The sequence below is a fragment of the Petrotoga sp. SL27 genome (assembly GCF_002924605.1).
Taxonomy (GTDB): Bacteria; Thermotogota; Thermotogae; order Petrotogales; family Petrotogaceae; genus Petrotoga; species Petrotoga sibirica.
The window spans coordinates 57,672-115,342 of the sequence record NZ_JAIP01000004.1; the positions used below are offsets into that span (position 1 = coordinate 57,672).

Annotated in this window: 55 protein-coding genes, 3 tRNA genes and 2 pseudogenes (1 of these 60 only partly in view); 26 read left to right on the plus strand and 34 right to left on the minus strand. The window is 33.4% G+C overall.

Annotated features, from left to right (window positions below):
- The 4 genes in view from larA to AD60_RS01700 are tightly spaced (at most 45 nt apart) and all read left to right on the plus strand, a layout consistent with a single transcriptional unit that may run on beyond the window.
- Positions 1-697: the 3' portion of a nickel-dependent lactate racemase gene (larA, locus tag AD60_RS01685; protein ID WP_146048826.1), read on the plus strand. The gene continues 542 nt to the left of window position 1, outside the view; only the last 697 of its 1,239 coding nucleotides appear in the window; the start codon falls outside the window, past its left edge; it ends in the stop codon at positions 695-697.
- Positions 698-742: 45 nt separating this feature from the next.
- Positions 743-2,161 carry an aldehyde dehydrogenase family protein gene (locus tag AD60_RS01690; protein WP_103876187.1) on the plus strand — a complete coding sequence of 473 codons (1,419 nt, stop codon included), beginning with the start codon at positions 743-745 and terminating at the stop codon, positions 2,159-2,161.
- A gap of 5 nt (positions 2,162-2,166) precedes the next feature.
- Complete coding sequence (locus tag AD60_RS01695) at positions 2,167-3,507, plus strand: L-fucose/L-arabinose isomerase family protein (RefSeq protein WP_103876188.1); 1,341 nt, start codon at positions 2,167-2,169, stop codon at positions 3,505-3,507.
- Between the two features lie 22 nt (positions 3,508-3,529).
- Positions 3,530-5,485 carry an alpha-glucosidase gene (locus AD60_RS01700; RefSeq protein ID WP_103876189.1) on the plus strand — a complete coding sequence of 652 codons (1,956 nt, stop codon included), beginning with the start codon at positions 3,530-3,532 and terminating at the stop codon, positions 5,483-5,485.
- On the opposite strand, the gene AD60_RS01705 is transcribed toward AD60_RS01700, so the two are convergent.
- Entirely contained in the window at positions 5,482-8,940 is a 3,459-nt protein-coding gene (locus AD60_RS01705; RefSeq protein ID WP_103876190.1) for a DEAD/DEAH box helicase, read from the minus strand. The two genes, AD60_RS01700 and AD60_RS01705, sit on opposite strands and share 4 nt — an antisense overlap.
- An 80-nt stretch (positions 8,941-9,020) precedes the next feature.
- Positions 9,021-10,028, minus strand: a complete 1,008-nt coding sequence (locus AD60_RS01710) for an ABC transporter ATP-binding protein (RefSeq protein WP_103876191.1) — start codon at positions 10,026-10,028, stop codon at positions 9,021-9,023.
- Positions 10,029-10,306: 278 nt separating this feature from the next.
- Between AD60_RS01710 and era the strand changes: the two genes are divergently transcribed.
- A complete protein-coding gene (era, locus tag AD60_RS01715) occupies positions 10,307-11,227 on the plus strand; it encodes a GTPase Era (RefSeq protein ID WP_103876192.1) in 921 nt (306 codons plus the stop codon).
- 21 nt (positions 11,228-11,248) lie between these two features.
- Here era and AD60_RS01720 read toward each other — a convergent pair whose 3' ends face one another.
- The 3 genes and pseudogenes from AD60_RS01720 to AD60_RS01725 all read right to left on the minus strand — a co-directional run bounded on the left by AD60_RS01720 (position 11,249) and on the right by AD60_RS01725 (position 12,542).
- Positions 11,249-11,836, minus strand: a complete 588-nt coding sequence (locus tag AD60_RS01720) for an ANTAR domain-containing response regulator (RefSeq protein ID WP_103876193.1) — start codon at positions 11,834-11,836, stop codon at positions 11,249-11,251.
- Positions 11,837-11,855: 19 nt separating this feature from the next.
- Positions 11,856-12,005: pseudogene (locus AD60_RS10655) on the minus strand (hypothetical protein); the annotation flags it as partial.
- A 111-nt stretch (positions 12,006-12,116) separates the two neighbouring features.
- On the minus strand, positions 12,117-12,542 hold the full coding sequence (locus tag AD60_RS01725; RefSeq protein WP_233186785.1) for a transposase: 426 nt from the start codon (positions 12,540-12,542) through the stop codon (positions 12,117-12,119).
- A 133-nt stretch (positions 12,543-12,675) separates the two neighbouring features.
- Between AD60_RS01725 and AD60_RS01730 the strand changes: the two genes are divergently transcribed.
- Both AD60_RS01730 and AD60_RS01735 read left to right on the plus strand, forming a co-directional pair.
- Positions 12,676-13,101 carry a substrate-binding domain-containing protein gene (locus tag AD60_RS01730; RefSeq protein ID WP_255396812.1) on the plus strand — a complete coding sequence of 142 codons (426 nt, stop codon included), beginning with the start codon at positions 12,676-12,678 and terminating at the stop codon, positions 13,099-13,101.
- A gap of 9 nt (positions 13,102-13,110) precedes the next feature.
- On the plus strand, positions 13,111-14,280 hold the full coding sequence (locus AD60_RS01735) for a sn-glycerol-1-phosphate dehydrogenase (protein WP_103876195.1): 1,170 nt from the start codon (positions 13,111-13,113) through the stop codon (positions 14,278-14,280).
- Positions 14,281-14,390: 110 nt separating this feature from the next.
- Here the strand turns inward: AD60_RS01735 and AD60_RS01740 are convergent, their stop codons facing one another.
- Together AD60_RS01740 and AD60_RS10660 are read right to left on the minus strand one after the other, a co-directional pair.
- Positions 14,391-14,774 carry a RidA family protein gene (locus AD60_RS01740; RefSeq protein ID WP_103876196.1) on the minus strand — a complete coding sequence of 128 codons (384 nt, stop codon included), beginning with the start codon at positions 14,772-14,774 and terminating at the stop codon, positions 14,391-14,393.
- 62 nt (positions 14,775-14,836) lie between these two features.
- Positions 14,837-15,750, minus strand: a pseudogene (locus AD60_RS10660) (beta-eliminating lyase-related protein).
- Positions 15,751-16,024: 274 nt separating this feature from the next.
- Here AD60_RS10660 and AD60_RS01750 point away from each other — a divergent pair.
- From AD60_RS01750 to AD60_RS01760, 3 genes are read left to right on the plus strand one after another with little or no spacing between them, the layout of a single operon-like run.
- Positions 16,025-16,936 (plus strand): RluA family pseudouridine synthase, encoded by a 912-nt coding sequence (locus tag AD60_RS01750; RefSeq protein WP_103876197.1) that lies wholly within the window; start codon positions 16,025-16,027, stop codon positions 16,934-16,936.
- A gap of 11 nt (positions 16,937-16,947) precedes the next feature.
- Positions 16,948-18,342: a DUF5693 family protein gene (locus tag AD60_RS01755; RefSeq protein WP_134080045.1), complete on the plus strand. Its 1,395-nt coding sequence runs from the start codon at positions 16,948-16,950 to the stop codon at positions 18,340-18,342.
- On the plus strand, positions 18,339-18,776 hold the full coding sequence (locus AD60_RS01760; protein ID WP_103876199.1) for a hypothetical protein: 438 nt from the start codon (positions 18,339-18,341) through the stop codon (positions 18,774-18,776). The genes AD60_RS01755 and AD60_RS01760 overlap by 4 nt, the downstream gene beginning before the upstream one ends.
- Positions 18,777-18,814: 38 nt before the next feature.
- Here the strand turns inward: AD60_RS01760 and AD60_RS01765 are convergent, their stop codons facing one another.
- Complete coding sequence (locus AD60_RS01765) at positions 18,815-20,020, minus strand: pyridoxal phosphate-dependent aminotransferase (RefSeq protein ID WP_103876200.1); 1,206 nt, start codon at positions 20,018-20,020, stop codon at positions 18,815-18,817.
- Between the two features lie 384 nt (positions 20,021-20,404).
- Between AD60_RS01765 and AD60_RS01770 the strand changes: the two genes are divergently transcribed.
- A complete protein-coding gene (locus AD60_RS01770; protein WP_199177818.1) occupies positions 20,405-21,187 on the plus strand; it encodes an ECF transporter S component in 783 nt (260 codons plus the stop codon).
- Between the two features lie 55 nt (positions 21,188-21,242).
- On the opposite strand, the gene AD60_RS01775 is transcribed toward AD60_RS01770, so the two are convergent.
- Positions 21,243-21,857 (minus strand): superoxide dismutase, encoded by a 615-nt coding sequence (locus AD60_RS01775; RefSeq protein ID WP_103876201.1) that lies wholly within the window; start codon positions 21,855-21,857, stop codon positions 21,243-21,245.
- Positions 21,858-22,044: 187 nt separating this feature from the next.
- On the opposite strand from AD60_RS01775, the gene AD60_RS01780 reads away from it, so the two are divergent.
- The 3 genes from AD60_RS01780 to AD60_RS01790 all read left to right on the plus strand — a co-directional run bounded on the left by AD60_RS01780 (position 22,045) and on the right by AD60_RS01790 (position 27,151).
- Positions 22,045-23,214, plus strand: coding sequence for a metallophosphoesterase (locus AD60_RS01780; RefSeq protein ID WP_103876202.1), 1,170 nt, complete (start codon positions 22,045-22,047; stop codon positions 23,212-23,214).
- A gap of 143 nt (positions 23,215-23,357) precedes the next feature.
- Positions 23,358-26,018: a pyruvate, phosphate dikinase gene (gene ppdK / locus AD60_RS01785; protein ID WP_103927209.1), complete on the plus strand. Its 2,661-nt coding sequence runs from the start codon at positions 23,358-23,360 to the stop codon at positions 26,016-26,018.
- Positions 26,019-26,203: 185 nt separating this feature from the next.
- The gene (locus AD60_RS01790; RefSeq protein ID WP_103927210.1) at positions 26,204-27,151 is read left to right on the plus strand and encodes a methylenetetrahydrofolate reductase; all 948 of its coding nucleotides are present in this window, start codon (positions 26,204-26,206) and stop codon (positions 27,149-27,151) included.
- A 36-nt stretch (positions 27,152-27,187) separates the two neighbouring features.
- Here the strand turns inward: AD60_RS01790 and AD60_RS01795 are convergent.
- Positions 27,188-27,263: transfer RNA gene (locus AD60_RS01795), tRNA-Trp, on the minus strand.
- 281 nt (positions 27,264-27,544) lie between these two features.
- On the opposite strand from AD60_RS01795, the gene ffh reads away from it, so the two are divergent.
- From ffh to lepB, 8 genes are all read left to right on the plus strand, one after another.
- Positions 27,545-28,864 (plus strand): signal recognition particle protein, encoded by a 1,320-nt coding sequence (ffh, locus tag AD60_RS01800; RefSeq protein WP_103927211.1) that lies wholly within the window; start codon positions 27,545-27,547, stop codon positions 28,862-28,864.
- Positions 28,865-28,902: 38 nt separating this feature from the next.
- Positions 28,903-29,238, plus strand: coding sequence for a 30S ribosomal protein S16 (gene rpsP, locus AD60_RS01805; protein WP_103927212.1), 336 nt, complete (start codon positions 28,903-28,905; stop codon positions 29,236-29,238).
- The gene (locus AD60_RS01810; RefSeq protein WP_103927213.1) at positions 29,235-29,465 is read left to right on the plus strand and encodes a KH domain-containing protein; all 231 of its coding nucleotides are present in this window, start codon (positions 29,235-29,237) and stop codon (positions 29,463-29,465) included. The genes rpsP and AD60_RS01810 overlap by 4 nt, the downstream gene beginning before the upstream one ends.
- Positions 29,466-29,470: 5 nt before the next feature.
- On the plus strand, positions 29,471-30,028 hold the full coding sequence (gene rimM, locus AD60_RS01815; protein WP_158248351.1) for a ribosome maturation factor RimM: 558 nt from the start codon (positions 29,471-29,473) through the stop codon (positions 30,026-30,028).
- A complete protein-coding gene (trmD, locus tag AD60_RS01820) occupies positions 30,006-30,797 on the plus strand; it encodes a tRNA (guanosine(37)-N1)-methyltransferase TrmD (protein WP_103876207.1) in 792 nt (263 codons plus the stop codon). Before rimM ends, trmD begins: the two co-directional genes overlap by 23 nt.
- A complete protein-coding gene (locus AD60_RS01825; RefSeq protein ID WP_103876208.1) occupies positions 30,790-31,356 on the plus strand; it encodes an RNA methyltransferase in 567 nt (188 codons plus the stop codon). Before trmD ends, AD60_RS01825 begins: the two co-directional genes overlap by 8 nt.
- Before the next feature lie 102 nt (positions 31,357-31,458).
- Positions 31,459-31,818 carry a 50S ribosomal protein L19 gene (rplS, locus tag AD60_RS01830; RefSeq protein WP_103927215.1) on the plus strand — a complete coding sequence of 120 codons (360 nt, stop codon included), beginning with the start codon at positions 31,459-31,461 and terminating at the stop codon, positions 31,816-31,818.
- Positions 31,815-32,789, plus strand: a complete 975-nt coding sequence (gene lepB, locus AD60_RS01835; RefSeq protein WP_233186786.1) for a signal peptidase I — start codon at positions 31,815-31,817, stop codon at positions 32,787-32,789. Before rplS ends, lepB begins: the two co-directional genes overlap by 4 nt.
- A gap of 16 nt (positions 32,790-32,805) precedes the next feature.
- Here the strand turns inward: lepB and AD60_RS01840 are convergent.
- Positions 32,806-32,893: transfer RNA gene (locus AD60_RS01840), tRNA-Ser, on the minus strand.
- 59 nt (positions 32,894-32,952) lie between these two features.
- Between AD60_RS01840 and rsmG the strand changes: the two genes are divergently transcribed.
- Together rsmG and AD60_RS01850 are read left to right on the plus strand one after the other, a co-directional pair.
- Entirely contained in the window at positions 32,953-33,630 is a 678-nt protein-coding gene (gene rsmG, locus AD60_RS01845) for a 16S rRNA (guanine(527)-N(7))-methyltransferase RsmG (RefSeq protein WP_158248352.1), read from the plus strand.
- Positions 33,627-34,406, plus strand: coding sequence for a biotin/lipoate A/B protein ligase family protein (locus AD60_RS01850; protein ID WP_103927217.1), 780 nt, complete (start codon positions 33,627-33,629; stop codon positions 34,404-34,406). Before rsmG ends, AD60_RS01850 begins: the two co-directional genes overlap by 4 nt.
- Here AD60_RS01850 and AD60_RS01855 read toward each other — a convergent pair.
- The 11 genes from AD60_RS01855 to recJ form a co-directional block, all read right to left on the minus strand.
- Entirely contained in the window at positions 34,381-34,662 is a 282-nt protein-coding gene (locus AD60_RS01855; protein ID WP_103927218.1) for a hypothetical protein, read from the minus strand. The genes AD60_RS01850 and AD60_RS01855 overlap by 26 nt on opposite strands.
- Positions 34,663-35,649, minus strand: a complete 987-nt coding sequence (locus tag AD60_RS01860; RefSeq protein WP_103927219.1) for a flagellar basal body P-ring protein FlgI — start codon at positions 35,647-35,649, stop codon at positions 34,663-34,665. It lies immediately after the preceding gene.
- A gap of 12 nt (positions 35,650-35,661) precedes the next feature.
- Positions 35,662-36,297: a flagellar basal body L-ring protein FlgH gene (locus tag AD60_RS01865; RefSeq protein WP_103927220.1), complete on the minus strand. Its 636-nt coding sequence runs from the start codon at positions 36,295-36,297 to the stop codon at positions 35,662-35,664.
- Positions 36,298-36,299: 2 nt separating this feature from the next.
- Entirely contained in the window at positions 36,300-37,232 is a 933-nt protein-coding gene (gene flgA / locus AD60_RS01870; RefSeq protein WP_103927221.1) for a flagellar basal body P-ring formation chaperone FlgA, read from the minus strand.
- Positions 37,233-37,291: 59 nt separating this feature from the next.
- Complete coding sequence (flgG, locus tag AD60_RS01875; RefSeq protein ID WP_012208182.1) at positions 37,292-38,077, minus strand: flagellar basal-body rod protein FlgG; 786 nt, start codon at positions 38,075-38,077, stop codon at positions 37,292-37,294.
- 44 nt (positions 38,078-38,121) lie between these two features.
- Positions 38,122-38,844, minus strand: coding sequence for a flagellar hook-basal body protein (locus AD60_RS01880; RefSeq protein ID WP_103927222.1), 723 nt, complete (start codon positions 38,842-38,844; stop codon positions 38,122-38,124).
- Positions 38,845-38,870: 26 nt separating this feature from the next.
- Positions 38,871-39,875: a rod shape-determining protein gene (locus tag AD60_RS01885; protein ID WP_103927223.1), complete on the minus strand. Its 1,005-nt coding sequence runs from the start codon at positions 39,873-39,875 to the stop codon at positions 38,871-38,873.
- A gap of 97 nt (positions 39,876-39,972) precedes the next feature.
- Positions 39,973-40,044: transfer RNA gene (locus AD60_RS01890), tRNA-Arg, on the minus strand.
- On the minus strand, positions 40,035-40,727 hold the full coding sequence (locus tag AD60_RS01895; RefSeq protein ID WP_103927224.1) for a RuvX/YqgF family protein: 693 nt from the start codon (positions 40,725-40,727) through the stop codon (positions 40,035-40,037). Before AD60_RS01895 ends, AD60_RS01890 begins: the two co-directional genes overlap by 10 nt.
- Positions 40,706-40,987, minus strand: a complete 282-nt coding sequence (locus AD60_RS01900; protein ID WP_103927225.1) for a putative Se/S carrier-like protein — start codon at positions 40,985-40,987, stop codon at positions 40,706-40,708. Before AD60_RS01900 ends, AD60_RS01895 begins: the two co-directional genes overlap by 22 nt.
- Positions 40,980-44,087 (minus strand): single-stranded-DNA-specific exonuclease RecJ, encoded by a 3,108-nt coding sequence (gene recJ / locus AD60_RS01905; protein ID WP_158248353.1) that lies wholly within the window; start codon positions 44,085-44,087, stop codon positions 40,980-40,982. Before recJ ends, AD60_RS01900 begins: the two co-directional genes overlap by 8 nt.
- Positions 44,088-44,241: 154 nt before the next feature.
- Between recJ and AD60_RS01910 the strand changes: the two genes are divergently transcribed.
- Entirely contained in the window at positions 44,242-45,621 is a 1,380-nt protein-coding gene (locus AD60_RS01910) for a hypothetical protein (protein WP_146048827.1), read from the plus strand.
- A 1-nt stretch (position 45,622) separates the two neighbouring features.
- Positions 45,623-46,285: a tRNA (adenosine(37)-N6)-threonylcarbamoyltransferase complex dimerization subunit type 1 TsaB gene (gene tsaB / locus AD60_RS01915; RefSeq protein WP_158248354.1), complete on the plus strand. Its 663-nt coding sequence runs from the start codon at positions 45,623-45,625 to the stop codon at positions 46,283-46,285.
- 21 nt (positions 46,286-46,306) lie between these two features.
- Here the strand turns inward: tsaB and AD60_RS10665 are convergent, their stop codons facing one another.
- The 12 genes from AD60_RS10665 to trpS all read right to left on the minus strand — a co-directional run bounded on the left by AD60_RS10665 (position 46,307) and on the right by trpS (position 57,668).
- A complete protein-coding gene (locus AD60_RS10665; RefSeq protein ID WP_103927229.1) occupies positions 46,307-46,834 on the minus strand; it encodes a metal-dependent hydrolase in 528 nt (175 codons plus the stop codon).
- On the minus strand, positions 46,821-47,327 hold the full coding sequence (locus tag AD60_RS01925; protein ID WP_103927230.1) for a hypothetical protein: 507 nt from the start codon (positions 47,325-47,327) through the stop codon (positions 46,821-46,823). The genes AD60_RS10665 and AD60_RS01925 overlap by 14 nt, the downstream gene beginning before the upstream one ends.
- An 80-nt stretch (positions 47,328-47,407) precedes the next feature.
- Positions 47,408-48,043 carry a redox-sensing transcriptional repressor Rex gene (locus AD60_RS01930; RefSeq protein ID WP_103927231.1) on the minus strand — a complete coding sequence of 212 codons (636 nt, stop codon included), beginning with the start codon at positions 48,041-48,043 and terminating at the stop codon, positions 47,408-47,410.
- Between the two features lie 87 nt (positions 48,044-48,130).
- The gene (gene leuS / locus AD60_RS01935; RefSeq protein WP_103927232.1) at positions 48,131-50,653 is read right to left on the minus strand and encodes a leucine--tRNA ligase; all 2,523 of its coding nucleotides are present in this window, start codon (positions 50,651-50,653) and stop codon (positions 48,131-48,133) included.
- Between the two features lie 56 nt (positions 50,654-50,709).
- Positions 50,710-51,321: a hypothetical protein gene (locus AD60_RS01940; protein WP_103927233.1), complete on the minus strand. Its 612-nt coding sequence runs from the start codon at positions 51,319-51,321 to the stop codon at positions 50,710-50,712.
- Positions 51,311-51,919, minus strand: a complete 609-nt coding sequence (locus tag AD60_RS01945) for a sigma-70 family RNA polymerase sigma factor (protein WP_233186787.1) — start codon at positions 51,917-51,919, stop codon at positions 51,311-51,313. Before AD60_RS01945 ends, AD60_RS01940 begins: the two co-directional genes overlap by 11 nt.
- Positions 51,920-52,139: 220 nt before the next feature.
- Entirely contained in the window at positions 52,140-53,351 is a 1,212-nt protein-coding gene (locus AD60_RS01950) for a hypothetical protein (protein ID WP_103876212.1), read from the minus strand.
- 14 nt (positions 53,352-53,365) lie between these two features.
- Positions 53,366-54,460, minus strand: coding sequence for a hypothetical protein (locus AD60_RS01955; RefSeq protein WP_103876213.1), 1,095 nt, complete (start codon positions 54,458-54,460; stop codon positions 53,366-53,368).
- A gap of 304 nt (positions 54,461-54,764) precedes the next feature.
- Entirely contained in the window at positions 54,765-55,505 is a 741-nt protein-coding gene (locus tag AD60_RS01960) for a pseudouridine synthase (protein ID WP_233186788.1), read from the minus strand.
- Positions 55,465-56,001 carry an SMC-Scp complex subunit ScpB gene (locus tag AD60_RS01965; protein WP_103876214.1) on the minus strand — a complete coding sequence of 179 codons (537 nt, stop codon included), beginning with the start codon at positions 55,999-56,001 and terminating at the stop codon, positions 55,465-55,467. The genes AD60_RS01960 and AD60_RS01965 overlap by 41 nt, the downstream gene beginning before the upstream one ends.
- Complete coding sequence (locus AD60_RS01970) at positions 55,994-56,767, minus strand: ScpA family protein (RefSeq protein ID WP_134080041.1); 774 nt, start codon at positions 56,765-56,767, stop codon at positions 55,994-55,996. Before AD60_RS01970 ends, AD60_RS01965 begins: the two co-directional genes overlap by 8 nt.
- Positions 56,691-57,668 carry a tryptophan--tRNA ligase gene (trpS, locus tag AD60_RS01975; RefSeq protein WP_103876216.1) on the minus strand — a complete coding sequence of 326 codons (978 nt, stop codon included), beginning with the start codon at positions 57,666-57,668 and terminating at the stop codon, positions 56,691-56,693. The genes AD60_RS01970 and trpS overlap by 77 nt, the downstream gene beginning before the upstream one ends.
- Positions 57,669-57,671: the final 3 nt, after the last annotated feature.

Consider the following 57,671-nt stretch of genomic DNA (forward strand, 5'->3'; position numbering starts at 1 on the left):
TGTAATTGGTTTGGGAGGAGAAAAAACTATCTCAAAAAATCATTCATTGCTGATTGACCCAAATTCTAAAACGGGCTTATTAGAAGGGAACCCCATTAGAGAAGACATAGAAGAAGCAGGTAAAATGATAAAAATAGATTATTTAATAAACTTTGTTATGAATGCGAATAATGTACCTATGGAGATCTTCTGCGGGAAAAATCCTGAAAGCTATTTAAAAGCCGTAGAATATTTAAAAGATTTGGTAGGTTATAAAATTGATAAAACCTATGATATGGTTATCACCTCTCCAGGCGGATTCCCACGAGATATAGACCTTTATCAAGCTCAAAAGGCTTTAACCCCTGCAACTTCTTTCTGTAAAGACAATGGGATAATATTATTATTAGCCGAGTGCTCAAGAGGTGCAGGGGAGGAAAATTATATAGAATTAATAAAAAGATTTAAGACACCTGAAAAAGTCATTAAAAATTTTGATTTTGATCACTTCGCAGTGGGGCCACATAAGGCTTTAATATTTGCCAAAGCAGCTCTTAACAATAAATTGTTCTTATATTCCACAAACAAACAATTAACAAAAGAATTAAAAAGAACTTTCATAAACCCGATAGAAGATTTACAAGTATTTTTAAAAAAAGAAGGAGAAACCAAATCAATCGGCATTTTACCAAGAGCTTTACAGCTTTTACCACTATAGAATTTGTGCGTTTCACGGATGGTATAAAAAGGAGGCAAAATAAAAATGGAGATGATTGTTGGTGGCAAAAAGGTTAATAAACCAAAGACTTTAAAAGTTTACAATCCTTACAATGGTGCAATTGTTGATGAAGTACCCGAAGGCGATGCTATGGATGTAGAAAACGCAGTTAATTTAGCTGTCGAAGGAAAAAAGATTATGAAAGAACTCCCATTGCACAAAAGGGTGGAAATTCTATATAATACTGGAATTTTACTAGAAAAAAATGAAAAAAGGTTGTCCAAAATAATAAACGAAGAAGTAGGCAAGACTATAAAAGACGCTCAAGCGGAGGTTATAAGGACAGCCGAATTATTCAAATATGCCGCAGAAGAAGCAAAAAGAATCCATGGAGAAACGCTTCCTTTTACATCTTTAAAAGGTTCAGAAAACAAAAGAGGTTATTACATTTTAGAACCCGTAGGAATAGTTGGAGCAATAACTCCTTTTAATGTTCCTTTATCATTAGCGGCTCACAAAGTAGCTCCTGCCATAGCAGCAGGAAATGCAGTTATAATGAAACCAGCTACTCAAACACCTTTAAACACTATAATCTTAGGGGAACTATTGTTAGAAGCCGGAATGCCTGAAAAAGCGATTAGTGTTTTAACTGGTAGGGGAAGCGTAGTAGGGAATGCTTTAGTAAAAGATCCAAGAATAAGATTTGTTAGTTTTACAGGTAGCGTTGAAACTGGTGAAAATATTGCAAAAAATGCTGGAATGAAAAAACTAGGATTAGAATTAGGTTCTAACTCTGCACTTATCGTAATGGATTCTGCAAATATTGATAAGGCTGTAGCTGCTACTGTTGGAGGAGGTTTTTCTTTAGCAGGACAGGTATGTATATCCGTTCAACGAGTTTTTGTACATGAAAAAGTTTACGATGATTTTGTTGATAGGTTAGTTTCAAAAGTTCAAAGTATAAAATTTGGTGATCCATCGAAGGAAGAAACTGAAATGGGGCCTGTAATTGACGAAGAAAATGCCGTTAGAATTATTGATTGGATAGAGGAAGCAGTATCTGAAGGTGGAAAAATGTTAACCGGAGGAAAAAGGGATTACACATTGGTAGAACCAACTGTTTTGGTTGATACCCCTCTCGAAAGCAACATCATGAAAAAAGAACTTTTTGGCCCAGCGGTAGCTTTGAGAAAAGTAAAAGATTTAGATGAGGCAATTGAATTGACAAATGAAAGTGTTTACGGATTACAAGCAGGTATATTCACCCAAAACATTAAAGAAGCATTTTTTGCCGCTGAAAAAATAGAAGCCGGTGGAGTGATGATAAACGAAGGGCCACGTTATAGGGCTGATTTTATGCCCTATGGTGGATACAAAAAAAGCGGAATAGGGCGAGAAGGAATAAAATTCGCAATCGAAGAAATGTCTGAGTTAAAAGTAATCTGCTTTGATATTGGAGAGTGAAAAAAATGAGAGAAAAAATAAATTTGGGTTTGGTTGGTTTTGTTAGAAGTACCTACGATGCCGATAAAGGTAATGAAATTTACGAAACAGCTGTAAAAGAACTAGAGAAAAAAATTGAAAATATAAACTTATTTGGTTGGAAAGGTGTTATAGAATATCCAGAAGAACTTGACGAAGTCATAAATTTTTTTAACGCAAAAAATTTAGATGGTTTTATCCTAATGAGTGCCACTTTTCATTTGGGACAATTAGCTTTAAAAGTGGCAAAAAACATGAAGATTCCTTTGCTAATTTGGGCATTACCCGAGCCCCCATATAATGGAGGAAGAGTAAGGTTGAACTCTTTAGTTGGTGCTCATTTAGATTGTTCTAACCTTTACAAATCGGGGTTTAATAATTATGAATTCATTTATGGTGATCTAGAAGAAGAACCTTTCATAAATAAAATAAACGCTTGGATAGATTCCTTAAGAATAATAAAAAAATGGTCTAATACTAAAATAGGTTATATAGGAAGTCATGCACAAGGTTTTTATAATATAGATGTTTACGAACCAGATATCATAAAAGAAATAGGTGCTGAAATTGAATACATCCCATTGAATGATCTCTTTTTTAAAAAAGCAAAGGAACAAGAAATTTTAGAAGAAGCGAAAAACATTAATAATATTTACAACTATGGAGACAATATGACAGACGACAGATTGGAAAAGGTAGCAAATTTATCGTTGACTTTTAAAGATCTGGAAAAGTCAAAAAATTATGCTGGAATGGCCATCAGATGTTGGCCAGAGTTTGCTAACACTTATGGCATATCCCCTTGCGCAGCTATGTCGTACTTTATGCCCGAACATATCCCAGTAGCTTGTGAAGGTGATATTGAAGGTTCTTTAGGGATGATCGCTTATAAAGCTATAGGTTGTGATGAAATTTTTCTCGCCGATGTGAGTCAACTTTTTGAGAAAGAGGATTCCTTCTTACTTTGGCATTGTGGGGTTGCACCTTACAATACCTGGGATCAAAAGTCCGAAAAAACATTAGACACTTATTTTGCTGGTGGAAAAGGAGTAACGGTAGGTTTTGTATTAAAACCAGGACCTGTTACTATTTCCAGAATAGACTATTCAAGAGGAAAATTCCGTTTGTTAGTCTTTGAAGGCGAAGCTTTACCGATGGACAAAGAGCTCAAAGGAACGTTTGTAAAAGTTAGGGTTCCAAATGCTAAAAAAATTTTTGAAACAATGGTTTCTAAGGGTGTTGCGCACCATGTAGTGTTGGGATATGGTAATTACGCACAAACACTTAAAAATGTCGCCAAAATAAAAAATTGGGAAATAATCGAATAAAATACATAGTGTGGTGAATAGGATGGAAATAAAAGAACTTGATAACAATATAAAAGTCTTCGTTAACAATTTTGAGCTTATAAATACTCAAGAGATTAGTTATGGGAAAGGTTCACCGCATATCAAAGAACATCAAGGACATTTTAAAATAAAAGAAAACCCGAAAATATTGGGAAAAGGTGACTGTAAAATAGAAACAAATTTACTTTCTGAAAATATATTAGAAATGACCATCCAAGTCCCAGAGGAATATAACAGAATAAACATTAAACTTAACACTTCTAAAAGTGAAAAGATATTTGGAGGGGGTGAGCAGTATACCCACTTAAACCTAAAAGGGAAAAAATTTCCCATATGGGTACAAGAACAAGGGGTAGGAAGAGGATATGATTTAATATCCATAGTCACTAGATTTAAAGGTGTGAGTGGAAGTTGGTATACAACTTACTTTCCTTCCCCTATTTTTCTATCCACTTTGGGGTATGCGATAATATTTGAAACGTACTCTCCAATGGTAGTTGATTTAAAAGGTAAAAGCTCAAATTTTGAAGTTTGGGATAAAACAGTAAAATTGGTAATAATCGAAGGGGATAGTCTAAAGAAATTATCGAAAGAAGTGAGAAAATATTTTAATACCGATCACACCCTTCCAAATTGGATTCATGGTACATTGATTGCCTCACAAGGAGGCACAAAAGAAATAGACAAAAAAGTCGATCTGTTGATAAAAAATGAAGTCCCTCTTACCGCTGTGTGGAGTCAAGATTGGTCAGGTACCAATATTACATCCTTTGGAAGACAAGTTTATTGGAATTGGGAATACGATAAGAAATCATATCCTCAACTTCCAGAAAAAATAAAGGAACTAAATAAAAAAGGTATAAAATTCCTCTCTTACATTAATCCCTTTTTGATTGAAGGAAGCAGATTATACAATATTGCCAAAGAAAAAGATTATTTTGTCAAAAATTCTTCAGGAGAAATATATAAAATATATGTAACTACATTTCCTGCAGGACTTATAGATCTAACTAATAAAAGAGCCTACGAATGGTATAAAGAAGTTATAAAAAACAACATTATAAATATCGGAACATCTGGGTGGATGGCAGATTTTGGAGAATATCTTCCGGTAGACGCTGTTTTATTTTCTGGAGAAGATGCAATTAAATATCATAATAAATACCCTGTAGATTGGGCAAAATTAAACTATGAAGCAATAAAAGAATCAGAAAAAAAAGATTTAATCTTCTTTATGAGATCGGGTTTCTTAGATTCAGTATCTTACTGTCCTATTTATTGGGCAGGAGATCAAAACGTCAATTGGAGCAAAAGTGATGGAATCGCCTCGGTTATTCCTGCAGCGTTAAGCCTTGGCTTTAGTGGTGTGGAATTCACTCACTGGGATACAGGGGGTTATACTTCGTTATTGTGGATGAAGAGAACTCCAGAACTTTTTATGAGATGGGTTGAATTGAGTGCTTTTTCTTTAATCATGAGAACTCACGAAGGAAACAGACCTGACAACAACGTGCAGTTTGATACCAATAGGGGAATTTTAAAACATTTTATCTGGATGACTAATGTACATTATATGTTAAAAGATTATTTGAAAAACGAAATACTCAAAAGTAAATTGGAAAAATTACCTGTAATACGACACATTTGTCTAAATTATCCAAAAGATCCGCAGAGTTATTTACAACAATATGAGTATTTATTAGGAGAAGATTTGCTAATAGCTCCAATTTTACATAAAGGATCAACAGAAAGAGAATTATATTTACCTCGGGATAATTGGATTCACCTCTGGAGCCAAAAAAACTACGAGGGTGGAGAATATGTAAGAATAAAATCTAATTTAGGTTTTATACCTGTTTTTATCAGAAAAGAGTCTCCTTATCTGAACGAGATTCTTTCTAAAATTGATGAGGTAAAGAAAAAGTTCAAAATAGACGAAAAAAGTTTTAAACCTTAGTTATCCAATTTAAATAAGTTCTTTATCTCCTGGTTGGATAACTCAGTTATCCAACTTTCTCCCGTTTTTATGATATTTTCAGATAACTCTTTCTTTTTTTCGAGCATTTCATTTATTCTCTCTTCAAATGTTTCTAAGGTGATGAATCTGTGAACTATCACGTCTTTTGTTTGACCAATCCTGAAAGTTCTATCTGTTGCCTGACTCTCCACAGCAGGGTTCCACCAGAGATCGTAATGTATAACGTGATTCGCAGCAGTCAAATTTAATCCCGTACCCCCAGCTTTTAAAGACAGGATCATAATTGGATATCTATGCTTTGTTTGAAAGTCGTTTATCATTTCGTCTCTCTTTTTCCTGTTGAGCCCTCCATGAAAAAATAGAGGTTCTATCTTAATGTTGTCTGTTAGTATCTTTGTTAATATATCTCCCATCTCTTTGTATTGAGTGAAAAGTACTACTTTTTCGTTGTTGTCTAAAATATTTTGAAGTAGGTCCAATAATTTCTCTGTTTTACCAGAATCATCCGGTAAAGGGGCTCCTTTTTTAGTGTAGTTAACAGGATGATTGCAGATCTGCTTGAGTGAAGTCAACATTTTAAGTATTAATCCTTTTCTTTGTATACCGTCAGCTTCCATTTTTTCTAACTCTTCTTGTACGTGTTCAACAACCTCTTTGTAAAGCGCAATTTGTGAAGGTTTTAAGTATACATATTCGTCATATGTGAACTTTTCCGGAAGGTCTTTTATGATATTTTTATCAGTTTTAATTCTTCTTATCAAGAATGGGTTTATCAAACTTTGTAATCTTTTGGTTGCCGTTGTATCCCCGTATTTTTCAATAGGTTTTGCGAAGGTTTCTACAAAACGATTCTTCCCACCCAAATATCCAGACATAAGAAAATCGTACAAACTCCATAATTCGGTTAATCTGTTTTCTATGGGGGTTCCTGTCATTGCGAGCCTCTTTGGAGCACGGAGGGCTTTTACCGCTTTGGTTTGTTGTGTATCTGAATTTTTTATGTTTTGTGCTTCGTCTATAACAACCATTGAAAATTCTTTTTTCATTAGAAATTCAACGTCGTTTCTTACTACACTGTATGTCGTTATAATCACATCAGAATTATCTTCGAACTTTCTATCGCTTCCATGGTAAATGCTTACATTCAAAGTAGGTGCAAATTTTTCACACTCCTTATACCAATTCCCAACAAGTGTCGTTGGACAAACCACTAAAACTGGATTTTCTAACGATTTTTCTTCCTTCATTTTGAGAATTACAGAAATAACTTGGATCGTTTTACCTAACCCCATATCATCTGCTATACAGACGTTGAAACCTTTTTCTAAGTTCGTGTACAACCATCTGAATCCAGTTTTCTGATAATGCCTTAACTCTGCATTAAGATTTTTTGGCAATCTTACCGGAGAAACTTTTCTCAACTCTTCTAAAAACTTTTGAAGGTTGTTATCTAATATCACGGGAAGACCGTTCATCTCTTGTGAAAGTATAACTTTCAAAGTTTCAAAGTCTGAGGTTAAGTTTATATTCTTGACCTTTTCCATAATAGCTTCAAACTCGTTGGCACCTAAAAACACGTAATTTTCTTTTATCTTAACTATTCCTTTTGATCTTTCCGTCAACTTTTCAAACTCTTCAAGTGAAATTTCCGAATCGCCTATTAGTACAGCGTAATTGAATCGTATGAGCTTGGACAAAGATAAAAAGGATACGTGACTGCCTGTAGAATTCGCTTTTAGGGCAAGTTTTGGTCTTGAAACCTTTTGAAGCCCTTTTGGAGCTAGTATTTCAACGTTCAGTAGTTTCAATATGGGCATGGCATTTATCATTATTTCCGATAACTGTTCCGTATTGACCATTATTTTAGAACTTTTCTTCTTTAAAAACTCACCAAAAAATTCAGCGTATTTTGCAATAGTTACAATCTCTTTCAAGACCTCTGACTTTCCATCTTCTTGGCTTTCAAAGAAAGTTTTTATATCTTGGTAAGTATCAAAAGGCTCATCTTTTCGGTAGATATCGAGTGATAGGTTGAAAAACAACTCTCCCATATCTTCTATACTAATAACCAATTGATACTTGCTTTGCCTCAAAAGTAAAGGTTCAAGATAGTTCTTTATACTTTTGTAGGTTCTTTTTTCTTCAAATTTTTGGGTGGTGTACACTTTGGATTCAAAGAACACATCGGTTATTTTATTCTTCACTTCCGATTTGTAATACTTTTTTATGAGATATTTGATGTACTGGGATACAAGGTACTCAACGATCTTGTCCCTTTTCATATACTGACCTTTTTCATTGATTACTAGGTCCCCGGGGACGATAGAACTCAAATAATTAACGTAATCCCTTACATAATCGTTAAAGTAAACAGGTGAGTAATCGATAACAAAATCTTCTCTGTTTATCTTTTGTGGAGTGGGAATAAATGCCTTCATATCGATAAGCTTGTATACGAAAGAAACCAATCTTTTTAAAAATAGCGATGCTTCACTGTCCTCATCAGTTTCCACAAGAGGTATAGATCCCAATAAATCGAATAAATCTTCATAATGCACCGTATAATAGCCCTTTTCTTTTTTGCATTCTAATTCTTCTAACGGTTCACCTTCAAAAATTATATTGGGAGTAATGGGAGAATAAATAAATTTAATATCAGTTTCTTTGAAATATGGGTTGAACTCTTCATCTACCCTTCCATCTTCTTCGTTTATCGCCTTTGATAATTGATTGTACATTCTCAACAGAAGGTTTTTAAAATTCTTTCCATCGTAAAAATAGGCTTCATCAGGTAGTAGGTTTATAACCTTTTCTATCTCATATTTTTCATACGAAGGATCTGGTTGTTCCATCGGTTTGGTAGGTTCTTCCTTTTTATCTGTAAAGATAGAATCAGAAGTTTTTTCTGTCTCTTTAGCGATTTCTATTAAATCTTTCTTTTTCATGCCGTGCATTTCGAAGATCAAAAAAGGGTCCTTGTCTATCTCATCTGCTATAATATAGTAAATGGCTGCCAAATGTTTACAAGGATTTGCCCAATCAGGACATGAACAATGTGCATCTATCTCATTCCAACTTTGTGGGAACAACTTTATTCCCATATTTTTGGTAATATCTAAAAGTTCTTCGGGAAGGTTCCCACCAATTAACATAGCAGAAAGGTCTAATCTTTCGTTTAGTACCTTTTTGATTTTTTCTTTCTCTTCTTTCGTAAAAGAAGGTAAAGCTATCTTTTCCCTATAAGGATTTGGCCTCGTACCTTGAACCCTTGCTGATATTACAGAGTTTTTTTGAATTTTAATCTCCAAAACCGCCCCTTTTTTTGCATAACTTCTACCTCGTGGCAACCTGTTAGTATCACTATCGATATTTTTCAAGGCCTCTACCCATTTTTTACCCCACCAACTCTTTCCAAAAACGTATTTTCCTCCCATTTTTGCTTTTTCTACCTTCCTTCGAATTACTTTTTAAAAAGGGATTTTGGAGGTTTCTCTCCAAAATCCCTTAGTTTAGCTTATAAAAAATATTTAGGATTAGTTGGAATAAAATTAAATTTCTCAGGTGCATTTTTATGTATCAAGAGTCTGATGGGCTTTCCATGGAAATCGCATTCTACCAAGTTATGAGAAGAATCATAGATATGGCTTTCTACTATCTGAACTTCGAATCCTTCGTCTTTAATGACTATTTCTTCAGGTCTAAAGCATAACTTGTAATTACCATCTTCTTTATCCACTTTTAATTTATTTAATACGCTGCCATCTTTGACTTCAACGTCTATTGTGTTCAATCCTAATCTGGAAGTAAGTTCCATAACTTTTAAGTTTGATGGGTTCTGGTAAACATCGAAGGTTTCTCCAAACTGCAAAAGCTCTCCATCATCCAGTATAGCAAGATAATCACTTACCGACAAAGCATCTTCAGGATCACTGAAAACTGCTATCGTTGTTTTACCTAATTCTTTTATAAATCTTTTGAGCAAAGCTCTCATTTCTACGTGAAGCTTTCTATCCAACTGACTTAGCGGCTCATCAAGGAGCAACAATCTGCAATCGTGTAATTTTTCTCTCCCAAAGGCAATCAACTGCTTCATGCCTTCAGGCAATTCATCGGGCTTTATTTCTAAATAATTTGGTAAACCATCTAACTCTTCTGCCTCTTTTATGGCTATCTTGTACACTTCTTTTTTCTTTTTCCCACCAATGTACAAAGGGAAACCTAAATTCAATTTCGTATCTAAATGAGGAAAAATGGCATAGTTTTGAAAGACAAACCCGACTTTCCTGTCTCGTGGGGAATACTTCTCTATCCTTTCGTCTCCAAAGATAATTGCTCCAGATTCAGTTTTATTCAAACCCGCAAGAGTTCTTAATAGTACCGTCTTACCCGAACCTGAAGGTCCTAAAATAGCCAAAACTTCTCCTATTGGTAATTCAAAAGAGATATTTTTTAGCCTGAATTCACCAACTTGGGAATTTAGATTTTCTACCTTTAAAGAAACATCATTGGTTACTTCGACCATTTTTTCACCTCCTTTACCAGATAATAGAGCAAAGATTGAGGTTACTTTTTCACTGAAATTATAACATATTTAATTTGGGATTAATTATAATATTTATGATTTTAGAAATTTTAATTTTAAAAAGGTAAAAGTGCTAAGCCATCTTTTCCGTTCTGGAAGCGAAATGCAATATAACCCAGTTTGACAAATTGCCTTTTATAACTTGACTTTTGCTTAATACTACACTAGAATATAAATAATGAGTGTGATTTTTCAAATATAGTTTTTTGGAGGAAAACATGGAAAACAAGAGTTTTAAAAGTGGCTTTGTTGCCTTGGCAGGAAAACCTAACGTCGGGAAATCAACATTGATAAACGCTTTGTTGGGCCAAAAAGTGGTTATCGTTTCTGACAAACCGCAAACCACAAGAAATAGAGTAAACTGCATATTAACGGAAGATCATTATCAAATAGTTTTTGTCGATACACCGGGTATTCACAAACCTATAAGAAAAATTGGGGAATACATGGTCAATATTGCAATAAATGCATTGAAAGGCGTTGACCTGATACTTTTTATGATTGATGCAAAGGATGGCTTAAGAAATTCAGATTTAAGAGTTGCCGAAATAGTCGATAAATCAAAAATTCCTACCATTCTTCTTGTCAACAAAGTTGATCTAGTAAAAGACAAAGAAAAGATTAACCTGATGACTAAAAAAATAAAAAGTTTGTGTTCAAATATACTTAAAACCATTGAAATTTCCGCTTTAACGGGTAAAAACCTTTTTGAATTAAAACAAAGTATTATAGATCTATTACCCGAAGGTCCACAATACTACCCAGAAGATATGATCACGGATAAACCGTCAAGGTTCATCATTTCTGAGCTAATTAGGGAAAAAATCTTTCATTTAACAAAGGAAGAGATCCCTCATTCAAGCGGGGTAGTTATAGAAGAACTGAAAGAAAGAGAGAACGGCGTTTTGTACGTAAGAGCAGAAATTTATGTTGAAAAGAACAGTCAAAAACCTATTATAATAGGTAAAAACGGAAGCATGATTAAAAAGATCGGTCAATTGGCAAGACAAGACATAGAAGAACTTTTTGAAAGAAAAGTCTACCTCGATCTTTACGTAAAGGTTCGTGACAAATGGAGAGACGACAAAAATATTTTAAATAACATTATGGAATACAAAATAGAAGAAATAAAAGATTGAAAATAGACTGCTGTGTGCAACTTAATCAATTCTAAAAGCCTTGTCAGCTTCTATAATCTCCTTTGCAACATCAATTAACTTTTTATTGGAATTTCTACTCTTTTTTTGCAAAAATTTCATAGATTCTTCTTCGTTCAATCGTAATCTTTCCATGACGATACCTTTGGCTTTTTCTATTAATTTTCTTGATTCCAAAGTTTCTTTGGTTATTTCTAATTCATTTTTTAAATTCTTAATATCCTCAAATCTAGAAAGAGCGATTTCAATCTCAACCTTCAAATCTGATTCATCTATAGGCTTTATTAAGTACCCCAAGACTCCTAGATTTTTTGCTTTATTGATCAATTCTTCATCATCGTAGCCGCTTACAATCAATGTGGGAATAAAAACCTTCTCGTTTATCTTTCTTAATGCCTCCAAACCATCCATAACAGGGAGATTGATATCGGCTATAATCATATCTGGCTTTTTTTCTAAAGCTAATTTGATCAACTCTTTACCGTTTGTAGCTTCTCCAACTACTTTACACCCTAGAGTTTCTAAGTTACTTTTTAACCCCATTAAAATTAAATATTCATCCTCGGCAACCAATACTTTCAAATCCTTCATAATTTAACCCCCAACATCTTCAAATTTTCTCCATTTCTTCGATGGGAATATTCGTATTAATCTGTTTTACTGGGATTTCAATTCGTACTTTGGCACCGTTAGAGTTTTCGACTTCTATTTCCCCATTTAGTTGTTTGGTAATTATAGAATATACGATCGATAAACCAAGCCCCTGGGTGGCTCCTTGTCAAATATGGTTGATAGAATAGACTGAAGAGATGATGAAAAGGGTAATACAGCTTTTTTTGTTGAGTAGTTTCAGCTCAGAAAGGATAACTGTTTACAATATAAAGAATAATCTTACAGGTATCTTTTTATTGTTATTCGTTACCTCTTCCTCTATCTTTATACTTTCTCTTAGCTTTTTCTGTGCGTCTTTTACTACATGAAAATGGTCCGCTACTACTTTCACTCCAGCTAATTCTTCTTTGACTGCATTCTTAAACGAGACTCTCATATCGAGAGCTGCTTCTGTTATCTTTTGCCATCTATAACTTATCTTCTCATTTCTGAAGCTTTTCCCTGTTTTTTTACACATGTGTCTTTGTGGCCTGTGTATCAGATATATTCTTTGTGTTCCAACTTTGCCAGCCTTGATGATCCTTTCTTTTGCTTTACCGTTACGTACTATGTATTCTCGCTTGTCTTTACATCCTTTACATTTATACGGGCATTCTGGTATCTCTATCTTTTTCGAATATTCCACTTCAAAATAAATCTCTCCCTCTTTTTCAAATCTTTTCTTTCTTTTAACTTAAAGCCTTTATCAATACCCAGTATTTGTGCTATAATTTTGTTGCTTATGATATCGCTCCTCTCTCTTTTTATTTTTTTGTTTTTTGTTCAATGAGGAGCGATATCTTTTTTTTACCCCTTTTGTCAAGTACCTCATCAACCAGTTTTATTATACAGCCGAAACATCCGACGAAGTTTTCAATTTAATTATGTCACTTTTGAGCCTTCCAAAAAACAATATACCCACTGCTATTTTTTGTTCAAACGATTTGGTAGCTATGCAAGTGATAATGGCAGCAAAAAAATTGAATCTTGATATACCAAACGATATTTCGTTAATAGGTTTTGATGACGCAGATTTTGCACAAGCGCTTGAAATTTCTACTTTTAGGCATCCAAAACAGCAATTTGGTGAAAAAGCTGCTCAAATGCTGCTTAAAATGATTGAGGAAAATAACAATGGAAAACCAGAAAAAATTGTCGAAAAAGCCGAGTTCATAGAAAGAAATAGCCTTATTCAAAAAAAGTGAGGAAAAAAGATGTGCGATCTTTTGAATCTTAAAATAGAGCAAATGGCTGGTTTGAATTTCAAATGTGAATGTGGAAGAACTCATAAGGTAGATATTGAAAAAATAATTGTAAAAAGTAATGTTTTGAACGATAAAAATAGTTTTATAGATATTATTGACTCTAAAAATTTATTTGTTGTTGCTGATAAAAATACCTATAAGAGTTTTGGAAAAGAACTAAGTACACTCTTAAAAAGAGAAAATTATCAAATAACTGAGTTTATTTTTCATAACGAAGATCATTTGATCCCAAATGAAAAAAGCGTTGGAAGATTATTGATAGAAATTCCTAAGAATGCATCGTTAATAATTGGTGTTGGTTCTGGAACTATAAACGATCTATGTAGATTTTTAAGTTACAAATTCAATATTCCTTATATAATCTTTGCAACCGCTCCTTCAATGGACGGATATGCTTCAATGGTCTCCCCTTTAATTGTAGAAGGTTTTAAAAGAACGTATGAAGCAACTTATGCAAAAGCAATAGTAGTGGATACACAAGTTTTAAAAAATGCACCTTTAGAAATGATTCATGCAGGATTCGGAGACATTCTTGGAAAGTTTACTTCTTTGACGGATTGGAAACTTTCTAAATTAATCAACAATGAATATTATTGTGAAAATACTGTTGAATTTGTAGAAAAAGCAAGGGATCTTTGCGTAAAAAATGCAGAGAAAATAAGTCAAAGAAGCGAAGAAGTTACTAAACAAATAATGGAAGCGTTAATTATCTCTGGAATAGCCATAGGATTTGTAGGTTACTCAAGGCCTGCATCGGGGGCGGAGCATCACCTAGCTCATTATTGGGAAATGGATGCTATATCAAAAAATATATCCTATCCTTTACATGGAAATTCTGTTGGAGTAGGAACGGTTGTTGTTTCGATGATCTATCAATTAATGAAAGATAAACTTCCTAAAGAATTAATACCGCCAGATCCTGAGTACTTAATTTCAATTCACAAAAAGGTAGGTTCTATATATAACCCAAAAGAATTAGGTATTCCAAAAGACGTCTTTCAAGAAAGTATCATACATGCCAGAGAAATCAGAAATAGATACACTATTCTTCAATTAGCTCATGAGTTTAACTTTTTAGAAAAGATTTCAACGATTCTTACAGAAAAATTTTATGGTTAATTTTTTAACTATTATAATTTGCTCCCCTCAGGTAGACAAATTTAACAATAAAAATCTGCCTACTAAATAGGGGAGATTTTTAAAGATACTTTTGATCGAAGTAATATTTACTAATCAGTGGAGGCAATTGCCTCAATTTCAATTTTGACATCTTTGGGCAGTCGAGCTACTTCCACAGCACTACGGGCGGGATAGGGTTCTGTAAAGAATTCATGATAGACTTCGTTTATTGCTGCCATTTCATTCATATCCTTTAAAAAGAGGGTGCATTTAACTATGTTATCCATACTTAAACCCGCTTCTTCCAGGATTTTTTTAATGTTTGTTAAAGACTGCCTGGTTTGGTCCTTAATATCATCACTTACTAGTTTCCCTTCAGCTGTGAAAGGAATTTGACCACTTGTTATAATCAGATTTCCAACTTTAATAGCTTGAGAATAAGGACCAATTGCCGAAGGGGCATTTTTTGTCTTGATCTTTATTTTTTTACTCATTTTTTTCCAACCTCCTGATGTTATAAAATTGTTCTCTTTAGAATTTCTGCAATCATGCCGCTTTATTCTACTGGTTTTAACCTGCCAGTGAAATGCCTAAGGATTTCGGGTTCATATGTGAATTCTAATCCTTTGAGTGAGGTAGATATATCTTTTACAGCTAACAATCCTTCAGCAACGTAATCAAGGTGTGTGTAAGTATAGACTCTTCTTGGGATGGCTAATCTCAAGAATTCAAAAGGAGATTCAAGTTGTTCACCAGTCTGAGGATCACGCCCCATCATTAATGATCCAACTTCTACACCACGAACTCCAGATTCTAAATAAAGTGCGTTCGCCAATGCTTGAGCTGGAAATTGGTAATAAGGTATATGAGGAAGCATCTTTTTAACATCCACAAAAACAGCGTGTCCTCCAGCTGGATATTGAATTGGTACTCCACCCTCTCTTAACCTATCTCCCAAGTATTTTACTTGTTTTATTCTATAATCCAAATAATCAAATTGAATTCCTTCTTTTAAACCTCTTGCCATGACTTCCATATCTCGCCCAGCTAAACCACCATATGTAGGGAATCCTCGTGTGCCCTAGTTGTATCAAAATGCATGTTACTCAAAACATATTGACCAGGTTTTTTAATTAAAAGGGGGAATAAAACCTGTTCTGCTCCTCTTCCTTGATGAGTGGGTACAAAATAGTTGTAATCAAAGATTTCTTTACTTGTTTCCCATAAATGGTAGAAACTCTTACTTCCCGCGTAAGATTCATCTCCCAACATCAATCCTGACCATTGATTATCGCTCATCGCTCCAGTACCGCTGTCGGTCAACAAATCAATGTAGACTTCTTCTGATTTCAATGCAAATAAATTATAGCCCGTCCTTTTTAAGGCTTCTTCTCTTTCTTTTCTAGAAATTTTTTTGATGGGTTCCACCATCTTGATCTTGAAAGGTTCCGGGTCAGCTTTTTTACCCATTTTTCTCCCCCTATTAAGTATTTGAGGCTTTTTTTGTTAATTTTCTGAAAAAGAACTGAATATTTCATCACCTTTTAGAAGTTGATTTATTGTGACACCACTCTTATTATGCCGAGTCAATTCAACAAAGTCAAGTTATATTAAAATTTTTTAAGTAATACAAAAAGACAAGAAAAAACAAAAAGATGATATAATTAAGAAAGCAAATGATTTGCTTAAAAGTATTCTCTTTTTTTCAGCAAGGAGGTTAATTTAAGGGGAGGCTCATTTAAGGTTGGAAAAAGAAGCAACAGTTAACGAAAAGAATTATTATTCTAGGTTAGACACGTTTATAAGAAAAAATTATCCCGAAATAAAGTTGGGTGCTATTTACAGTTTAATTAGAAAAGGCTTTGTTAAAGTCAATGAAAAGAGGGTTAAGAAGAACAATTATATTTTAGAAATAGGAGATATCGTCAAAATTATTCTGGATGAAGATAAATTAGAAGAACTATCCAGACCTGCTCAACCTTCTTTAAAGGCAAGACCAGTCTCTTTTGATATTATCTATGAAGATAAAGATCTACTAGTGATAAATAAACCTGCCAAAGTATCTGTACATCCGGGATCTAAAGAAGAAATGGCAACGATAATTGAGGGAGTGATCCACTACTCACGTGGTGAATTTGAGCCTCACTTGGTACATCGTTTAGACAAATTAACGTCTGGGGTAATGGTTGTGGCAAAAAACAAGCAGACAGCTCGTGAGTTGACAGAGTTAATCAAAAGTAGAGAAACAAAAAAATATTACTTAACTTTATTAGTAGGAAATTTAAATAAAAAAAGCGGAGAATTAGTATCTATGGTCTATGGGAAAGCAGCCCGGTTAAAATATAATCTTAAGAAAAAATTCGATTTATTTGGGGATAAATATTCTCTGGTAGAGATTGAATTATACACAGGCAGAAAACATCAAATAAGAGTACAATTCGCTGATTTAGGTTTTCCCATTGCTGGGGATGATAATCACGGAGATAAAAAGCGGAACAAACTTTTAAGAAAAAATTATGGTTTAAAAAGAATTTTTCTTCATGCTAGTAAGATTTCTTTTGATTATAATAATCACCATTACGATTTTTCTGCACCATTGAGTGAAGATCTTCAAATTGTATTGGACAAATTGGAGAAGAGCACAAAGAGGAATTGAGGGAACCAAAAATGAACAAAATAAGAAAGCCGATAATTTTTATTACCTTATTCGGCTCTTTGATTTTCTTCTTTTACGCATTTTATATTGATTATCAAAATTCTAAAAATTATTCTATAATGCCTACAGAAGATCAACTGAATTCTGTACAGAAAAATGGCTATAATTTCCAGATTTATAACAATTATGCCATATTAAAAGATTTTGAATCTCAGGGCTTCCAAGAAGATCAATCTTTTTTAAGAGCATTATCAAACCGATACGATTACGTACTAGTCGTCGAATTTTCTGATTTTGATAAGTATTTTACTGAAATAAAAGATAAGTTAGATAAAGACATTCTAAATAATATGAGATATGTACATTACATCAAACCTGGAGAAATAGATAAATTTGACGATCAAATGATAGTTCAAAGATTTCATAGGGCCTTGAAAGAAAGAAAGATTAGATACTTTTTGTTCCCTGATCATCCGAGGACTCCAGAGCTAATAAGATTAGTTCAAAAAGATTTAGGAACCCCCGTTACAATCGATTCAATTAAGTACTATTCTCCCACGGTTGTCGTGCCATGGATAGGTTTTGGGCTCATCACAATGAATTTATTTGTATATGTACCTCTTTTTGCTATCTTATATATTTTAGCTTTTTTCTTTTTATACAATTGGTCTTTCACGTTGGCAGTAACTTTGTTTTCAATCATCATCTTTTTTAGGATTTCTAAAAATAACCTCCTAAAAATAATTGGATACGCTTTATTGTTTGGAGCTTTAGTATATATGAGCGCTTACAACTCTTTATTTATCTTCAAGCTTAATAACGTTAGAGGGATCAAAGTCCTACTTTTAGTTTTGCCTTTGTTAGTACTGTTAAAAGCGTTTATGGATTTTACCGGTTTTAGATTTAGTAGATTTAATATTGTAGAATCCTTTAAGAAGATCAGAGAGTTTAAATTTAACAAGTCAGATATCTTATTACTTATTTTTGTTGCATTTGCTGGGGTTATATACGTAGTAAGAAGCTCAAATTGGGCTTTTGTTACAAATTTCGAAAGAAGGGCTAGGGATGCATTGGAACGGGCCTTTATAGCCAGACCACGAACAAAAGAACTTATTTCGTATTTGTTTTATTACACAACTCCTCTTTCAGGTAGAAGGTTTATATGGGACTTTTTTAAGGCTTTACTACCGGTATCTATACTTGACACTTTTTTACATATACACACACCGTTGAATTTAAGTGTTTTAAGAACGATTAACGGCTTTTTAGTTTCTCTTTTGCTTTTGTTAGTTGTAATATTGATAGAGAACCTGTATAGGAAGTTTACAAATTCAGACCAAGAACCACAAAAACAAGAAGAAAATATTAGCCAAGAAATTTCAACCACAGAGGAGGGGATAGAATGAATAACCTGAAAGTTTTTTTAAGAAGCATAGCAATTATTGGAAGTATCGTTGTAGCAGGACTTTCTGTCTACTTGTTTTATCTTGAAAGTGTCAACCAAAGGCTTTTTGAGTATTTTAATTTTTCGGATTTTTTAACCTTTCTTTTTATAGGTTTATTTGTCGGATTGGTAGGAGGTTTAATATTTTTTTATTTTCTACTTCTATTTAACAAAAAATACGGTATGACGTTTTCGATCATATTACTTAGTGTGCTTTGTGTTTTGTCTATCGTCATATACTCTTCGATGATTTTAAGCGTTATTTTTATTGCCAACCTTATTGGATTATCTTTGGTAATATATTTCACAAGACAGAAGCCAAAAAACAAAAAATACGTTAAACCCTCAGCCTCCAAAACTGCCAAAAAACAAACCGACAAAAATTCAGAAAATTAACTTAAAGGCGCCGTAAATTAACACGACGCCTATTGATATCATTTATCTTTTATTTTTCTCTCATTGTAAACTGTCACAGCTTCTTTTAGAATATTACAAGCCTTTCTTAACTCTTCGCTGTTCAATACATAAGCGATTCTTATTTCTTTCTTGCCCGCACCAGGTGTAGCATAAAAACCAGATAATGGTGAAACCATAACAGTTTCTCGATTCACATCGAAGTCTGTAAGCATCCACTTGATGAACTCTTCAGAATCATCAATCGGTAGTTTAACGGAGAGATAAAATGAACCGTGGGGTTTCTTGCAAACAGCTCCTTCGATCTTTTTTATCTCTTCGTATGCAGCATCCCTTCTTTTTTGATACTCTAAAGCAACGCCTTGATGATAATCTTTCCCCAAATCCTTGAGCAACCCTAAAACACCAAATTGTGCCATTAAAGGTGGAGATAATCGGGATTGAGCAAATTTCATTACTTGTTCTAGAAGTTTCTTGTTTTTAGTGGCAAAAACTCCAATTCTTGCTCCACAAGCGCTGTACCTTTTCGATACGCTGTCGATTAAAATGAATCTGTCTTTGTCTTCAAAATCCATGACGGATACATGCTTAGTTCCATCAAAAGTGAATTCTTTATATACCTCATCTGATATTACAAATATGTCTTTTTCTTTTGCAAAGTCAACGATTCTTTTTACTTCATCGTAACTGTACACAGCTCCTGTCGGATTTGAAGGATTTGAAAAGATTATTGCCTTAACGTTTTCGGTGTAAGCCTTTTCGAATTCTTCTATACTCGGGACAGCGTAGCCGGTTTCCGGATCTGATTTTACTGGGCAAAGTTTTACATTTAACATCTCTGCAAAACCTTTATAATTAGCATAAAAAGGCTCTATAACCATTACTTCATCCCCTGGATCAGAAACAGATGCCAAAGCGAAAATTGCTGCCTCGCTTCCCCCTGTAGTGACGATCAACTCCTGGGGATCAAAGTCTATATCCCATAACTTATAATAATCGGAAAAAGCCTCACGTAACTCTAATAGACCTGCAGAATGGCTGTAATAAACTACTTCGGATGAGTACTTTTTTATACCTTCGAAGAATGCCTTAGGTGTTTCAATATCAGGTTGACCTATGTTTAAAAGGTAAACTTTTTTACCTTCTTGCTTTGCCCTTTCTGCGTAAGGAACTAACTTTCTAATAGGAGAAAATTGTGTATTTAAAACTCTTTGAGATATTTTCATATCTTCCCCTCCTCATTCTCATTTTTACCATCTTCTGAGACTCGCTTCCCTTCGCCCCTCAGCCCGCCCTTTTTGGGAAGAGATCTGTGGCCCCCTTAGACCCTGTTCTCCAACCATAAGGATAAAGTATCAATTTATTTTCTGGCAATACTTATTATAATTTAATTAAACTAAAAAGTCAAAGGTCGTCAGAGCTAATTATAAATGATTATAGCCTTTTATAGACAATTATTCAAATAATGAAAAAAATTTCATAGAAAATATTTTCTAATTAACGAAAGATATATTTGAACTGTTGCATTCAAAGAGTAGATGTTGTATAATTAAGTGAAAAATACAGCCTTTAGTTTATTATTGGATCTCTACTTAGAGGAGGGATTTATATTGAAGACGAAAGATGTTGCAATTTCTGGTATAATGATTGCGTTAGTTTTTGTTTTAACCTTTGCTATAAAAGTTCCTGTGCCGTTCACAAGGGGCTACGTACATTTGGGAGACAGCATGATATTCATTTCAGCAATTTTGTTCGGTAGAAGGGTTGGAACCTTGGCAGGAGGATTGGGTTCGGCTTTGGCAGATTTGGTTGGGGGTTATGCTTATTGGGCTATACCCACTTTGATTATAAAGTCCGTTATGGGGGCTTTAGTCGGTTGGGTTTCTGATAGTTATAGAAACAAATATTCGGGCAAAAAAGAACTTACGATCTTTCTCTCAAGTATAGGTATATGGTTGGCTTTTTCCTTAACTCTTTCCTTGTTCTTAAAAAACTTGATAGCGAATTTAACGACGTCTCCTTTGACTAACAATCTAATGAATGAATTGGGATACGAGAGTATAGAAGAATTAGAAAATTTTTTATTAAACGCTAGAGGGTTAATCAACATTATTCTTTTAGCAATACCAATAGCCCTAATACTAATTTCATTGTTCCTTAGGGGGAAGGGGTCAACACTTTTCAGACTGGGTAATTCGATGGGAAGTATGATAGCCGGTTTATGGATGGTTATAGGATACTTTTTTGCAGGTAGAATTATAGTTGGTAATTGGGTGATGCCTATTTTTGAGGTACCTTGGAACGTTTTACAATTCACTGTAGGAATTCTCGTTGCATATATAGTGTTATTCGGTCTACAAAAAACAAAACTTTTTGAAAACTCTCAAAAGTAAAAAAGCAATCTCGGTTGCACAAGCAACCGAGATCTTTTTATTTTACTATTATTATTTATTTGACCAACATTTCATATCTTTTATTGACTTCTTCCCAATTAACTATGTTCCACCAAGCTTGTATGTACTCGGGCCTTCTATTTTGATATTTTAAATAATAACCGTGTTCCCAAACATCCAAACCTAACAAAGGTTTCAAACTGTATGTAATAGGATTATCTTGATTTGGGGTGGATAAAATCGAAAGATGTCCGTAGTTATCTAATACTAACCAAGCCCATCCGCTCCCAAATCTTGTTGCTGCAGCATTCGAAAATTCTTCTTTAAACTTATCGAAGCTTCCGAAGGTCTTATTAATATTTTCAGCTAACTTTCCAGAAGGTTTACCACCACCGTTGGGTCCCATTATTGTCCAAAATATAGAATGATTGTAATGCCCGCCTCCGTTATTCCTTACTGTTGTTCTAATATCTGCTGGTATATTGTCTAAATCCTTGAGAATGTCTTCTATACTTTTGCTTGCCCATTCAGGATATTTTTCTAAGGCAGCATTTAAATTTTTAACGTAACCTCCATGATGCTTAGTGTGGTGAATCTCCATTGTTGTGGCATCTATGTAAGGTTCTAAAGCATCGTAGGGATAACTTAATTTTGGTAATTCAAAAGCCATAATTACACCTCCATAATTTGATTTAATATCCGATAATTTTTGTCGTATTTAAATTATACCACACATCTTCTCATTATGCAAGTCCAATTTGATATTTATATATTTTTAATAAATCTTATAAAAAGAGGAAAATGTATGTGTTATAATTACCTTCGGGATTTTGAAAAAATCTGCTGGAGGAAACCAAATGAAGGTTTTTCTAAGTGATTTACACATCGGTTTAGGTAACGAATCCGATGACTTTATATACGACAACAGACTAATCAAGTTACTGCGTGATTTTGAAGGAGAAAACAATGAGTTATTTATCGTTGGAGATTTTTTTGAGTTATCTAATTTAATCAATGATGGTCTCATGGTGGATACAGCTTCTGAATATGCAGAAAAATTCGACCCGTCTTTAATAGATGAAATATTCACCAGTCATGAAAAGCTAATTGAAGAGTTTCGAAAATTTTCAAACAAAAATAAAATTTATTATATCGCAGGTAACCATGATTATTACATTCTTTTGAATCAAAAAATAAATGAAAAGATCAAAGAAGCATTCGAGAATTGTGAAATTTTACCCTATTATTATGATCCAAGCTTAAGATTATTTGTAATACACGGTAATCAGTTCGATATAGTCAACAGATTGAGCAAAGATAAAGATGGAAATCTTATTCCACCCTTTGCTGAGTACATGAATAAATACATGAATTATAATTTTGGAAAAGTCGCTGGGGAAATTCTACCTGCAGAACTTTATTCAGATTATCAAAATATTTATCCTCAGTTGGATGTTTTCAAATGGCTGGATATTATAAAGGAAAAATATGATTTAAAATATAATTTAAAAAACAAATGGATCGAAACTTTTACGCAACTAATTAAAACTCCTCAGGTAAAAAAATGGATGAAAATAAACTTTCCAGGCGTAAATATTCTATCCAATATATTTATAAATAACTTAGGGGGCATGAAGTTAGGTGAAGCTATAGTTAGGGTAGGAATGTTCTTCAGAAGTATGAGAAATTCGAATTCTCTTTTAATGAAGGCAGAAGAACTTTTAAACGATAAATTCTATATACCGAAAGAATATCTTATTGGGTTTTATGATCAAGATATTTCTTTTGCAAAGGGAGAAGTAAAGGGAATAGTTATGGGTCATAATCATAGAGCATCGTTTAATATTATAAAAAACGGAGGACCAAAAGAAGTTTATATTAATACTGGAACATGGAAATTCATGGTAAATAGAAATTTTGGAATAAATAGAAATGAGTTCATCAAAAAAAAGTTGATTTCCTATCTATTGATAGACGATTCAAACAAGTCTATGAATTTTAAATTAGTTAGAGAAGAAGCATTTTAAATTATTAAAATTGTATGTTAAATTTTACCCAAATGAGAAATAGAAAAAAAGTAATTAGAATATAATTAAACAAAGTGTGATGATTTAAACACTCTTTTTTTGTAATTATAATTCTTTCATAAAAATAGCTAGGAGGGAAACAGATGGGAAAAAAGTATGTATACGTGTGGAATAAAAACCGAGTAGAAGGTAACTCGAAAATGAAAGACATTCTTGGTGGAAAAGGTGCCAATTTAGCAGAAATGGCATCTTTAGGTTTACCTGTACCTCCAGGTTTCACTATTTCAACGGAAGTATGTAAGTATTATTGGGATAATGGCAGAAAATTCCCAGAAGATCTTAAATCTATTGTTGAAGAAGCCATGACAGAGCTTGAAAATGTTACTGGCAAAAAATTCGGTGACAACAAAAATCCTCTTTTGGTTTCAGTCAGGTCAGGTGCCGCTGTTTCTATGCCCGGAATGATGGATACTATATTGAATTTAGGTCTTAACGATGAATCAGTCGAGGGATTGGCCAAACTAACTAACAACGAAAGATTTGCTTGGGATTCTTATAGAAGATTTATCCAAATGTTTGGTGATGTTGCTTTAGGTATCGACCATGAAAAATTCGAAGAAGCCCTTAATGAAGTTAAAAGAGAAAAAGGCGTAAAACAAGATTTAGAATTAGATGCTAACGATCTCAAAAAAGTTGTTGAATTATACAAAAAGCTGTACAAAGAAGAAGGGAAAGAGTTCCCACAAGATCCTATGAAACAGCTTTGGATTGCTATTGAAGCAGTTTTTGGAAGTTGGAACAATCCAAGGGCTATAAAGTATAGACAAATTAATGAAATGGATAAACAGGGGCTTTTAGGAACTGCCGTAAATGTAGTTGCTATGGTTTTTGGTAACATGGGAGAAGACAGCGGAACTGGTGTGGCTTTCACAAGAGATCCAAATACTGGTGAAAAGAAATATTACGGTGAATTTCTTACCAACGCACAAGGGGAAGATGTCGTTGCTGGTATAAGAACTCCAAAAAGTTTGGATGAGTTAAAGAGCATCAATCCTAAAACATATAACCAGTTACTTGAGCTTATGGATAAATTAGAGAAACATTTTAGAGATATGCAAGACATAGAATTTACTGTTGAAAAAGGACAATTATATATGCTCCAAACAAGAAATGGGAAGAGAACTGCAGCTGCAGCTGTTAAGATTGCAGTAGATATGGTAAAAGAAGGCCTCATAAACAAAGAAGAAGCAGTGATGAGAGTCAAACCGGCAGATATAGAAAAGTTATTACACCCTCTTTTTGATCCTGAAGAATTAAAAAATGCCCAATACATTGGTAAAGGATTACCCGCATCTCCTGGTGCTGCTACTGGGAAGATTGTTTTTAGCGCAGACGATGCTGAAAAGCTGGCAAAAGATGGTGAAAAAGTAATTCTCGCTAGACCCGAAACATCTCCAGAAGATGTTGGCGGTATGAACGTTGCAGAAGGAATATTAACATCACGTGGAGGAATGACTTCTCATGCTGCCGTAGTTGCCAGAGGAATGGGTAAAACAGCTGTTGTTGGAGCAGAAGACATAGTCATTGATTTAAAAAATAAAGTTATAAAATCTAATGGAGTCGAATTAAAGGAAGGCGATTGGATTTCCATCGATGGAAACGAAGGAAAAGTTTACGCTGGAAAGATCAAAACAGTTAGACCCGAAGGATTAGCAGGGGATATTTCAGAATTGCTTGAGTACGCAGATGAAGTTTCAGTTTTAGGGGTCAGAGCAAACGCAGATATCCCAAGAGATGCGAAAGTTGCAAGGGAGTTTGGAGCTCAAGGAATTGGACTTTGTAGAACAGAACACATGTTCTTTGGACCAGAAAGAATAAACAAGATGAGAACCATGATTGTCTCAAAAACAGAAGAGCAAAGAAAAGCAGCTTTAGAAGAGCTTTTACCATTTCAAAGATCAGACTTCAAAGGATTATTTGAAGAGATGGAAGGATTTTCTGTTACAATAAGGCTTTTGGATCCCCCTCTTCATGAATTTGTTCCAGAAAGCGACGAACAAATAAAAGAAGTGGCAGAAATGATTGGAATTAGTGAAGATGAATTAAGGAGTACAGTTAAAGATTTAGAAGAATTCAACCCAATGATGGGTCATAGAGGCGTGAGATTAGCTATCACTTACCCGGAAATAGCAGAGATGCAAACAAAAGCTATAATCTTGGCTGCTATAGACATGATAAAAGAAGGTAAAAGGGTACAACCCGAAATAATGATCCCATTAGTTGGAAATGTTAAAGAGCTTACCATCCTCAAAGAATCTATCAAGCAGATCGCTGACGAATTAATAAAAGAAAACAACGTAGACTTAGAATACAAAATTGGAACGATGATCGAAGTTCCCAGGGCCTGTGTGGTTGCCGATCAAATTGGTGCAGAGGCTGATTTCTTTAGCTTTGGTACCAACGATCTTACACAGCTAGGCTTAGGTTTTTCAAGAGACGATTATGGAAAATTCATTGGAGATTATATTGAAAAAGGTATCTACGAAAAAGACCCATTCCAACAAATCGATAGAGAAGGTGTTGGAAGATTAATAAAACTTGCTTTGGATGGCGGAAGATCCACTAACCCAAAATTAAAGGTAGGGATTTGCGGTGAACATGGTGGAGATCCTGATTCTATTGAGTTTGCACACTTGGTGGGTTTGGATTATGTCAGCTGTTCTCCATACAGAGTACCAGTCGCTAGATTAGCAGCTGCTCAAGCGGCAGTAAATTATAAGAGAGGTAAAACAGTTAATTATTAATCAATAGGTAAGAAAATCAGCAATCATAATAGTCTTAAAATTAAAATGTTGATTTTATAATAGTTACAGGGTGGAGACCTCTCCACCCTTTTTGTTATGCCGTCTATTAGCTGTTGACTATTTTTTTCCAGTATGTTAAAATTGAACAAACGTTTTATTATATATAATGTCCGGGGTGAAATAAAATGAAAATAGTAGATTTGATCAAACAATCAAACAAACCTGTTCTTTCCTTTGAAATTATCCCCCCTAATGTTGGAGAAAGTATTGATTCAATATTTAATGTAGTGGATAATTTAATCGAATTTTCTCCTAAATATATCAATGTCACTAAGCATGCCAACGAAATAGAATATGTTGAAGAAAACGGGGAAATTATAAAAATCATCAAAAAGAAGAGACCTGGAACCGTTGGGGTAAGTGCCTCCATAAAGCATAGGTATGATATCGAAGTAGTTCCTCATCTAATATGTACAGGCTTTAATAAATATCAAATAGAAGACATTCTAATAGACCTAAATTATCTGAGGATAGAAAACATATTCGTCGTAAGAGGGGATAAGAAAAGATACACATGGAAAGAAACAGATGAATACGAACATGCAACTCAATTAGTTGAGCAGGTAACAAATATGAACAAAGGTATATACACTTGCCCGACAAAAGAACATAATCCCACAAATTTCTGCATTGGCGTTGCTGGATACCCGGAAAAACATTTTGAATCTCCAAACTTGGAAAAAGATTTGGACTATTTAAAATTAAAGGTTGATATAGGGGCAGAATTTATCATAACTCAAATGTTTTTTGACATTGAGTATTACAAAAACTTCGTTAATAAAGTTCGAGAACTCGGTATAGAAGTCCCAATAATCCCAGGCATCAAACCGTTGGGAAGCAAAAAAACACTATACAACATTCCTAAAACTTTTCATGTTAATATACCCAAAACCATCGTGGAAGAGTTTGAAGACGCAAAATCATTCCAAGATGAATATATTATTGGGGTAAGGCACGGAATAAAATTGATTGAACAACTTTTAGAATTGCGAGTCCCCGGCATACATCTTTTTACGATGGGGAAAGGAAAGATAGTAAAAGACATTTTAAGTGCATTTAAGGGAATTTTTTAGAATTTCGATGGATAGGAAGCGGAGGAGGGGAAAAAATGGCACGCCCGGAGGGAATCGAACCCCCAACCTGCGGTTTTGGAGACCGCCGCTCTGCCAGTTGAGCTACAGGCGTATTGCTTCAATATTATAACATAAAAGTAGACAACTATCAAGCATCATTTTCTTTAAATTAGAGTGAATTGATTTGTTAACAATAATGTGATAAGCTTATGAATAGAGAAATACAACGCGCATATTAAAATAAGGGTTCTTCTATTTATATTATAAAAAAATTCATGTAATAGTAACTTTAAATTATACCTCGTCTTCTACTTTTTTCATACTTTTTACCAAATTTCTTTCTTTTTATAGTATACTAAGGAAGGATTATTTAAGTGGTGGGGTGAGCAAATAATGTTTGAAAACTTACAAAAAAAGCTGACAGGAGTCTTCAAGAACCTATCGGGTAAAGGAAAATTATCAAAAAAAAATATAAAAGATGCTGTTAGAGAAGTGAAACTTTCTCTGTTGGAAGCGGACGTTCATTATAAAGTGGTAAAAGAACTGATTGACAGAGTCAAGGAAGAAGCAATTGGATCTAAAGTTCTCGAAAGCTTAACTCCTGATCAAGAATTCATCAGAATAGTTAGAGACGATTTAATAGAATTGATGGGCGGTAAAGAAAACAATAAGATTACTATTTCTCGTAATCCAGGTTTCATTATGCTTACGGGTTTGCAAGGAAGCGGTAAAACAACAACTGCTGCTAAGTTAGCAAATTTCTATAAGAAAAAAGGGAAAAACCCTTTGTTGGTTGCTGCCGATACTTACAGACCAGCTGCTATTGATCAACTTGTACAGTTGGGTGAGGACATTGGTATTCCCGTTTTTACTGGTGACAGAGTAAACGATTTGAAAATTGTAGAAGAAAGTAAAAAGTATGCAGAGAAGCTTTTGTATGATATTGTTATCGTAGATACCGCAGGGCGTTTGCACATAGATGAAAAGATGATGGAAGAGTTAGAAAATATAAAAAAGTTAATCAATCCGGATGAAATTTTGATGGTCGTCGATTCAATGGTTGGTCAAGATGCAGTTAATTCAGCAAAAGAATTTAACGATAAATTGGATCTTTCCGGTTTTGTTGTTTCAAAACTCGACGGTGATTCTCGAGGTGGAGTCATCATTTCTATTAGGTATATAACGGGGAAACCTGTTAAGTTAGTTGGTGTTGGTGAGAAGATTGATGATTTGGAAGAGTTTTACCCAGATAGATATGTTGGAAGAATTTTAGGAATGGGAGATGTACTTTCTTTCATAGATAAGGTAGAAAAAGACATAGATAAAAAGAAAGCAGAAGAAGATGCAGAAAGGTTTATGGATGGAAAGTTCGATTTAAAAGATTTCCTCGAACAAATTCGACAAATAAGAAAATTAGGCCCTCTCAGTAATCTTTTAGAAATGGTTCCTGGTGTTCCAAAGGAACAAGTGGATGTAACCAAAGGTGAACAAGAATTAAAAAAATTCGAAGCAATAATAAATTCAATGACCCCAAAAGAACGTAAAAACACCAGAATACTAACTTATTCAAGAAAACAACGAATAGCAAAGGGAAGTGGAACAACTCTTCAAGATATCAATAGACTTTTGAAGTCGTACGATCAGTTGAAAAAGGCTATGAAGCAAATGAAAAAATTTAAAGGCAGAAAACTCATAAATAATCTACCTTTTTAAAAAACCAATAGTAATTAAAAATATATGGAGGTGTGTTAATGGTAAAAATCAGATTGAACAGGATGGGAAGGAGACATCAACCGTTTTATAGAATAGTTATCGTAGACTCAAGAAACAAAAGGAGTGGAAAATATATAGAATCAATAGGATACTATGATCCTCTAAATGACTCAAACCAGTACAAAGTCGATGAGGACAAGGCTTTAGATTGGCTTTTAAAAGGTGCTCAACCCACAGATACAGCAAGAAGAATTCTTAGAAAAATGGGTGTCATGAAAAGATACGATGAAATAAAATTTCGATCCAGAAAAGAAAAGGACGTCAAAGAATCTGAAAAAATTGTTGAACCAGAAGGAGAAGAAGTTAAAGAATGAAAGATCTGCTTTTAGACATTTTGAACAACATTGTTAAACATCCCGATGAGATAAAGATAGTAGAGTCCACCGAGGAACAAAATGTAATATTTGAAATATACGCAAGTTCTGAGGATGTAGGTCAAATAATTGGAAAAGACGGCAGGACTATTAAATCCATAAATATTCTTTTAAACGCAGCAAAAAAAGACCCTGAAAAGAAATTTATTTTAAAAGTAATTAGGTGAGTGAATTGAACAGCTTATCCAATCTTTTGGACAACAAAATCTCTGTGGCAAAAATCGTTAATAGTCATGGAGTACACGGAGAGGTAAAAATAGTACCTTTGACCAATGTAAAAGATGTGATAACGAACTTAGAAGAAGTTCTTTTGTACAATACCTCAACTAGAAATTTCTTCTTCAGTAAGGTATTACAAGTTAAACCATTAAATAAATTTTTTGTATTGAACTTACGCGGAATAAAGGACATGGACGAAGCTAAAAAAATGATAGGGTATGAAGTTTTTATCGATAAGAAAGATCTTCCTTCTCTTAATAGTGAGGAATATTACTGGTATGAGATTTTAGATTCTGAGGTTTATTACGAAGATGGGAAATACGTTGGAAAAGTAGAAGAAATAATACAAACAGGTGCAAACGATGTTATCTCCATAAAAAATATTGAAGATGATAAAGAAGTTCTCATACCAATGACAGATCATTACATTGTTGAATTAAAAAAAGAAGATAAAAGTATTATAGTAAAAAAAATAGAGTGGTACGAAAATGGAACAAATCAAACGGATTAAAATTAGTGTTTTGACTATTTTCCCTGGTATGTTTGATATTATTAGAAACTATGGAGTAATAAAAAAAGCTATAGAAAAAAAATTAGTCGAAATAGATATACTCAATTTAAGAGATTACACAACTGATAAACACAAAGTAACTGATAAACCTGGTTACGGTGGAGAAAATGGAATGGTTATGTTGGTAGAACCTTTTTATCGTTTTTACGATGAATACATCCTATCCAAGAACCACAAACCTTATATAGTTTTACCTTCTCCCCAAGGCGAAGTATTTAATAACGATTTAGCTTTTGAGTTAGCAAAAAAAGGAGAATTAGTTTTTTTATGTGGAAGATACGAAGGAATAGATGAAAGGGTTAAAAAGATAGTTGACAAAGAAGTTTCAATAGGAGATTACGTTTTAACGGGTGGCGAAATCCCTACCATGGTTATTATCGAAACTCTTTTAAGATTTTTGCCCGGAGTAATAGGTTCAAAAACAAGCGTAGAAAACGATTCCTTTTACAATGGATTATTAGATTATTCACACTACACCAAACCTCAGGAATTTAGAGGCATGAAAGTGCCAGAAATCTTGTTAAGCGGTGATCATGAACGTATTAGAATCTTTAGAAAAAAAGACAGTTTATTAAAAACAATAATTAAAAGGCCAGATCTATTCATAAAGAAAGAATTAAATGAAGAAGAAAAAAAGATTTTAGTAGACATTGTTCAAGAAATGTTTAACAAAAACTCTAATGATTTTAAGGAGTCCCAAGATGTTTGATAAACTGTATGTGGCCTTGATTCACTATCCTATTCTGAAAAAAGATGGTACTATTGTTTCAACAGCCATTACAAATTTTGATGTTCATGATATTTCAAGAACCTGCAAAACTTATAACGTAAAAAACTATTTCTTAGTAACCAATTTACCTGCTCAACGAAAGATTGTAGAAAAGGTTTTAGATTACTGGCTCAACGGATATGGAGGAGAATTTAATCCCAACAGAAAAGAAGCTCTTGAAATATTTAAAATAAAAAATTACTTGGAGGACGTTATCGAAGAAATAGAAAAAAAAGAAGGAGAACGTCCAAAGATAGTTTTCACTTCTGCCAAAGCAAGAAATAATGTAGTCTCTTTTGAGGAACTAAAGGATAAGATAAAAAATTCTGACCATCCATTTTTAATTCTTTTTGGAACCGGTTGGGGAATGCCAGAAGAAATTAGAGAAATTTCTGATTACGATTTAGAACCTATTAGAGCTAAAGGAAAGTTCAACCATCTCTCTGTAAGGGCGGCGGTTGCAATAACGCTTGATAGATTAATAGGTGAAATCGATTGATTTCTGGACTCTTCTGTTGAAGAGATTTTGGAGCGGGGTGAAGGGGCGCTAAATGAAGTTTCTAAAGATACTACGAAAAATAATATTTGGGAGGTTTTAAAAATGGACAAAATCATAAATGCAGTAGAAACAAATTATAAAAAAGAAGATATCCCTGAAATTAGACCAGGTGATACCGTAAGAGTCAACGTGAAAGTTGTTGAAGGGGAAGGTGAAAGAAAAAGAGAAAGAATCCAACCCTTTGAAGGACTAGTAATAAAAATAAGAGGCGCTGGTCTAGGACGTTCTTTCACTGTTAGAAAAATGGGAGCAGATAAAGTAGGTGTTGAAAGAATCTTTCCATTCCATTCCCCATCTATAAGCAGCATAGAAGTACTGAAAAAAGGTAAAGTTAGAAGGGCTAAACTTTATTACCTGAGGGATGTTAAAGGAAAGATAAGGATCAAAGAGAGGAAGGATTGAGCCTTTTGAAAGAGGCTACTAAGAAGAAAATTAAAGATGAGACCTTAGATTGGATTTACGCCATAATATATGCGCTTATATTTGGAACAATTATCAGACTATACGTGTTTGAAACAATGATGGTTCCAACTCCTTCTATGGTTCCAACGATCCAAGTGTACGACAGGTTGTTTGTAGAAAAAGTTACCTATGAATTTGCCGAACCAAATAGAGGTTCGATAGTGGTTTTTTGGACACCTTTTGTGGATATTAGGGCGCAACAACAGTTACGTACTTTTGATAGGTTTATGGATTTTTTTGCTCCAGCACAATTTGAAGGACATGTAAAATATGTTAAGAGGTTGGTGGGGAAACCGGAAGATACCTTAAGACTGGTACCAGTTGAAGAAACGTTTTGGGAAGATATTAAAAACGGAGAAATTCAAAATACTCCCGATTGGTTAGATTTTATTATTGATTATTATGAAAGTGTAGATTATATTCCAACTCAAATAAAAACCAAGGTTTCAAAACTTGAAATAAACGGCGAAATACTACCTGAATTTGAAAATATTTATTATTTACGAGATGCAATATTTGAAGATCCTAAATTTTTTGATTATATAGCCTATCCGGATAAATACAGTTATCAAATTGCCACGTCTGATTTGTTTTTCATGTATATGGATAATTTTACAGGTAGGTTGATACCAGCCAAACCAACTATTGAATGGTACAAACAAATGAGAGATACCCTTTTGTTTACTGACTTTTATGAAAACGAGCTTTCAAAATTGGATTTACCTACTTTAATATATAAAGATGAAGAAGGTCTTGTAAATGTAAAAGTTCCAGAAGGATACTATTTCTTCATGGGTGATAATACATTGGAAAGTCAAGATAGCCGTTTTTTTGGATTTGTTCCTATTGAGAACGTTATTGGAACAACTTTTTTAAGAATTTATCCATTTGACAGGTTCGGTAAGATATAGATAAGTATATTAAAAATGGCGGAGACGGTGGGACTCGAACCCACACGGGGTGTAACCCCATCGGTTTTCAAGACCGACGCCTTAGCCAATTAGGCTACGTCTCCACAATATGAACGAAATATACAATCCAAAGGAATTATATCATATAAGGAGCTTTTTGTCAATGAAAGAACTGGATGAAAAGACCGAAAAAATTAATAAATACATTGATATGCTAATTAACTACCCTGTAAATCTGACAGCTTATGGAAACGAAAAGGATGCCTATGAAAACCTTATTTTAGACAGTATTATTCCTATAGAGTTAGAAGACAGCTTTTTAAATTCAAAAAGGATTGTAGATATAGGAACCGGCGGAGGTATACCTGGTCTAGTATGGGCTATATACTTCCCAGAAAAAGAGTTTTACCTAGTAGACAGCGTATCAAAAAAGATACAAGCTTTGAAAACTTTTATAAAAGAGTTAAAATTAACTAACGTTTATTTGTGCTGTGAAAGAGCGGAAGATTTTGCAAAAACTCATAGAGAATATTTTGACTTTGCAACATGTAAAGCGTTAGCCAGAAGTGATATTGCATTAGAATATTTGGCACCACTCGTGAAAGTAAATAGTTATATATCTCTATTCAAAGGCCCATCATACTTCAAAAATGAGATGGAATATGCAAAGAACGTGTTGAAAAAGCTTAATATCTCGGAGTTTAAAGAAATTGAATACGAAATTGGAGAAGACAAAAAGAAAAGATATATGATACTTTTTAAAAAGATTGGAACAACCCCCCAAAACTTTCCAAGGCAAGTAGGGATTCCGAAAAAATTTCCTTTAGGAGAAACCAAATGATAAAAATAATTGTTGATCAGCCTTATGATGGTTCTATGAACATGGCATTGGATCTAGCCATAGCGAAACTAAATGCAATTAGAAAAATTTCTACATTAAGGATCTACCAATGGAAATTCCCCACCATATCCCTTGGGAAACATCAAAAGACGAACAACCTGAACTGGAAGTTTATAAAAAACAACAATATTTCTGTTGTAAGAAGACCCTCAGGTGGAAGAGCAGTCTTACATAATAATGAAATAACCTATTCCTTTTCAACTTTTGCTAGCAACGAAAACTTACCAAGTAATCTACTTGCCAGCTACATGAAAATATCTCAAGCATTAATAAGATCATTAAACGAATTAGGAATAGAAGCAGATATTGAAAGGTCAAAAAGAGAAGGAGTAACCAAAGACTTTTGCTATGACGCCCCTTCATTTTATGAGGTGAAAGTTAACGGAAAGAAACTAATTGGAAGTGCACAATACAGAACAGCAAATTTCGTTCTTCAACATGGTTCAATTCCGATTAAGCATGACCATGAAACCTACGTTAATTCTTTTAAATATTCTCATACTGAATGGATAAAACAACATTTAATTAGTTCTACCATCGATTTAGAAACAATTTTAAAAAAACCTATTTCAAAGATGGAGATAGTCAAAGCTCTTGAAATAGGTTTTAAATCGGTCTTCAAAGAAGAAATATCAGAAGGCTTTTTAGAACAAGAGGAAATACTTCTTGCACAAAAAATCAAAAATAATTTTACCGTTCTGGAGGAAAAGAATTAACAATTTGGTTCACTAACGGCTTTAAACTTTGTTGAGTCAATAGATTAGCATATTCAACATTTATCCATTCTTTAATCCATTTCTCAGCATTTGATTCGGGAATTAATTTATCTTCTTTAAACAATTCATCATCTTGGGCAGAGTTCAATATCTTTGCAAAGATGTTCGACACGAAAGCTTCAGATGCTTCTCTTAGACCTATTTTATTGTAATTTATACCAGATACATTAAATGCAGGTCCAATTACGTTAGCCATTTACATCACCACCAATTCGGCATATATGTAATCTTTAGCGCTTTGAATAATTGCAATTATATCTTGAGGAGTTGCTCCAGCAGCTCTTAAAGCTGTAATCAGGTTCGCAACCGTTGCGGGTTTTCCACTTATTTTTCCGTTTTCAACACTTACACTGAAGTTACCATGATTAAGAGTAAAATCAGATATTTCCACATTTCCTCCTAGAACTATCGTTCCAGTTTTTTCATTGATCACTATCTTAGCTTTTACATCGGGAGTAAACTCTATCTCTTCAATTAAAGCCAAAAATGATATAATATCATCTTCAAAGTATTTTGGAACTTCTACTTTAATTGAAGAGGGATCAATAGCTTTGGCAATTTTTAATGAAAAAGTGGAATTTATTGCGTTAGCAACCCTCGCTGATGTTGTAAAATCTGGTTGTTTCAAGTTGATTGTCACCGTGTCTTCATCTACAATCCGAGCAGGAATCTCTCTCTCTATAATAGCCCCTTGAGGAATATAACCAACAACTTTATATTTTTGTTGTAGGTTAGATGAAGCACGAACATTGGCTCCACCAGTTAAGACGTTTCCTTGTGCAACAGCATAAACTCTATTATCAGCACCATAAAGAGGCGTTTGCATTAAGACTCCATTTTCAATAGATTTAGAATCTCCTATAGCAGCTACAGTAACGTCTAACCTCATACCTTCCTTGTAAAAAGATGGTATATCAGCGAAAACCATAACAAGGGCGGTATTTTTTGTTTCAACATAAGAGGTAAGATTGATGTTAAAATTGGTCAGCATATTGTTTATCATCTCAGATGGTACATTCCCTGAATCACCGCTACCATTTAAGCCAGTAACTAAACCGATTCCAAATAATTGATTGTCCCTAGCACCTCTGAAATTAGATATGTCTTTTATTCTGACTCCAGCAAAACCGTAGATGTTTAAAATTAAAATTAATAAAAAGGTGACAAATAAATTTTTCCTCATTTCGACTCCCTTCTAAAAGAAGATATTTGCTATTCCTGAAAGTATAGAAGTTAACCATGACGGTTCGTTAGGATCCTGTTGGAAAATTATATCTCCATCGTACCAAATCTTGGCATTAGCTAAACTAGAAGAAAAAATAGTTCCGTCTTTTGCTATGTTTTTGGGGGAAACGTAACCTTCAACAATTATAGTATTCTTGTTGTTGCCCACCTTAATTTCCTTTTCTCCTCTAATCTTTAAAAGTCCGTTTTGGTCTTTTTCTTGGATTATTGAGGATATAAATAGTTGAACCTCTGCAGAAGAAGAAGAACTTTTTTGATTGTTTTGTACACTAACCTGCGTTGGATTTCCAGCCCCGATGGGCAAAAAATTGGATAAATCTACCCCTCCTATATTACTTACTACTGAGTTAATCGTATCAACAGACGCTTTTTTGTAATCAGGCATATTTTCTGATAAAGAGAGGGAAGGATTTTCTGAAACGATTATCGTTACAACATCTCCTACTCCAAAATCCTGGTTATAATTGAAAATAGAGTTACCTTGTTCATCACTTTTATTCCATAATGATTCAGAGAAACCAAGGCTAGTTGAAACTAGAAAAGTTAAGAAAAAAATCAAAACTTTTGAAAACTTTTTAGTATTCATTCTTACAAACCTCCTAAACTAACCAGAAGTATAGGACCTTCCTTCAGTTTACCAGTTATTATGTTTCCGCTTTCAACATTCCTTACGCTCAAAGTATCTCCAAAATTCCCATTTGTCATAGCCCTTGCCAAAGTAGAAACCCTTATTCCCTCAAATTCTACCAAAACCGTTACAATGTCTCCAGGTTTCACGTCAGGTATACGCTTCAAATAAGTTGAATCTACTATTTCACCTTTTTTTACATCTTTGGTTAATTCATAACTTCCGGATCTTAACAATTCTACATCTACAGGTTTATTGTTAATGGTTAGAACGTTTTTAGTAGCTGGTTCTGTTAATTCTTCATTCAATATTGTTCCTCTGGTTAAATCTTTGGAATATACAAGCACTTCTTCATATTTCGATACATTAGCAATGACTGTCAGAATCTTTTGATTGTTTTTATCGTCTTTAACATTCAAACTTATATATAACTTATCGTAGCTGTGAAAGATCTTTGTCACTTCTGCTGATAAAACCCTTTCTGGAAAAACCTTTAGATCAATACTATTCACGGTCAAAGAATTGTCGTACTCTTTTATCTTTTGCTGTAAAAAACTTTCTAAATCAATGTAATGAACATCTAGGTCTTTATGATCGTTTTTGTATACAACCGTAACCGTACTACCTTCAAAAACTAGTTCAAAATCGCTGTAATAACTACTCATTAAACCATATAAAATTTTTGAAAGCTCTATTTCAGAATAAATTATCTTATCGTTAACTATATAAGAGATAGTCCTATCTGATTTCATCTCAGGGAATATATCTTTGAGAGAAAAAATCCAATCTTCACTGAATATAACTTCCGGAATCGTAAAAACTATGCTCGAAAAAAAACTTGATGATACAAACAACATCACGGAAAAAAATATAATTTTGATTAATCGTGTCAAAGTTATCAACTCCCTGCCATTTAACACCTACTATCAAAAAAATTAAGGGAGATTATGGTTTATCTCTTAACATTTGAAACTGTTCTCAACATTTCATCAGCGGTTGTGATAGTTTTAGAATTAATATCGTAAGCTCTTTGTGCAACTATCATATCTACCATCTCTTTAACGACATCGACGTTGGATTTTTCTAAATAACCTTGTTGTAAAGCTCCAAATCCATCCTGTCCAGGTATCCCTTCCGTTGGATTACCGGAAGCTGGCGTTTCAGAATATAAGTTATTACCTATGGGTTTTAACCCTCCAGGGTTTAAAAATCTCACAGTAGTGAGATTTCCTACATTTTGAATCGTTCCATCACCCAAAGAAACACTTACTATTCCATCAGGAGAAACGTTTATTCCCACAGAATTTTGAGGAATCACTATATTTGGAATAACCATCAATCCATCACTGGTAGTAAGTCTACCGTTGGCATCCAATTTAAAAGAACCATCTCTGGTGTAGGCTATACTTCCATCTTGCATCTGAACTTGAAAAAATCCATCTCCCATGATCGCTATATCGGTAGAATTGTCGGTTGGCTCTATGTTTCCCAACGTAAAGATACGCGTTGTTGCAGCCAAACGTGTACCGTGACCTACATAAAGACCTGTCGGTAAGGTTGAACCTTGAGCGGTCGGGGTACCGGCTTCTTTTACAGATGAATATAGCAAATCTTGAAATTCAGCTCTCTGTTTTTTATATCCTGTTGTATCGACGTTTGCAAGATTGTTTGAAATGATATCTAACTTTCTTTGTTCAGCATTCATACCGGTTGCAGCGTTATACAAAGACACCAACATAATTTACCCCTCCATTTAAAAATCTTTATAATCCTCTACATTAGTTAAAAGTTTGAAGTTATTTCAATAAGCTTTGCGTTGAGTGAATCCCCTGTTGATACTGCTCTTTGTAGTATATCAAACTTTCTATTTGCTTCGATCATCTTAATCATCTCATTTAGGGCATCAACGTTTGAACTCTCTAGAAACCCTTGTCTCATATTGAAGTTATCTGCTTGTCCTATCTCTTCTCCCGTGAAATAATTTTCACCATATTTATTCAAATTCTCTACATTTAGGATGTTTAATCTTGTGTTTGTCCCCGATATATTACCCTCTTCATCCACAAAAAAATTATCCAGATCTACAATTATAGGGTTATTTTCCTCATCTAACACGTAATCACCGCTTTTTGTGACAAGGTAATTTTCAGGACTTAAAGAAAATTCACCATTTCGTGTGTAAAAGTAGTTACCGTTTCTCTCTATTTTAAAAAAACCGTCTCCTTCTATTGCAAAGTCTAATTTTCCACTTGTTTCAACCAAAGGCCCTTGTTCAAGATTTGGAATTACCTCGTCCAAAACAACCGAGCTATAAATGTTCCCTATTGGTTCGCCTTTTTCTTGTGCATTTTGATATGATCTAATCTCTTTTTCGTATACACTTTTAAATAGGTTAAAATCCTTTTTGTAACCTACGGTGTTAAGGTTAGCCAAATTGTTGGAAATAGAGTTCAATTCAGCAAAAGAGTTGAGCATACCAGCCGTTGCATTGTATATTCCTCTCATTTTATTTCCCCCTGTGGTGAATGGTTCTAATTTACTTGTACTTTGTTTAATAATTCTATGTCTTCTAACAAAATTCCTGTACCTTTTGCACAAACAAGATGTGGCTCTTCCGGAATATATGTTCTTACGCCAGTTTGCTCTGATATTAATTTATCCAATCCTCTTAGTCTTGCTACCCCTCCAACTACTATAAGTCCATTTTGCATTATATCCGCAGCTAATTCTGGAGGAGTTTTTTCTAAAATATTTTTTATTTTATTGATTATTTCATTCAATATTGGTTTGATTGCATAGAAAATATCGTCCGAAGTTAGTTTTAAATTAGAAGGAAGCCCTGTTTTGATATTCTGACCTTTAACCTCCATTTCAAGATTTTCCTCTTGAGAAAAAGCTTTTCCTATGTCGATTTTTAACCTTTCAGCGGTAGTTTCACCGATCAAGAATTTATATCTTCTTTTAGTATATTTAATTATTTCTTGATCCATGGCTTCACCTGCAACTTTTATCGTTTCACTTATGACACAGCCTCCTAAACTCAAAATTGCTAAGTCGGTTGTACCTCCTCCTATATCTATGACCATGTGTCCGTTAGGTTCTGTTATATCTATCCCACTACCTATAGCAGCAGCTAAGGGCTCGCTTATAAGAAACACTTTAGAAGCACCTATCCTACTCCCCGCCTCTTTAACCGCCCTTCTTTCAACGTCTGTAGTTAAAGCAGGTATCCCTATGATTAATCGTGGTTTGTACATATTAAAACCTTTGGATTTGGCTTTTTTGACGAAATATCTTAACACTTCCTCGATGATACTGGGATCTGTAATAACCCCATCCTGTACAGGCCTAATAATTTGTATTTGACTGGGAGTTTTCCCAACCATATCTTTTGCTTCTTTCCCAATTGCTAACAAATTTTTTTTACTTTTATCAACTGCTACCACTGAAGGTTCTTCAAGGATAATCCCTTGACCACGTTGATATACTACAAAGGTTGCGGTTCCTAAATCTATTCCTAAATCAGATTTAGCCATAATTTACCTCCTATTTTTTCTTAATAGAGATTTTAAAATTTTAAAAATATTTCCCTTAGCTCCCCTTCGCCCCGCAGTTGGTTTACCTAATTAAAAATGTGCCTGGCGGGAGTCGAACCCGCATCTTTGGATCCGGAGTCCAACGCTTTATCCGTTAGGCTACAGGCACATTAATTCATTACAATTAATATTCAATTGAATTTTCTCTCTGCTTTCTTTAGTTGTTATGATTAAATCATAATAATCTTTTAGGTCTGATATCAAAGTGGTACTTTCGTATCCTTTTTTGTAGTAGTACCAAAATATCCAAGGGTCTTTGGCAAAGATAGAAAAATTTTCAAACTTATTATTAATGGGAATATCCCAGATCAAAATATCTTTGTAACTTGAAAAGTCTTTTTTTAGATTATATACTTCTTTTTCTGCTAAGGCAATGGCATTTTCGGGGCTCTGAATAAAATTGGATAGAATGAGTACACTACTATTTTGGTCTTTGGCCTTTTTTACTTTTTTATAACTAACTTCTCCTCTAACCTCGCTATACAAAGAGGAAGTGGTCAATCTTTCATCTACAAAGTAAATTTTGCATCCTATGCTTTCTTTTACCCTTATGGCTTCATCTATACTCAAAAAACTCTGTTTTGAATATCTCCCAGACATGGAAATGGGTAATCCAAACACGATTAAATCGTCGTGGCTTAAATCCAATGAAACCAAGAAGTCTAAGAGTTCTTCAGACTTTATTGTCTCTTTTGGCAAAGGAATATTTACATCTTGTTTTAAAATAGCTATCCCACACTTACTCGTTCCGTAATCTATTCCATATACTTTTAAGTTTTTAAAAGTTCCCATATAATATCTTTCTCCAATTTAACTAAATCATATTTAACTCCATTTTCATTTAATATATTGATGACTTTTTCTTTATCTTTAGAAGAAAAGCAAATAACCGGTGCACAAGCTTGTAAGACAGACTTGGGGGAAGGAAAAATTTTACAAAAAACGCCGTTTTTTGCTAACATCTCTTTTATTTCTAATATTTGATAATTTTCATTCAGTAAAACTAAATCAAGATCTAACGTCGTCCTCAAATCTTTACTCAATTTATACACTTCTCGCTCCTGCTTTGGAATTACCTTTCAAGAACTCAATTAATTCTCTTGTGTCTAAATTTTCATAGAAATTGATGGAATTTTTCAATATCCAATTATCTAATATATTTTCCTTAAAATTGGAACTTTCACGTAAATCCTTTAGATTAAAATTATTCAATATTTCTACTTCTTCTTCATTCACCTTTAACAACCCCGCATCTTCCATCACGTTTAAAACGGTCTCTGACAACGATTTATCACCCTTCAAAAGAGAATTTTGTATCTCCTCTACTTTGTAATGACCGTCGGTTATAAAATCATAGACTTGTTTTAATACTTTAAAAGATGGATATTTTCTTGAATATTCGTAAAGCAATTTAACTTTGAACCGATTATTGTAAACCAATATGATAGTTGTTCTTTGAGTCTTTTTCATCCATGTAGAAACCAGGTCTAAAAGCTCTATGTCCGTTTTTGGAACATCCACAATTATCAAAATTGGAGAAAACTGTTTAACTTCAAAAGCTATACCGTTGTTGGAAAAGGACGTTATATAAAAATTAGCTTTCTCGTTTTTAAATTTTTCTCTGGAAATAAGTTTTTCTCTAAAGCTCATAGAATGGTTGAAGAGCCTTATATTGTTCTCATCAACTTGTAATTTTTTGTCTAGCAATCTTACTAAAGATTTTTGCCTCTCATAATCGTTCAAAACCAATATTTTTCCATTTCTTTCATTTGTGTAATCCTTCAAAAGTCCCAGAATATTGTTTCTTTCTCTAACCACTTCAAAACTATTATTATTCGAGAAAGATATAAGGATTTTAAATCCTGCTCTTTTTAAAAATTCTTTTAACTCTTCGCTGTAAATAGAACTAAAAATACTAATTTTAGACTTTTGAAGAGCATATTTTCTAAATTGCTGATATTCAGGAACTTTTCTCACTACCGGATGAAATAATGAATAGAATGGTTCGTCGATAATAATTTCAGCTTGCATAGAATCAAGTAATTCACGATTTTTAATAAATTTGGGTACTGTAACGAATATCACACTATAATTAGATATAAGTTCTGGCGTAAGGGTGTATTGATTGTCAAAATATAATAAATTCTCAGGAAAATAAGTGTTTATTATCTTATATATATGTTCCAATAAACTGTTTGTTGCAGAAACAATTATCAGCTTTTGATGCTTCTCTAATGATAACTGAACCTTTTTCAGTAAAGAATCGTTTTTTATCTTACTTGGAAGAAACATTGCTACCTTATTTCTAGTTAAATTATCGTTTAATATTTCTACATTCATGATCTTGTTCAATTCATCATGAAGAATATTAGATGCAAAGTTCCATTTTGCAGTTTCATCTTGTTGTATTTCCTTATTAACCATCAAATCTTGCAAGTAAAATTTAACGTAACTATTTTTTAAATTATAAGAATTCTCTATTCTAAAGGTACCTACAAGATCTGTAAATAAGTCTTTTTTACTATTCTCTGTTAGCTCGCTTAATCTGTAACCCAAATCGTAACCTAAAACATCTATGATTAAGGAATCTTTATTGAGCGTTCCTGAAAAACTTTGAGTACCGTTACGAAAGAATCTGATGTTTTCTAATTTAGCGTTTCTTATCAAAAAAACTGGCTCCTCATTCCCATACCCAAAAGGTTCTAACTTGTTTATATCTTCAAACATCGTTTCCCATATTCCTTCTATTTCCATATCCACATCAATTTGAGAGGCTAATTTTTTGCTCCCATATAACTCTTTGTAAGCATCGTTAATCTCATTTCTTAAAGTTTCTATATTTTTAGAAAGAAGGGAAAATCCCGCTGCAAACTTATGACCACCGAACTCTTCAAAAATACCTTTTTCATTGACTTTGAGAAGAAGCTCCATTAAATCTATACCCTGAGGACTTCTTCCTGAACCTTTACCTATTTCTTGATTTTTTGATATCATCAAAACGGGTTTATTGAATTGATTCGACAGTTTTGAAGCCACTATTCCAAGAACTCCCATATGCCAGTCTTCTCCACTTAAAACCAATACTGGATCTTTTTTGTATTCAGGATACAAATCTAACAAACTTAAAGAGTATAAATAGATTTCCTTTTCAGTACTTTGTCTTTTTGAATTTAGCCGGAGTAATTCTGAAACCGCCTTTTTTAATTTTTCTTCGCCTTTTTCAGTCAACAATTTAAAAGCTGCATGTGCATTTGACATCCTTCCTGCTGCATTTATCTTAGGAGCAACTTTAAAGGTGACAGTACGCGAATTTATTTCAGAATCAACTATCTTCAATTCATCGAGTAAATATTTTAAACCTTTCGTTGGATTTGTTTTTAATTTGTTCAATCCTATTTTAACCAAGTATCTATTTTCTGAGGTTATAGAGACTATGTCAGCAATAGTACCCACTGCCACAAGGTCTATATATTCGAAAGGGTCCAAAGAATCATCGTAACTTTTGTAAAGGGCTTGTAGTAATTTAAAAGTTACTCCGACCCCTGCCAGATCCTTGAAGGGATATTCATCGTCTTTCCTTTTTGGGTTCAATATCGCATCTGCTTTTGGAAGATTCTCTTGAGGCAAATGATGATCGGTAACTATAACTTTCATTCCAAGACTTTTTGCATAGTCAATTTCTTGTATGGATGTTGTACCACAATCAACAGTAATAATATTATTATAATTTTTGCCTTTTAACTCCGCTATAGCCTTAACGTTTAGGCTGTAACCTTCTTCTATTCTAGATGGAATGTAAGAAGTTACATCGTAACCTAATTTTTTTAAACCAAGATACAAAACGGAAGTCGCAGTAACCCCATCAACATCGTAATCACCGAAGATCGCCACTTTTTCTTTCTTTTCTTTGATTTGCTTGAGGATTTCTACTGCTTTTGACATATCCTTCATCAAATAAGGGTCAAAGCTTTCCAATTCTAAATGGTTTAAAAACTTATCTCCTTCTTCGGGTGTTTCGATACTTCTAGATACTAATAGCTTTGCCAAAAAATCGGAAATACCTAAAACACTAGATAAGGTTTTTGCAACTCTTTCTTTTTCTTGAAAATAAGAAGCTTTTGAGTCCCAAAAAACCTTCCATTTACTCTCCATATTAAATTTCTCCCTTCTCTTATTTTTTTCTTTATAAATATTATACATTATTTGTACTGAAATATTAAAGAAGGATTTGTAAAGATTCAAAAAAGCAAAATTGTTGTATAATATTGAAGATTGGATAAGTCCAATTAGAAGGGGTGTAATTTTGGTGAAAAATATATTATTGTTAATCTTTCTTTCGACTCTGTCTGTTTTTTCATGGGCTTTAACTATCGAAGAAATAGAAAATCTTTCAAAAAACTCTGCAACTTTGGAATTATCATGGGAATATTTTTTAGAATATATTATAGAAAATCCTAGTGATGCTAGAATTACTGATACAGGCTCTTTAATATCAGCTAAGATCTCTTTGTTTAACAAATATAGAAATTATAACTTTGTTAATTACATTATTTCTGAAGACCTAAAAAATTTTGGCATTAACTTGGGAGTATTAGGCACCAATTTTTCTATTCCAGAGGAAGATACCAATAAAATTCTTTTCATCTTTCCTGAAATCATACCTATTTTGAATAAAATATTTAACACAGGCAATTTTGAAGAATCTTATTATAAATATTTTTATAAATTAAAAGGATTGAAAGAGTATTTGCAAGTTAATTCTTATGAAACCTTTATCAAAACAACTATAAGTAATTCTCTTTCTTCCCCAATCTATTTTGATGAAGACATTGAAAAGTTTATTGAAGTTTTCGTACCAGCGACTAATTATATCCTGTTTGAAAAATTTATTTCTGAATCTAAATATCTAGTTGAGGAAGATAAGTACCTAGGAGCATATAAATTACTGACATTTTTAAATAAACACAATTCCATAAATGAATCTGTAGTAGCACATTCTCAACTTAAAAATTATTTTTATTTAAAACAGAGGTTAACTTCATTGAACGATCAGGTTTTTTTTGTTGAAAAACAGGAACTGTCTTCTTTTATATCTGAAGTGTACAAAGTCGGCGAGGATTTAAAGGCGCTTACTGTAGAAAAAGATCTGCTTTACAACATATTTTTACCGTTATTAAGAGCTTTAAATTCTAAATTAGAAAATATACAAGAAAAAATACCCGTCGTTGATAAAAACTTTGAAAACTTGTCTTTTTCTTTCAGCGAACAAATAAATGCTGAGATCTTGAAACTTCAAATGCAAATTACTAGAATAGAAAACTTACCCGTTGCGTTAGAATTAGAAAGTAATAAAGCAACTTCGATAGAGCATAAAACAGACTCACAAGAAACATCAGCAAGAAAAATCTTCGCCTATTTTTGGTTTTCTATTTTAATGGCTTTTTTTATAATTTTCCTTTATTTTGAATTGTTCCCCACGTATTCAAAAATCAATTTTTTATGTACACTGAAATTAGGGAGATTTGCTACCCATTTGGCAGAAAAACTTATCTTAAAAAATCCGGAAGATTACAAGGCGTTTCTAATTTTGGCAAAATCATATGAAGTTGCAGGGAAGTATAATGCATCAATCAACGCATATAAAACCGCCTTAAAATTAAAAGACAAAACAAAAGAAGGTGAATAAATTGAATCTTTTAATAATTTCAACTACTCTAAAAAATATACTTGTTGTATTAAAAGATGAAAAAAATAAGATTTATACAAGGATTTTGACTGAGAACAAGTCGGGGAATTACCTCGCTAAAGCGATCAAAGAAGTGGTAGAAGAATCAAAAACAAATATAAAAAATATAGATGAGTTTGGTATAGATATTGGTCCCGGATCGTTCACTGGGATCAGAGTAGCTATTTCTACTTTACAAGGACTTTTAATAGATAACCCAGAAAAAGAAGTTTATACCTTTTTCTCTTCTGATGTTTTGTATCGTTCCGTGGTGAATAATAACAACCATCTTAAGAAAAAAAAGTTGGCTGTTTTAAAAAGAGCACGAGAAAATGCCGCATATGCATCTATATACGAAGATGGGAAAAGAATCTTTGACCCTCAAATGGTCTTTGAAGATTTTTTAAAAGATTCTATGAATAATTGTATTTTAATAAATGAAGAAGCGGAATATTTTAAAAACAAATATAAACTGGAAAATGAAGTATTTTATTCAAACATTGAAGAAGAATCTCTAATTGCTGAAACATTGAAAGGTAAAAAAGTAAAAATAAAAAACTTGGAACCTCTTTATCTTCAAAAACCTTTAGCTGTTGAAAATTTAGAAAAAAGAAAAACAAAATAGGGCAAGGATGATTCTGTTTCCCTATTTCGTTTTGAAATTCTTATCTAAAATAATATGCAATGAGAAACCTACAAAGTAACTCACACTATAAAGTATGTTTATAGGGGTTCTGTATTTTAAATTAAGTAAGTAAATGAGGAAAGAGAGTATACCCCCCGTTAAAAATGAATGCCACAATCCCCTATGTTTCGATAGTTTGTTAAAAATTATCCCTAAAAGCAATCCAACTAAAGTCCCTATAACTATCAAAATAAAATTCGAAAGGTTATAAGGAAAAGGTAGATACTCTTTATATAAGAAATCATATTCAAAGAGATAGTACACACTTCCAAAAATAAAAAATAACCTCAATAATCTGTTTATAAAAGAGTTTTGGTGGTCAATATCTGGGAAATCGCTCCCAACAACAAAGAGAAAATAGGAAATCGCGATTTCACTGGAAACATAATAAACCTCGTAAAACAAATGACTATAAACAAAATTGAACACTAAAAAAAATACAGGAAATCCAAAAATACCGCTTAATATGTGAGTTTTAAAATTTGACATTATTTATATCTCTTATCTTCTCCTTTTCATCAAACGCTAAAACTTCTATAGGAAGCCTTTTTGTCCAAACTTCTATAATTCCCCCATTTTTAATATCTTTATAAAAAAGGACTTTTGGATCAAAAAAACTGATAGACTTAGAAATCGTTTTAAGAATGGGCCTATTGTACTTTTTCAGTTGATTTAATGTTTTGGGAAGTAACTTATCTACTATTAAAGAATTGGCTCCTCCTTCAAACAGAAAATCAAAATAATCATATATTTCTGTGATACTGATATTTTTAATCTCACCGTGAGCCAGATTGAACGTTCCGCATGTGACAAATTCCCCGACAAATTTATACAAAGGGACCCCTTCCAATTGATAGTACTTTTCAAACCTTTTTAAAGCTTCAGGAGTAACAAATATAATTTTCCCCGTATACAGAATTTTATCACCGTTTTTTAACTTTTTTAATGTCTCTAGAGAAACAGGATAATTTATGTTAAGCAAAACAAATTAGCCTCCTTATTGTTTTCCTACCACTTAATTGTACTCAGTTAAGAACACGTTGGTTTCCAAATATAAGATTTTTAGTCGTATTTACTGACTATTTCGTACGTTAACGTTTTAAGAGAAACAACAAAATCTACATTCTCAATAACCACACGATCATCAGAGTTCAAAGTTACTGGGGCAAAATTCAATATACCTTTGACACCGGCTTCTATCAATATATTTGCAACCTCTTGAGCCACATTTGACGGAACAGTTAATATGGCTATTTCAAAATCAAGATCATTGTTTTTATTCTTTAGTTCTTTTATATGTTTTATGAGAATACCGGGCAACAAAACAGAATTGATTTTTCTTTTGTCTACATCGTACGCTGCAACTATTTTAAACTTGTATTTTTCTAATTCAGGATAACGAGAAATAGCTCTGCCCAGGTTTCCTACTCCGATAATTGCAACATTCCAAACTCTTTCTGTTCCTAAAATCTTATGAATCTTTAAACACAGATTTTCAACATCGTAGCCTACGCCCTTCTTTCCAAACTCACCAAAATAAGACAAATCTTTTCTAACCTGAGAAGCCTTTATGTTAAGAGCTTCAGCAATCTCATGTGAAGAGGTCTTTGATATTCCTTCTTCCACTAAATCCCTTAAAAACCTGTTGTACATAGCCAATCTTTTTATTGTCGGTTTAGGAACTTTTGGTGATTTCATATTTATACGAAAGTTCTCACCAGCCTGTTAATAATAGTTTATTCACAATGTGGTGAAAAACTTTATTCACCTCCTATTTGCTATTTCTTATTTGACCACTATATTTATGATTTTTCTTGGAACATAAATAATCTTTTGTATCTTTTTACCAGAGATATATTTTTGAACTTTATCATCCTCTAAGACATACCTTTTTACTTCCTCTTCGTTCAAATTAACATCAACCGTTATCTGGGCTCTTAACTTCCCGTTTATTTGTACGGCTAACGTAATTTCTTCTGCTTTTAAAGCATCTTTATCGATCTTTGGCCAACTTGCTTTAAATATAAAATCATCTTTTCCAAAATTCTTCCATAATTCTTCGCTTATATGAGGAGCAATAGGAGATAACATCAATACAAAATCTTCAGAAAATTCTTTTAGTAAATTGAGGTTCCAATCTTTTTCGTCCGTGCTATTTAGATATGAGTTTAATTCGTTCAAAAGTTCCATAAGGGAACTTACTGCGGTGTTAAATTGAAAATTACCTTCTATATCGCTCGTTATTTTCTCAATAGTTTGGTGCAACTTTCTTCTTAAACCCTTTTCCTGTTTATTTTTCAAAGGATAATTTGGCTTATTTTCAAGGTGAATTATTTTATCCTGTATTTTCATGTACGTATTCCAAAGCCTATTTAGGAATCTGTATGTCCCTTCTATGCCGGAATCATTCCATTCAGCATCCCTTTCTGGAGGAGCCATAAAAAGAATGTAAGTTCTTAAGGCATCGCTACCATATTTTTCAATCATTTCTTCAGGAGACACGACGTTACCTTTTGATTTAGACATCTTAGCCCCGTTCCTGTATATCATACCTTGAGTGAAAAGATTTTTGAAGGGCTCATCAAAGCTCATATGTCCAAGATCTTTCAGCACTTTGGTTATGAACCGTGAATAAAGTAAGTGCAAAATTGCATGTTCAACTCCGCCTATATACTGATCTACAGGTAACCAATTATCTACATCTTCCCTATTGAAAGGTTTTTCTTCTAACTTTGGATTCACATATCTCAAATAGTACCATGAGCTATCCACAAAGGTATCCATTGTATCGACTTCTCTTTTAGCTTTTCCACCACATTTTGGACATGTTGTTTCTTTGAAATTGGGATGATCTATCAAAGGACTTTTGCCGGTTGGTTCAAATTCAACATCTCTGGGAAGCTTTACAGGTAAATCTTCTTCCGGAACAGGAACTACCCCACATTTTTCACAATATACAATGGGAATCGGAGCCCCCCAATACCTTTGCCTTGATATAAGCCAATCTCTCAATTTGTACTGGGTGACAACTTTTCCGATCTTTTTATCTTCTAACCATTGAGAGATTTTCTTAATTGCTGTTTGGTTGTCTAACCCTGTGAATTCTCCGGAATTTATCAAAACTCCTTCACCAACGTAAGCTTTTTCTAGCTTTTCTTCAGTTAACTTGTCATCTTCAGGCATTATAACAATCCTTATGGGAAGATTATATTTTTTCGCAAATTCAAAGTCTCTTTGATCGTGCGCAGGAACAGCCATAATTGCGCCTGTACCATATTCGTACAAAATATAATTTGCTACGTAAATAGGGATCTTTTCTCCATTCACAGGATTGATTGCGTAACTTCCAGTGAAAACTCCTTCCTTTTCAGCTCCTTCAGCGGTTCTTTTAAACCTATCTTGCAAGCTTACTCTTTGCAAAAATTTATTTACTAGTTCAGTATTTTCTGGAGTTGTTAACTCTTCTACAAGAGGTGATTCAGGAGCTAATGCCATAAAGGTAACTCCCCACAAGGTATCTGGTCTGGTTGTAAAAACTCTCAAGCTTTCTTTTCTTGAACTCCCTTCGGGACGCTTGAGGGTGTCTTCACCGTTATCAAGCTTAAATTCTACTTCGGCTCCCACACTTTTACCTATCCAATTTTTCTGCATTGTTTTGACATTTTCAGGCCATCCGTTCAAATTTTCTAAATCATTTAGCAACTTTTCAGCATAGTCAGTTATTTTGAAATACCATTGCTCTAACTGTTTAATTTCCACAGAGGTCCCACATCTTTCACATCTTCCGTTAACAACTTGCTCATTAGCAAGAACCGTTTTGCAGTTTGGACACCAATTCACAGGTGCTTTTTTCTTGTAGGCCAACCCATTTTTATACAATTGTAAGAAAATCCATTGTGTCCATTTATAATAGTCTTCCTTACACGTTATAACTTCTCTATCCCAATTATAACTAATACCTAACTTTTTAATTTGATTTCTAATGATACCGATGTTTTGCATAGTCCAATCTTCAGGATGAATGTTACCCTTTTCTATTGCAGCATTTTCAGCAGGCAAACCAAATGCATCAAAACCAAAAGGATGCATCACACTGTACCCTCTCATCCTCTTGTATCGAGCTATAACGTCACCAATAACATAGTTTTTTACATGGCCAACATGGAGAGTCCCCGAAGGGTAAGGAAACATTACCAAATCATAGTATTTTTTATAGTAATCACGATTCAAAACTTTAAAAGCATCTTTTTCTTGCCATTGCTGTTGCCATTTTTTCTCTATTTCTTGTGGGTTGTAATTTTTTTCCATCTAAAGCCATTCCTCCATTGTATGAATTTTTCTTTTGTTAATTATACCACAATTGACTATTTTCCTGTAATCGTTGGAATATAGAGGTTTAAATCTTTCATTATGTTCGAAATATCTTGGTCAGGATGTTTTATAAGTCTGTATTGACCAGTTTCTTTTATCAGGAAAAAGGTATTTTCAGGTACTCCACTCTTAAATGAAGCATTAAATGGGAGTGTGTAAGTATATTGAGTTTCTATAGAAGGCCCTTTAAAAAAGTAAAATTTATATGGATTCAATCCTGGCTTTAAATTTCCTTGAAAGATGTATCTACCTTCTGGATTTCTAAACGCCACCCATACATCGGTAGAACCGATAATATATATTTGAATGTAACCGGCGTCTGATGGTTCATCTAAATTAGTGATAATTTTATCCAGATCGTTTAGTTTTTTTTCTAAAAAATTGTTTGAAACTATGAATTTTTCAACCACACCATCTGGCTCAAAATATCTATTGAGATGGGTGATCTCCTTTTCTTGAGCCTCCAATTTTTCGTTCACCGTTGAATTTAATCGATTGAATTGACTTTGCAGATCCTTCCTAAGTTCTATCACCCTAATTTCTGTCGCAATTGATAAAACTATTGCTACCAAACTTACAACAAAGATAGTTATCTTAAATCTCATACTTTCCTCCAAACATCTCCACTATATTATTGTATTCATCTATATTTCTTGCGAAAACTTTTTTTATCTTTTGGATGGTATTATCGACCTTTTTTGTATTTATTTCCATTTTATCCCCAATTTCTTGATATGAGTATCCATCTATCCATAATTCAACAATTTCCCTTTCGTTGCATTCAAGTTGTTCAAGACTCTTTGATAAAAAATATTCCTTGAGAAAATCCTTCTTTTCAGTATCAACACTTTCAATGTAATAATCGGCGTTTTCTGTAAATTCGTCGTCTGTGTTTTCCATACTTACAGCTTCTGTTAAAACTTTATGCTTATTTCTGTTCAAGTAGGTGACAAAAGACTTAATCTCTGAAGAGATATTCATATAGGCAAAACTTGAAAATTTAGCGTTTGCATCTTTTCTGAAATTATATACCGCTTGAATTAAACCTACCAAACCTATTTGTAAAAAGTCTTCGAATTCCAACCATGTACCATAATATTTCCCAACAATAGATTTCACCATAGGCTCAAACTTTTCAAGAATTATGCCTAGGGCTTGGTTGTCCCCTATTTGTGCAAGTTCTATAAGTTTATCCAAATTCATTCCCCTTAGCCTATAGATATGCCTACTCATATTGCTCCCAATAGTTACTAGATATTTACTGACTTTAAACAATCTGAAAGATTTATAGATAGAGCCCCTTTGCTTAGTACGCTACAAAATTCAATTCTATTGATTCTTTTCTATTATACTACATTCAGCAAAATACTTTCAAAAAAAGGGCGCTAAGCGCCCTTTTTTATAATTGTTTAAACATTTGTTTTTAAAACCCTATTGCAAAACTTGATTTAAATGAAAACCCCTTCAAATCGAAAATTTTATCAAGATCCTTTGCCGTAAGGGATAACTCTGTTCTGCTTTCAACAATTCTGCTATCTATCCCAAAACCTAAAAACGTGTTCCAGTAACCATAATAATTTTCAATTCCAACTGTCAACGGTATAAAATTGAAAAGAGAAGTTCTGGCTTGTACACCCCAGTCGATCGTTTGATCATCCACATAGAACTCTCCATATGGAATAATATCAAGCAAAACTACCGGTATCCTAAAAAATCCGGTAACACTCATTGGATATATATATTGTTCATCTACAGGTTGAACTTCCATAGGTGTTGAACTACTGGAATCTTCTCCCAAAATACTAATTGTTTCTTGATAAGGGATCTTGTAAGAAACCTTTGCAGGTTTAACCGTTATGTTTTTTACCGCGATTCCCATAACAGGTTTTTTGATCTCACCAAAGGTTACACCTGCATCTATGGCATGGCCAGCATCGGTCAAAAATTTATCTGTTAGAGAGTTAAATGTTATACTTTCAAGCTCATTACTATCAAATGGAGAGTACAAATCAACCTTCATGTTCAACTCCGCCGTTGTTGTTCCTACCTCTGTATCTGTAGAAAATTCGTATCCAACGTTTGATTCCTCGGTATAGACTATCGGCAAGAACAAGTTGTAAACCAACCCAACCGACATGCCATCAAAATTATAAGAAGCATACACTCCAGCTTTAACAGATGTATCTAAGTTAAAGAGTATCGTGCCTTCATTAGTTGTATCTATTTCATTACCATTGGCGATAAGTTTTATCAAATCGTTTGGTACCGTTAAATCACTTTTTAAATCACCACTGAATACAACTCCAAGACCCAGATCAAAGATATTTACTACAAAGTGTCCTTCAACGTTATCTTTGGTTATAAAGAATAAATCATCTCCACCTAAAGAAGTATATATTTCGTCGAAATCAATGGTAAACTTTGTAGCAGTCAACATTGGTAAAAGATCCGCTACTTTGTAAGCGTTTTGATAAACCATTATATCGGGAGAAATTTCGATTTCAAAATAATTTCTTTTACCTATTGATTCTAACAAAAGCGGATTCAAACTACTATCAAAAGATCTCAATCCTTCTGAAAAAATGATCAAAGAAACCGAAGAAACTATTAGCAATATTATAAACAATTTTTTCATAGTCTTCCCCTCCTTTATTGTGCCCTTGAAGTAATCGGTATTGCTAAGTCTGTATCAAGATCCAACCAGAGGCTAAGATCTAAACTACCATCCATATTCAATGAATACTCTGACGGGGGGAGTTTTACTGTGAATACCAAATTGAAAGGAACCGTATTTTTCATATCTTCGATAAAACCTGTTAAATCAAATTCAACAGTTTTACCTTCACCAACCGTTATTTCCCTTGTTACAGGTTCTGATTCAGTAGGTTGGTTCTTTTCAACATCCCATCCTTGGACTTCCATCTTTAAGTGGAGCCCCGTCGTGTTGTCGTAATCCATGTGAAGCTTAAATGATTCTATCCCATCGAGTATATCACTCAAATCATCAGAATCTTCACCAGATCTGCCAAAGATATCCTCATCGCCTACTTCATCTTTATTTGTATACAATTCTAGGTCTTCGGTTATCGTGAATTCAAAAGGGATATCTACTAACAATTTTATAGTTGGAGAATCATCAGGAGAAAGTGATGAATTGAATGTGATGGTCATCTCCTCTAAATATATCTTAGAATACTCATTAAACAAAGGTCCCAAGTTAAATTCCTCTCCAGAAGAGATAAGAGTTGAAGTACTAGACGTACTCAAAGTTGCTTCTATTGTTACATAGGATGGATCGCTAATTCCTGTTACTACAAGAGTTGCCGGAAGACTTGTAAGACTAATTTCTTCCAAAGGTCCAAAAGTTGTACCACCAAGAGATACCAGCGTTAAAGAAGCATCAGATGTAACTAAATCGTAAGGCCCCGCAGGAACCGAACTAAAATCACTTTGACCAGGAGCAATCTCATCCAAAATTTCTTGACCGTCGAATATTTTCAAATCTACCCCATAAGTTAAGGGATTATCAGATTTGTGTGTGACGGTGGCATCTTCACCAAAACTTTCACTTAAACTAATTACAATATCTTCAGTATCCACTAAATCGTACATTGTAATACTTTCTTTTGCAATAGGTACTTGAAGAGTGGGATCAGCTTTTATCTCGATCTCTTGAAGTGCACAGGATGTGAACAGGAACATACTTACAACTAACAATAAAAATACATAATAAAACCTTTTCATTTTTCTCACCCCAAAATTTATTTTTTGAAATCCTGAAAAAACTGTAATTTATTTGAATCAACAAATTATACCATATTTTTCTCAAGTTTAATTCTTTTTTAAAATTTTTAAAATTAAATTGATGACACTTTCTTTCCAAATGAGAAGAAAATGCAAAATAATTTAATTTTTTTGAATACGAGCCTTAATAATAATTAGCTATAATAAAAATACCCATCCCCCCGAAACATCATGATTGATATTTCGGCCCATCCAATGAGGACGCTAATGCGTCCTCATTGTTTTTTTCCCCCTCTTATATTGACTATGAAATGTTTGATAAAAGTCTATTTTTCACCTCTTCTGCACCCCTCAAGGATTTTATATCCCCAGGCTTAGGAACTTCTTCGATACTCCATGGCCCAAACTTGATCCTTTTCAATTCTATAACTTTATAACCTAAAGCCTTTATCATGAGTTTTATCTGCCTTTTTTTGCCTTCGTTTAAACTGATTTGTAGGAGTGATAGATCCTTTTCTTTTTTCAAAATTTTCACCTTCGATTTCATCGTTTTATATCCGGTTTCAAGTGTGATACCTTCTTCCAACTTCTGCAATTCCTTTTTTGAAGGCGTACCTTTTATCAGTACTTCATAAACCTTTGTGACCTTATTTTCAGGCCTTAACAAATAATTGGCTAAGTCACCATCGTTTGTCAGAAGCAAAAGGCCGCTTGAATCGTAGTCAAGCCTGCCCACGTAAAAAACTCTTTCTTCAATCTTTCCTTTCAGCAAATCATTTACTGTTTTTCTACCAAAATCGTCTTTGAAGGTACACAAGATTCCTTTGGGTTTGTTCAAAAGGTAATAAACTTTGTTTTCAGCTTTCTTTTGTAGATCGGAAAGATAATATTTTTTATTGTCAAATTCTATGAAATCATTTTCTTTTAATTCATACCATGGCTCGTTAACCAATTTGTTGTTGACTTTCACACCTTCTTTTAGTATGTACTCTGAGGACTGCCTTCTACTCAGAGATATTATTTGAAGAGCCTTTTGTAACTTCATTCTTTTTCATTTCCTCCAATTTTTTCAACGTTTTATCGGGTAAGAATTCGTAAAATTTTTCGGTAAGATGGTAGTAATTGTGGTTTTTCTTTTTACTTTTTTTAACCAGATCGTATTCCATTAATTTCTTTAGTTGATAATAACTATTTTTACCTCTAGTTTTTTCTATTTCAACAACCCTGCTATCTCCATTCATAAACAGAATCGCTAATACTTCGAATTGAGTTTGTGTTAACTCAAATTTTCGAGGATTTGGAAAGATCATAGATTTTATTTCTGGTTTTATTTCAAATCTGTATTTGCTGCCGTTTTTTATCAATTCCACACCGTGTTGGTCACCTATATAATGCAATTCTATTTCTTCTAAGTAATGCCTCAATTCTTCTTCTTTTATCTTTAGACGCTTGGAGATCTCTTTGAAAGATATACCGTTAGGAGTTGAAAATATTAATGCTTCTATCATTCTAATTTCTACATCTATTTTGTCTTTAGCCATTCAACTCACTTCCAGGATCTTGCGAGCTAAGTTTAATAAATAGGCCTTTTTCATATTTGAAAAAACCACGGTTTACCAAAATTAAGGAAGCTAAAAACATTACTAAAAAATTCATCTTTTTATGTTGAGCATATTCGAAAAGATATAGAATATTAAATTCATCCTTTTTTTCAAGCATTCCTATCGCATCTTCTATACGATAAGTATCTCTGATAATTTCAAGCTTTTTTTGCTTTGTAATGTAATCATCAAAGAACTTTACCAACTGATTTTCAAAGATTTCTTTTTCTATTGATGCCTTATTCTTTACTCTAACGGGTTTTTTCTTATCTTCACCAAAATCTTTTTTTATGATCTCTTGAGCTTTTTTGATAACGTCGTAATTTTCAATAACCTCATATATGACCTCTCTATGTTTTCTAAATTCTTTATCGTTATTGGAATTGGGAAGTAGCTCTTTGGACTTCAAAAATGTCAAATAAGACGCTAATTCTAAAAATTCTCCTATGGAGTTTAAGTCATTGAAGTTATCATTGACGTAATTAACGAATATATCTGAGATGTAACTGACAGATATTTTCCTAACTGGAATCTTTTTTTCTTTTATTAATTCAACGAGTTTAAAAAAAGGGCCAGAGAATATGTCTAATTTTATATCGAGATAGTTAAAGTTAATTATTTGATCCTCCTCACCATCTGAAATGTAAAGCCTCTCTAACCTCTTGCATAGTTTGGCTAGCAACCTTTCTTGCCTTTTTGTTTCCATCTTCAGCTATTTCTATTGCATCTTCTACAGAAGTAGAAGATAATTTATTCCAAACTGGTTCAAGTCTTTCTTTCATATTTTTGATCAACAACTTTTTACAGTCAACACACCCAATCCCAGCAGTAGTACAACCATTCCGTACCCAATCTTTTTCATCTTCAGATTTAGTGAATGCCTTATGGTAATCCCATACGGGGCATTTTTCGGGATTTCCAGGATCGGTTCTTCTTATCCTTGCTGGATCGGTCATCATGGGTAGAATTTTCTCTTTCAACTCTTTCTCGTTGGTTTCTATGTTTATAACGTTACCATAGCTTTTAGACATCTTCCTTCCATCTGTGCCAGGTAGTTTCGGCACTTTGGAAATGATCGGTTGTGGTTCAGGAAATATTTCTTTGTACTTCATATTAAACTTTCTTGCGATTTCTCGCGTAAATTCTAGATGATAGATTTGATCTTCCCCAACAGGAACTCTATCCCCTTTATATATTAAAATATCTGCGGCTTGTAAAACGGGGTACCCTAAAAATCCTATGTTAGTTAAATCCTTATTGGATATGTTACTTATTTGTTCCTTATAGGTTGGAATTCTTTCTAATCGTGAAACCGAGGCTATCATACTAAAAATTAAATAAAGTTCGGCATGTTCTTTGATGGCGGATTGAACGAATAAAACACTTTTTTTAGGATCCAACCCTACTGCGATATAATGCCTTATTATATCGAAAGTAGAAGGTTGTATTATCTCAGGTGTATCATAATGAGATGTCAAAGCATGCCAATCAGCGACGAAGAAAAAATTTTTGTCTGATTTATTTTGAATCTCTACCCAATTTTCTAAGGTAACAAAGTTTCCTATGTGTAATTTTCCTGTAGCTCTCATTCCACTTAGAACGGTCATATC

Bases quoted from the DNA above. Each gene is read 5' to 3' on its own strand.
- AD60_RS01690 (WP_103876187.1), top strand. From the start codon at position 743: ATGGAGATGATTGTTGGTGGCAAAAAGGTTAATAAACCAAAGACTTTA.
- AD60_RS01695 (WP_103876188.1), top strand. From the start codon at position 2,167: ATGAGAGAAAAAATAAATTTGGGTTTGGTTGGTTTTGTTAGAAGTACC.
- AD60_RS01700 (WP_103876189.1), top strand. From the start codon at position 3,530: ATGGAAATAAAAGAACTTGATAACAATATAAAAGTCTTCGTTAACAAT.
- AD60_RS01705 (WP_103876190.1), bottom strand. From the start codon at position 8,940: ATGGGAGGAAAATACGTTTTTGGAAAGAGTTGGTGGGGTAAAAAATGG.
- AD60_RS01710 (WP_103876191.1), bottom strand. From the start codon at position 10,028: ATGGTCGAAGTAACCAATGATGTTTCTTTAAAGGTAGAAAATCTAAAT.
- era (WP_103876192.1), top strand. From the start codon at position 10,307: ATGGAAAACAAGAGTTTTAAAAGTGGCTTTGTTGCCTTGGCAGGAAAA.
- AD60_RS01720 (WP_103876193.1), bottom strand. From the start codon at position 11,836: ATGAAGGATTTGAAAGTATTGGTTGCCGAGGATGAATATTTAATTTTA.
- AD60_RS01735 (WP_103876195.1), top strand. From the start codon at position 13,111: ATGTGCGATCTTTTGAATCTTAAAATAGAGCAAATGGCTGGTTTGAAT.
- AD60_RS01740 (WP_103876196.1), bottom strand. From the start codon at position 14,774: ATGAGTAAAAAAATAAAGATCAAGACAAAAAATGCCCCTTCGGCAATT.
- AD60_RS01755 (WP_134080045.1), top strand. From the start codon at position 16,948: ATGAACAAAATAAGAAAGCCGATAATTTTTATTACCTTATTCGGCTCT.
- AD60_RS01760 (WP_103876199.1), top strand. From the start codon at position 18,339: ATGAATAACCTGAAAGTTTTTTTAAGAAGCATAGCAATTATTGGAAGT.
- AD60_RS01765 (WP_103876200.1), bottom strand. From the start codon at position 20,020: ATGAAAATATCTCAAAGAGTTTTAAATACACAATTTTCTCCTATTAGA.
- AD60_RS01775 (WP_103876201.1), bottom strand. From the start codon at position 21,857: ATGGCTTTTGAATTACCAAAATTAAGTTATCCCTACGATGCTTTAGAA.
- AD60_RS01780 (WP_103876202.1), top strand. From the start codon at position 22,045: ATGAAGGTTTTTCTAAGTGATTTACACATCGGTTTAGGTAACGAATCC.
- ppdK (WP_103927209.1), top strand. From the start codon at position 23,358: ATGGGAAAAAAGTATGTATACGTGTGGAATAAAAACCGAGTAGAAGGT.
- AD60_RS01790 (WP_103927210.1), top strand. From the start codon at position 26,204: ATGAAAATAGTAGATTTGATCAAACAATCAAACAAACCTGTTCTTTCC.
- ffh (WP_103927211.1), top strand. From the start codon at position 27,545: ATGTTTGAAAACTTACAAAAAAAGCTGACAGGAGTCTTCAAGAACCTA.
- rpsP (WP_103927212.1), top strand. From the start codon at position 28,903: ATGGTAAAAATCAGATTGAACAGGATGGGAAGGAGACATCAACCGTTT.
- AD60_RS01810 (WP_103927213.1), top strand. From the start codon at position 29,235: ATGAAAGATCTGCTTTTAGACATTTTGAACAACATTGTTAAACATCCC.
- trmD (WP_103876207.1), top strand. From the start codon at position 30,006: ATGGAACAAATCAAACGGATTAAAATTAGTGTTTTGACTATTTTCCCT.
- AD60_RS01825 (WP_103876208.1), top strand. From the start codon at position 30,790: ATGTTTGATAAACTGTATGTGGCCTTGATTCACTATCCTATTCTGAAA.
- rplS (WP_103927215.1), top strand. From the start codon at position 31,459: ATGGACAAAATCATAAATGCAGTAGAAACAAATTATAAAAAAGAAGAT.
- rsmG (WP_158248352.1), top strand. From the start codon at position 32,953: ATGAAAGAACTGGATGAAAAGACCGAAAAAATTAATAAATACATTGAT.
- AD60_RS01850 (WP_103927217.1), top strand. From the start codon at position 33,627: ATGATAAAAATAATTGTTGATCAGCCTTATGATGGTTCTATGAACATG.
- AD60_RS01855 (WP_103927218.1), bottom strand. From the start codon at position 34,662: ATGGCTAACGTAATTGGACCTGCATTTAATGTATCTGGTATAAATTAC.
- AD60_RS01860 (WP_103927219.1), bottom strand. From the start codon at position 35,649: ATGAGGAAAAATTTATTTGTCACCTTTTTATTAATTTTAATTTTAAAC.
- AD60_RS01865 (WP_103927220.1), bottom strand. From the start codon at position 36,297: ATGAATACTAAAAAGTTTTCAAAAGTTTTGATTTTTTTCTTAACTTTT.
- flgG (WP_012208182.1), bottom strand. From the start codon at position 38,077: ATGTTGGTGTCTTTGTATAACGCTGCAACCGGTATGAATGCTGAACAA.
- AD60_RS01880 (WP_103927222.1), bottom strand. From the start codon at position 38,844: ATGAGAGGAATATACAATGCAACGGCTGGTATGCTCAACTCTTTTGCT.
- AD60_RS01885 (WP_103927223.1), bottom strand. From the start codon at position 39,875: ATGGCTAAATCTGATTTAGGAATAGATTTAGGAACCGCAACCTTTGTA.
- AD60_RS01895 (WP_103927224.1), bottom strand. From the start codon at position 40,727: ATGGGAACTTTTAAAAACTTAAAAGTATATGGAATAGATTACGGAACG.
- recJ (WP_158248353.1), bottom strand. From the start codon at position 44,087: ATGGAGAGTAAATGGAAGGTTTTTTGGGACTCAAAAGCTTCTTATTTT.
- AD60_RS10665 (WP_103927229.1), bottom strand. From the start codon at position 46,834: ATGTCAAATTTTAAAACTCACATATTAAGCGGTATTTTTGGATTTCCT.
- AD60_RS01930 (WP_103927231.1), bottom strand. From the start codon at position 48,043: ATGAAATCACCAAAAGTTCCTAAACCGACAATAAAAAGATTGGCTATG.
- leuS (WP_103927232.1), bottom strand. From the start codon at position 50,653: ATGGAAAAAAATTACAACCCACAAGAAATAGAGAAAAAATGGCAACAG.
- AD60_RS01940 (WP_103927233.1), bottom strand. From the start codon at position 51,321: ATGAGATTTAAGATAACTATCTTTGTTGTAAGTTTGGTAGCAATAGTT.
- AD60_RS01945 (WP_233186787.1), bottom strand. From the start codon at position 51,919: ATGAATTTGGATAAACTTATAGAACTTGCACAAATAGGGGACAACCAA.
- AD60_RS01950 (WP_103876212.1), bottom strand. From the start codon at position 53,351: ATGAAAAAATTGTTTATAATATTGCTAATAGTTTCTTCGGTTTCTTTG.
- AD60_RS01955 (WP_103876213.1), bottom strand. From the start codon at position 54,460: ATGAAAAGGTTTTATTATGTATTTTTATTGTTAGTTGTAAGTATGTTC.
- AD60_RS01960 (WP_233186788.1), bottom strand. From the start codon at position 55,505: ATGAAGTTACAAAAGGCTCTTCAAATAATATCTCTGAGTAGAAGGCAG.
- AD60_RS01965 (WP_103876214.1), bottom strand. From the start codon at position 56,001: ATGGCTAAAGACAAAATAGATGTAGAAATTAGAATGATAGAAGCATTA.
- AD60_RS01970 (WP_134080041.1), bottom strand. From the start codon at position 56,767: ATGGAAACAAAAAGGCAAGAAAGGTTGCTAGCCAAACTATGCAAGAGG.
- trpS (WP_103876216.1), bottom strand. From the start codon at position 57,668: ATGACCGTTCTAAGTGGAATGAGAGCTACAGGAAAATTACACATAGGA.